Origin of the sequence: Empedobacter brevis, from assembly GCF_965118635.1 — a bacterium.
In the GTDB taxonomy this organism is placed as follows: Bacteria; Bacteroidota; Bacteroidia; order Flavobacteriales; family Weeksellaceae; genus Empedobacter; species Empedobacter brevis_A.
Window position 1 is genome coordinate 1 of sequence record NZ_CBCPHV010000005.1, and the last position, 57,671, is coordinate 57,671.

General features: G+C 30.1%; 43 protein-coding genes, 1 tRNA gene, 1 pseudogene and 1 riboswitch (1 of these 46 running past the window's edge). Of the genes and pseudogenes, 25 read left to right on the forward strand and 20 right to left on the reverse strand.

Annotation, left to right across the window (positions count from 1 at the left end):
- Nucleotides 1-548: 548 nt before the first annotated feature.
- The 6 genes and pseudogenes from ACMHJW_RS07925 to ACMHJW_RS07950 form a co-directional block, all read right to left on the reverse strand.
- On the reverse strand, nucleotides 549-854 hold the full coding sequence (locus tag ACMHJW_RS07925) for a cupin domain-containing protein (RefSeq protein ID WP_413532872.1): 306 nt from the start codon (nucleotides 852-854) through the stop codon (nucleotides 549-551).
- A gap of 214 nt (nucleotides 855-1,068) precedes the next feature.
- Nucleotides 1,069-1,890, reverse strand: coding sequence for a hypothetical protein (locus ACMHJW_RS07930; RefSeq protein WP_413532873.1), 822 nt, complete (start codon nucleotides 1,888-1,890; stop codon nucleotides 1,069-1,071).
- A gap of 320 nt (nucleotides 1,891-2,210) precedes the next feature.
- A pseudogene (locus ACMHJW_RS07935) lies at nucleotides 2,211-5,388 on the reverse strand (efflux RND transporter permease subunit).
- Nucleotides 5,389-5,400: 12 nt separating this feature from the next.
- A complete protein-coding gene (locus ACMHJW_RS07940) occupies nucleotides 5,401-6,471 on the reverse strand; it encodes an efflux RND transporter periplasmic adaptor subunit (RefSeq protein ID WP_413532874.1) in 1,071 nt (356 codons plus the stop codon).
- Nucleotides 6,472-6,484: 13 nt separating this feature from the next.
- On the reverse strand, nucleotides 6,485-7,798 hold the full coding sequence (locus tag ACMHJW_RS07945) for a TolC family protein (RefSeq protein ID WP_413532875.1): 1,314 nt from the start codon (nucleotides 7,796-7,798) through the stop codon (nucleotides 6,485-6,487).
- A complete protein-coding gene (locus tag ACMHJW_RS07950; RefSeq protein ID WP_413532876.1) occupies nucleotides 7,799-8,392 on the reverse strand; it encodes a TetR/AcrR family transcriptional regulator in 594 nt (197 codons plus the stop codon).
- 146 nt (nucleotides 8,393-8,538) lie between these two features.
- Between ACMHJW_RS07950 and ACMHJW_RS07955 the strand changes: the two genes are divergently transcribed.
- The 7 genes from ACMHJW_RS07955 to dinB all read left to right on the forward strand — a co-directional run bounded on the left by ACMHJW_RS07955 (nucleotide 8,539) and on the right by dinB (nucleotide 20,299).
- Nucleotides 8,539-9,513: a YpdA family putative bacillithiol disulfide reductase gene (locus ACMHJW_RS07955; RefSeq protein ID WP_413532877.1), complete on the forward strand. Its 975-nt coding sequence runs from the start codon at nucleotides 8,539-8,541 to the stop codon at nucleotides 9,511-9,513.
- 39 nt (nucleotides 9,514-9,552) lie between these two features.
- Nucleotides 9,553-10,260, forward strand: a complete 708-nt coding sequence (locus ACMHJW_RS07960) for a class I SAM-dependent methyltransferase (RefSeq protein WP_413532878.1) — start codon at nucleotides 9,553-9,555, stop codon at nucleotides 10,258-10,260.
- Nucleotides 10,261-10,273: 13 nt separating this feature from the next.
- Nucleotides 10,274-11,155: a tyrosine-protein phosphatase gene (locus ACMHJW_RS07965; RefSeq protein ID WP_413532879.1), complete on the forward strand. Its 882-nt coding sequence runs from the start codon at nucleotides 10,274-10,276 to the stop codon at nucleotides 11,153-11,155.
- A 151-nt stretch (nucleotides 11,156-11,306) separates the two neighbouring features.
- Nucleotides 11,307-11,744, forward strand: a complete 438-nt coding sequence (locus ACMHJW_RS07970; protein WP_413532880.1) for a hypothetical protein — start codon at nucleotides 11,307-11,309, stop codon at nucleotides 11,742-11,744.
- A gap of 22 nt (nucleotides 11,745-11,766) precedes the next feature.
- Complete coding sequence (locus ACMHJW_RS07975; protein WP_413532881.1) at nucleotides 11,767-16,800, forward strand: DUF4132 domain-containing protein; 5,034 nt, start codon at nucleotides 11,767-11,769, stop codon at nucleotides 16,798-16,800.
- Between the two features lie 133 nt (nucleotides 16,801-16,933).
- A complete protein-coding gene (locus ACMHJW_RS07980; RefSeq protein ID WP_413532882.1) occupies nucleotides 16,934-19,201 on the forward strand; it encodes a cation:proton antiporter in 2,268 nt (755 codons plus the stop codon).
- A gap of 18 nt (nucleotides 19,202-19,219) precedes the next feature.
- Nucleotides 19,220-20,299 (forward strand): DNA polymerase IV, encoded by a 1,080-nt coding sequence (dinB, locus tag ACMHJW_RS07985; protein WP_413532883.1) that lies wholly within the window; start codon nucleotides 19,220-19,222, stop codon nucleotides 20,297-20,299.
- Nucleotides 20,300-20,704: 405 nt separating this feature from the next.
- Here dinB and ACMHJW_RS07990 read toward each other — a convergent pair whose 3' ends face one another.
- Genes ACMHJW_RS07990 through ACMHJW_RS08000 form a run of 3 tightly spaced genes read right to left on the reverse strand, consistent with a single transcriptional unit; the run spans nucleotide 20,705 to nucleotide 23,350 of the window.
- On the reverse strand, nucleotides 20,705-21,766 hold the full coding sequence (locus ACMHJW_RS07990; RefSeq protein ID WP_413532884.1) for an agmatine deiminase family protein: 1,062 nt from the start codon (nucleotides 21,764-21,766) through the stop codon (nucleotides 20,705-20,707).
- Nucleotide 21,767: 1 nt separating this feature from the next.
- Nucleotides 21,768-22,475, reverse strand: a complete 708-nt coding sequence (gene blaEBR, locus ACMHJW_RS07995) for an EBR family subclass B1 metallo-beta-lactamase (protein WP_413532885.1) — start codon at nucleotides 22,473-22,475, stop codon at nucleotides 21,768-21,770.
- Complete coding sequence (locus ACMHJW_RS08000; protein ID WP_413532886.1) at nucleotides 22,475-23,350, reverse strand: carbon-nitrogen hydrolase; 876 nt, start codon at nucleotides 23,348-23,350, stop codon at nucleotides 22,475-22,477. The genes blaEBR and ACMHJW_RS08000 overlap by 1 nt, the downstream gene beginning before the upstream one ends.
- Nucleotides 23,351-23,596: 246 nt before the next feature.
- Between ACMHJW_RS08000 and ACMHJW_RS08005 the strand changes: the two genes are divergently transcribed.
- The 9 genes from ACMHJW_RS08005 to ACMHJW_RS08045 all read left to right on the forward strand — a co-directional run bounded on the left by ACMHJW_RS08005 (nucleotide 23,597) and on the right by ACMHJW_RS08045 (nucleotide 33,839).
- A complete protein-coding gene (locus ACMHJW_RS08005) occupies nucleotides 23,597-24,241 on the forward strand; it encodes a DUF5715 family protein (RefSeq protein ID WP_413532887.1) in 645 nt (214 codons plus the stop codon).
- A gap of 43 nt (nucleotides 24,242-24,284) precedes the next feature.
- Nucleotides 24,285-24,866 (forward strand): DUF5715 family protein, encoded by a 582-nt coding sequence (locus ACMHJW_RS08010; protein ID WP_413532888.1) that lies wholly within the window; start codon nucleotides 24,285-24,287, stop codon nucleotides 24,864-24,866.
- Nucleotides 24,867-25,033: 167 nt separating this feature from the next.
- A complete protein-coding gene (locus ACMHJW_RS08015) occupies nucleotides 25,034-26,587 on the forward strand; it encodes a calcineurin-like phosphoesterase C-terminal domain-containing protein (protein WP_413532889.1) in 1,554 nt (517 codons plus the stop codon).
- A 244-nt stretch (nucleotides 26,588-26,831) separates the two neighbouring features.
- Complete coding sequence (locus ACMHJW_RS08020) at nucleotides 26,832-30,035, forward strand: SusC/RagA family TonB-linked outer membrane protein (protein ID WP_413532890.1); 3,204 nt, start codon at nucleotides 26,832-26,834, stop codon at nucleotides 30,033-30,035.
- A 23-nt stretch (nucleotides 30,036-30,058) separates the two neighbouring features.
- Nucleotides 30,059-31,510 (forward strand): SusD/RagB family nutrient-binding outer membrane lipoprotein, encoded by a 1,452-nt coding sequence (locus tag ACMHJW_RS08025; protein ID WP_413532891.1) that lies wholly within the window; start codon nucleotides 30,059-30,061, stop codon nucleotides 31,508-31,510.
- 89 nt (nucleotides 31,511-31,599) lie between these two features.
- Entirely contained in the window at nucleotides 31,600-31,953 is a 354-nt protein-coding gene (locus ACMHJW_RS08030) for an MmcQ/YjbR family DNA-binding protein (protein ID WP_413532892.1), read from the forward strand.
- 53 nt (nucleotides 31,954-32,006) lie between these two features.
- A riboswitch (TPP riboswitch) is annotated at nucleotides 32,007-32,113 on the forward strand.
- Between the two features lie 29 nt (nucleotides 32,114-32,142).
- On the forward strand, nucleotides 32,143-32,730 hold the full coding sequence (pnuC, locus tag ACMHJW_RS08035) for a nicotinamide riboside transporter PnuC (protein ID WP_413532893.1): 588 nt from the start codon (nucleotides 32,143-32,145) through the stop codon (nucleotides 32,728-32,730).
- Nucleotides 32,723-33,736 carry a hypothetical protein gene (locus tag ACMHJW_RS08040; RefSeq protein ID WP_413532894.1) on the forward strand — a complete coding sequence of 338 codons (1,014 nt, stop codon included), beginning with the start codon at nucleotides 32,723-32,725 and terminating at the stop codon, nucleotides 33,734-33,736. Before pnuC ends, ACMHJW_RS08040 begins: the two co-directional genes overlap by 8 nt.
- Nucleotides 33,737-33,767: 31 nt before the next feature.
- A tRNA-Arg gene (locus ACMHJW_RS08045) sits at nucleotides 33,768-33,839 on the forward strand.
- 58 nt (nucleotides 33,840-33,897) lie between these two features.
- Here the strand turns inward: ACMHJW_RS08045 and ACMHJW_RS08050 are convergent.
- Entirely contained in the window at nucleotides 33,898-35,070 is a 1,173-nt protein-coding gene (locus tag ACMHJW_RS08050) for an MFS transporter (RefSeq protein WP_413532895.1), read from the reverse strand.
- 100 nt (nucleotides 35,071-35,170) lie between these two features.
- On the opposite strand from ACMHJW_RS08050, the gene ACMHJW_RS08055 reads away from it, so the two are divergent.
- The 5 genes from ACMHJW_RS08055 to ACMHJW_RS08075 all read left to right on the forward strand — a co-directional run bounded on the left by ACMHJW_RS08055 (nucleotide 35,171) and on the right by ACMHJW_RS08075 (nucleotide 39,051).
- Complete coding sequence (locus ACMHJW_RS08055; protein WP_413532896.1) at nucleotides 35,171-35,545, forward strand: winged helix-turn-helix transcriptional regulator; 375 nt, start codon at nucleotides 35,171-35,173, stop codon at nucleotides 35,543-35,545.
- Nucleotides 35,546-35,652: 107 nt separating this feature from the next.
- Entirely contained in the window at nucleotides 35,653-36,420 is a 768-nt protein-coding gene (locus ACMHJW_RS08060; RefSeq protein WP_413532897.1) for a sulfite exporter TauE/SafE family protein, read from the forward strand.
- Nucleotides 36,421-37,206, forward strand: coding sequence for a hypothetical protein (locus tag ACMHJW_RS08065; protein ID WP_413532898.1), 786 nt, complete (start codon nucleotides 36,421-36,423; stop codon nucleotides 37,204-37,206).
- Between the two features lie 204 nt (nucleotides 37,207-37,410).
- Nucleotides 37,411-38,025 carry a deoxynucleoside kinase gene (locus ACMHJW_RS08070; protein WP_413532899.1) on the forward strand — a complete coding sequence of 205 codons (615 nt, stop codon included), beginning with the start codon at nucleotides 37,411-37,413 and terminating at the stop codon, nucleotides 38,023-38,025.
- A 69-nt stretch (nucleotides 38,026-38,094) separates the two neighbouring features.
- Nucleotides 38,095-39,051, forward strand: a complete 957-nt coding sequence (locus tag ACMHJW_RS08075; RefSeq protein WP_413532900.1) for an EamA family transporter — start codon at nucleotides 38,095-38,097, stop codon at nucleotides 39,049-39,051.
- A 57-nt stretch (nucleotides 39,052-39,108) separates the two neighbouring features.
- Here the strand turns inward: ACMHJW_RS08075 and ACMHJW_RS08080 are convergent, their stop codons facing one another.
- The 6 genes from ACMHJW_RS08080 to ACMHJW_RS08105 all read right to left on the reverse strand — a co-directional run bounded on the left by ACMHJW_RS08080 (nucleotide 39,109) and on the right by ACMHJW_RS08105 (nucleotide 47,049).
- Nucleotides 39,109-40,377 carry an ectonucleotide pyrophosphatase/phosphodiesterase gene (locus tag ACMHJW_RS08080; RefSeq protein WP_413532901.1) on the reverse strand — a complete coding sequence of 423 codons (1,269 nt, stop codon included), beginning with the start codon at nucleotides 40,375-40,377 and terminating at the stop codon, nucleotides 39,109-39,111.
- 104 nt (nucleotides 40,378-40,481) lie between these two features.
- Nucleotides 40,482-41,036: a biliverdin-producing heme oxygenase gene (locus ACMHJW_RS08085; protein ID WP_413532902.1), complete on the reverse strand. Its 555-nt coding sequence runs from the start codon at nucleotides 41,034-41,036 to the stop codon at nucleotides 40,482-40,484.
- Nucleotides 41,026-43,218: an ATP-binding protein gene (locus tag ACMHJW_RS08090; protein ID WP_413532903.1), complete on the reverse strand. Its 2,193-nt coding sequence runs from the start codon at nucleotides 43,216-43,218 to the stop codon at nucleotides 41,026-41,028. The genes ACMHJW_RS08085 and ACMHJW_RS08090 overlap by 11 nt, the downstream gene beginning before the upstream one ends.
- 60 nt (nucleotides 43,219-43,278) lie before the next feature.
- A complete protein-coding gene (locus tag ACMHJW_RS08095) occupies nucleotides 43,279-43,980 on the reverse strand; it encodes a hypothetical protein (RefSeq protein ID WP_413532904.1) in 702 nt (233 codons plus the stop codon).
- A gap of 178 nt (nucleotides 43,981-44,158) precedes the next feature.
- Nucleotides 44,159-46,045: a S9 family peptidase gene (locus ACMHJW_RS08100; RefSeq protein ID WP_413532905.1), complete on the reverse strand. Its 1,887-nt coding sequence runs from the start codon at nucleotides 46,043-46,045 to the stop codon at nucleotides 44,159-44,161.
- 185 nt (nucleotides 46,046-46,230) lie between these two features.
- The gene (locus ACMHJW_RS08105) at nucleotides 46,231-47,049 is read right to left on the reverse strand and encodes a hypothetical protein (RefSeq protein WP_413533115.1); all 819 of its coding nucleotides are present in this window, start codon (nucleotides 47,047-47,049) and stop codon (nucleotides 46,231-46,233) included.
- Nucleotides 47,050-47,328: 279 nt separating this feature from the next.
- Here ACMHJW_RS08105 and ACMHJW_RS08110 point away from each other — a divergent pair, with 279 nt between their 5' ends.
- The 3 genes from ACMHJW_RS08110 (at nucleotide 47,329) to can (ending at nucleotide 49,957) form a co-directional block, all read left to right on the forward strand.
- Nucleotides 47,329-47,619 carry a hypothetical protein gene (locus ACMHJW_RS08110; protein ID WP_413532906.1) on the forward strand — a complete coding sequence of 97 codons (291 nt, stop codon included), beginning with the start codon at nucleotides 47,329-47,331 and terminating at the stop codon, nucleotides 47,617-47,619.
- A gap of 102 nt (nucleotides 47,620-47,721) precedes the next feature.
- Nucleotides 47,722-49,266, forward strand: coding sequence for a SulP family inorganic anion transporter (locus ACMHJW_RS08115; RefSeq protein ID WP_413532907.1), 1,545 nt, complete (start codon nucleotides 47,722-47,724; stop codon nucleotides 49,264-49,266).
- Nucleotides 49,267-49,312: 46 nt separating this feature from the next.
- Nucleotides 49,313-49,957, forward strand: a complete 645-nt coding sequence (can, locus tag ACMHJW_RS08120; RefSeq protein ID WP_413532908.1) for a carbonate dehydratase — start codon at nucleotides 49,313-49,315, stop codon at nucleotides 49,955-49,957.
- 497 nt (nucleotides 49,958-50,454) lie between these two features.
- Here can and ACMHJW_RS08125 read toward each other — a convergent pair whose 3' ends face one another.
- Together ACMHJW_RS08125 and ACMHJW_RS08130 are read right to left on the reverse strand one after the other, a co-directional pair.
- Nucleotides 50,455-51,138, reverse strand: coding sequence for a uracil-DNA glycosylase (locus tag ACMHJW_RS08125; protein WP_413532909.1), 684 nt, complete (start codon nucleotides 51,136-51,138; stop codon nucleotides 50,455-50,457).
- A 61-nt stretch (nucleotides 51,139-51,199) separates the two neighbouring features.
- Nucleotides 51,200-51,781, reverse strand: a complete 582-nt coding sequence (locus tag ACMHJW_RS08130) for a TIGR00730 family Rossman fold protein (RefSeq protein ID WP_413532910.1) — start codon at nucleotides 51,779-51,781, stop codon at nucleotides 51,200-51,202.
- A 116-nt stretch (nucleotides 51,782-51,897) separates the two neighbouring features.
- Here ACMHJW_RS08130 and ACMHJW_RS08135 point away from each other — a divergent pair, with 116 nt between their 5' ends.
- A complete protein-coding gene (locus ACMHJW_RS08135) occupies nucleotides 51,898-54,045 on the forward strand; it encodes an endonuclease MutS2 (protein ID WP_413532911.1) in 2,148 nt (715 codons plus the stop codon).
- 43 nt (nucleotides 54,046-54,088) lie between these two features.
- Here the strand turns inward: ACMHJW_RS08135 and ACMHJW_RS08140 are convergent, their stop codons facing one another.
- Together ACMHJW_RS08140 and ACMHJW_RS08145 are read right to left on the reverse strand one after the other, a co-directional pair.
- Entirely contained in the window at nucleotides 54,089-55,579 is a 1,491-nt protein-coding gene (locus ACMHJW_RS08140; protein WP_413532912.1) for a RagB/SusD family nutrient uptake outer membrane protein, read from the reverse strand.
- Nucleotides 55,580-55,585: 6 nt separating this feature from the next.
- Nucleotides 55,586-57,671, reverse strand: the 3' portion of a protein-coding gene (locus ACMHJW_RS08145) for a SusC/RagA family TonB-linked outer membrane protein (RefSeq protein ID WP_413532913.1). It continues 944 nt past the right edge of the window; 2,086 of the gene's 3,030 nt are visible here — the last part of the coding sequence; its start codon lies beyond the right edge, outside the window — the gene reads right to left on this strand; the stop codon is at nucleotides 55,586-55,588.

Here is a 57,671-nt window from a genome sequence, read left to right on the forward strand (position 1 = left end):
CTTTTTTTGTTCGAGTCCTTTTATAAGCCTTTTTAAAGCGAAAATGCTCTTCAAAGTGGGAGATGTTTTCTGAAGAAAGGATCAATTATACGTCTTTATTATCTCTTTAAATTATTTTATCAATGCTTTATTTAATTAATCAAACCTGTTTTTAGAAATATTTATACATTGTATAAAAGTATAATAAGTATGGAATTATTCCAAACACTTAACTGATCATATTCTATAAGCAATATTATGAGGGAGCATTTTTAATAATTTGTTCTCTAAAAAAAAGTCAAATTATATTGTCTCACGCAAAAAAATATAAATAACAAAAAATACTTTTTCCAATCTAGTTCTTCGACAATCCTTCGACCGTTGTTCGACTACTGTTCGACAAAACATACTTTTTCTCGAACCATTGTCGAAGGACACTCGAACAAACCCCGAAGAAATTGACTATTTTGTCTTTGGAAAAAATAGACGACAAAATAAGAAATATACCTAATTGTAAATAAAAGAAAGGATTCTATTGATTATAGAACATGATTTATAACTATATACTTTTATAAGAGTTCAAACATTATAGCACTTGCCTCCTCTTTTGTGAACGGCTTATGTTCAACTCCACTCGGAATCACTATAAATTCGCCCGTTTTTACTTCTTCGGTTCTGTCTAGAAATTCAACATACATTGTTCCATCTATGATCAACAATAATTTATCGCCATTATCATGCTTATGCATCTCTAAATCACCATTGAGCTTAAAAATTTTAACGGAATGATTATTCACTTTTGCTATTTCTTTCAAATTCCAAAAGTCTTTGATCGTATCGAGTTGAGATTGAAGGTTAACTTTATTGATTTCCATTTGTTTAGTTTTTATAAGTTATTAATTGATCATCATAGTCTTAATCTTCTTCTAAACAAATTTATAAATTATTTAGAATAAGTATAAATAATTTATACTTAATCTATTCTTCAAGCATATAACGTCATGAATAACCTCTTTAATAAGAGATTTTGAACAAATAAAAAGCTCAACAAATGTTGAGCTTTTTCTATTTAATAAATTTTAATTAGAATTAATCTTCCGATTCTTCTATTTCTGATTCTATACCTTCTCCAAATTCACTTAATGCTGAATTTAAAGAAATCTCGTTGCAATAAGCAGAACCAAGATCTAATCCTTTTTGCAAAAATTGTTCGGCTTTCTCTTTTTCTCCCGTAAAATAATAATACGTATAGAAAAGTCCATATCCGTCTGGATTACCCAAATCTATCACACGTTGTGCCAATTGTTGCAACTCTTTATTAGGTTTTAGTTTTACTTCGTCTGCTGCATTCAATGTTTCGAAAACACCGCCAGATTGTTCAGCGAATTTGTAAGCAAAAACTATTTTACAACTTTCGTCAAAACCATCTTTACAAAGCTTTGCATTGGCAGCTTCGTTTTCTTTTAATTTCTGAGCTAATGCATTTTCGTCTAATTCGAAAAGATAGGATGCGTTATTTTTAAAATTGATGTCATAATTCTGAGCCATCCAATTTGCTCGTTGAGCTAATTTAGGATCTGACTGAGGTTTATTTTCGAACGATTTCAAATTTGATTTATACACTTTTTTATCCACCCAATCTGAAATTCCTTTTAGTTGATTTTTCTCCTTTTTGAAGATAAAAACCGTTTTCTCTACAAAAATTATAACCGAATCATTGCGTTCGGTAAATTCGTATCCCACCTCATCAAAATCGCCGATGGTTACTTTTCCTTTTCCATCAAATTTTAATGGATTGTATAATTCGTCTTTTGATTTTGTCTTAAAAACCCCTTCTAACGTATTGGTTGCTTCTTGGGCAAAAAGTGCTGACATTATGAATAATGCGGGCAATAAAAATAGTTTTCTCATTTTTTAGAAAGTCTCAATTAATATTTTGAGTTCAAAAATAATGGTTTTAATCTTCCTTAAACTCACTAGAAATAGTTAAAAAATAAATTTCTTTGTAATCAACCGAGAACTCAGGTAAGGTAAAATAACCCTGTTTGTAATCAACCGAGGAATCGGGAAAAGTAAAACACACCTATTTGTAATCAACCGAGGAATCGGGTAAGGTAAAATAATCCTATTTCTAATAAAAGTAGTTATCCATAAAACAAAAAATCCTTATCTAAGTTTAGAACCTTGATAAGGATTTTTTTTATGTTTTAATTAAATATCTAAATTAAAAATTACTCTTCCCATTCTTCTTTTATTTGTCTTTCTTGATAATCTGCCACCATTTCTGCTTCGTAATCTATTTCTTCGCCTTTAGAAAAACGATGAATTGCACTATCGAATAACGAATAAACCACTGGAACAATGATTAATGTAAGGAATAATGATGAGACTAATCCTCCGATAATTACCCATGCTAAACCATTGTTCATCTCTGCTCCTGCTCCTTTTGCTAAGGCAATTGGTATCATACCAAAAACCATGGCAATTGTTGTCATTAAGATTGGACGAAGACGGGCGTGATTGGCTTGAATTAAAGCATCGTGAGTACTTTCGCCAGCTTCTTTTCGGTGGTTTGTAAAGTCGACCAATAAAATGGCATTTTTACACACCAATCCAATTAACATAATCATACCTAGAATAGTAAAAATATTCAACGAATTATTTGTTAATGCTAGCACCACGAATACCCCAATTAATGATAATGGAATAGAAAACAAGACCACAAATGGATAAACAAACGAATTGTACAAGGCAACCATTACCAAATAAACTAAGATAATTGCGGCAATTAATGCATAACCTAATGTACCAAAACCTTCGGATTGGTTTTCTTCGTCTCCACCCCAAACGTAAGAAACGCCTGTTGGTTTTTTATTGTCAATTTGTTTTAGTCTTTCTTTGAAATCTGTTACAATATCTCCTGTTGTACGACCAACCGACTGCGCCTGAACTGTTACAGATGGTGTTTTGTCTCGGCGTTCCAAGAAACTTGGTCCAGAACTTTGCATAACCGTTGCAAATTGGTCTAAACGAATTTGCTCACCTTTATCGTTCATGAAATTAAGCCCACGAACATCATCGATATTCGAACGATTAAAATCGTTGTACTGAATATTAATATCATATTCGTATTCACCCGCGCGGTATTTACCGTCTGTATTTCCAGAGAAAGCTGTTTGCATCGTTAAACCTACTGTTTGTAAGTTTAAACCTAAAGCTGCCATTTTATCGCGATCTACTTGTACATTAATTTCAGGATTACCAGCTTCTGTTGTTAGCTTAACTTCCGAAGAACCATTGATTTGTTCTAATTCATGTTTTGCTAATTCGGCAAATTTCATTGCGCTTTCTAAGTTTGATCCTGTTACCACCAATGCAATTGGAGCTTGCTCTGCACCTATTAAACCAACTGGAACAGTTTTCACTTTTACACCAACTAATTCTTTTTCTAATTCGCGTTTTACTTTTGCTGCATAAATAAAGGAATTGTCTTGACGTTTTGATTTATCGACAAGGATAACGTCTATCTCTGATTTGTATGCTGTTGCTTGTGCTGCACCAAACCCTTCGGAACTTTGACCAACAGTTGTAATCATGTCTACAACTTCTTTTTTGCCACGTAAGAAACGTTCTGCTTTTTGAGTAACGAAGTTTGATTCTTCGATTGTAGCATCTTTCGGCAATTCCATTTGAACTAAGAATTCTCCTTTATCTGTTTTTGGGAAGAACTCTCCACCAATGTATTTTCCTCCTACTAGAATTCCTATCGTTCCAAATAAAAGGACAAAAACTCCTACAAAAACTCCTATTCTTCTTCCTGTTGATTTTAAACACCACACTAACATATTTGAAATAGAGTGTGTGAATTTTGTAAGTTGTTTTTCGAACCAAAGAATGAATTTTTCGAAAGCATTTTTACCTGTTATATGCTCTAGTTTTCCGAAACGAGATGATAACCAAGGTACAATGGTAAATGATGATAACAGAGATAATAAAGTTGCGATAACCACCGTAACACAGAATTGTGCAATGATGTCTGCTACTAATCCTGTACTCATTGCAATTGGCAAGAATACAACTACGATAACTAATGTAATGGCTGTAACGGTGAATCCGATTTCTTTAGCACCATCGTAAGAGGCTCTAATTCTGGATTTTCCCATTTCCATATGGCGATAAATATTCTCTAATACAACAATCGCATCATCGACCAAAATACCAACTACAAGAGATAAACCAAGTAATGACATTAGGTTTAGCGTATAATCCATAAGGTACATCCCAATAAAAGTTGCAATTAACGATGCTGGAATAGAAACCATGACAATAAAAGCATTACGAATACTGTGTAAGAATAATAGCATAACAACTGCTACTAAAATTACAGCCAAGATTAAATCGAAAATAACATGGTCGGCAGCTGCCAAAGTAAAGTCGGACGTATCGTTTACAATTTTTATTTTAAGTCCTTCTTTTGAATAATCTGATTCTACTTTTTTGATTGTTTCTCTCATTAATTCGGAAACAGCAACGGCATTGGCATCTGATTGTTTTACAACTTGCACAATGATTGCAGAACTTTGATTAACACGTGCTATTTTTTCGACTTCTTTTTGCGAATCTTGCACATAGGCTACTTCTGACAAACGAACTTGTATTCCGTTTCTAGAAGAAATTACCAAATTGCTCAGCTCTTCGATTGATTTATATTTCCCAGAAAGACGAATAATTGTTGAATTTTCGCGCGTTTTTACACTTCCTGTAGGGAAATCTAAATTGGATGTTAGAATTTGTTGCTGAATTTGAGGCACAGATAATCCGTAACCTTTTATCTTAACAGGATCTAAACTTACTTGAATTTCACGTTCTTGTCCTCCAATCAAATTAACTTGCGCTACACCATTTACACGCGATAGAATAGGTTCTATCTTATTTATCTAACAAATCGTACAAATCTTTCTCTGTCAATTTATCAGAAGTAACACCTGCTGTGATGATAGGTAAATCGCTTAATGAGAACTTTGTTAATGAAGGCGGATCTACATCGTCTGGTAAATCTTTTTCGATGGCATTGATTTTTCGTTGCGCATCATTAAGTGCTAAATCTGCATTTGCTCCTGCATTTAGCGTTACCATTACGACAGATAAACTTTCGTATGATTTTGATTCTACTTTTTTTACATTTTCTAATGCTGCAACGGCATCTTCTATTTTCTTTGTTACAGAGTTTTCTACTTCGTTTGGCGAAGCACCTGGATAAACAGTAGAAATTGTAACAACGTTTGTTTCGAATTTTGGGATTAACTCGTATCCCATTTGTTTGTAACTAAACAGACCACCTAAAATAAGAATCGTAAATAATACGATAATTAATGACGGTCGTTTAATTGATATTTCAGCTAATTTCATAGAACATTTCTCTTATTTAACCACTTTTACTTTTGTTCCATTTTTCAGGTTAATTTGTCCGCTTGTAACAACCTCAGCTCCTTCGTTGATTCCGCTAATGATTTGAACATTTGTCCCAACCGTTTTTCCGATTACAACTTTTGTTAATTTTGCTACGCCTTTTTCTATTACGAAAACTTCTCCTGAGCTAATTCCGTTTACAAAAGCATTTGCTGGAATTACTAGCGCATTTTTGCCTGCATTCACATCATCTTTTGTTGAGAAAACAGCTGTACCGTACATACCAGCTTTTAAGCCAGAATCATTCGAAACTTGTATTTCTACAGGAAAGTTTAGCGAAGCATCTGCTTTAGGTGCGATAAAAGAAATTCTTCCTGCAAATTCTTTATCAGGAAAAACACTTGCCAAAACTTTTATTGTTTGTCCAACTTTTAGGTTGACAACTTCTTCTTCTGTTACGGTAACTTGTAGTTTTAATTTAGAAACATTTACAATATCAAACATTTGTGTTCCTGGACCAACTACAGAACCTGGCTCTATGTATCTTTTGTTGATTACACCAGAGATTGTTGCTTTTACATTGGTATCACTTACACGAATGTTTTGAGCTGAAACTGCAGCTCTAGCATTTTTTAATTGTAAGCGCGAATGATCTAATTGTTGTTTTGTAACACCGCCTGTTTTGTATGCATTTTCGTAACGTTGATTGTCTACAATAGCATTCTGAAGATTATTTTGTGCTTGTGTAACATCTACTTCGATTGCATCTTTTTTTATTGTTGCAACCGTTTGACCAACAGATACATAATCACCTTCGTCGACCAAAACACGAACTATTCGTCCAGAGATTTCTGAAGGAAAACTAATTTCTTGAAATGGCGCAAATGTTCCGTTTGATATATAATCTGTATTTAAAATTTCGAAATTGGCTTTGATTGTTTTTACCACAACCTCATTATTACTTTCATTTACAATTGTAGTCTCTTCTTCCTGTTTTGCTTTATTATTTTTAATAATATAAATTGCTCCACCAATCAAAACGGCTGCAATTAGTATATAAAGTAAAGTTTTTCCTGATTTCATAAAATCGATTCTTTTATTGAATTAATGTTTTTAAGTCTCCTTTTGCTTTGATTAATGCTATTTCTGCAATTTTGTATTCTAATAAAGCATTTGAATAATTGTTTCTTGCATCTGTTAATGCATTTTCTGCATCTAAAATTTCTGTTAAATTAGCTAAACCTTGTTGATAGTTATTTTGTGTATTTTGTAAAACTTTCTCCGCTAACTTTACGTTTTCTTCTTGAATGTCAACACTTTTTAATGTATTTTCTATTTGTGCTTTTGCATTTTGATATTCCAAGCTCAATCCAAGTTTAGTATCGTTCATTTGCTCTTCGATGTCTAACAAATCTATGTCTGCTTGATTAATTTTTGCTTTTGTAGATCCACCTGTAAAAATTGGAACTTTTACGCTTAAACCAATCGAAGCTAAATCTGACCAGAAATAATCTTTGGAAGTGATAAACTTGTCGCCCATTCCTGCATAACTATAATTGGCAGATAAACCAACCGTTGGATAAAGATTTGCTTTTTCGGCTTCTTTTGCGAAACCTAACAATTCTTTTTGCTTGTTTAGAACTTTGAATTCTGTTCTATTTTCGACATCAATATGATCTTCTAATAATGCCAATGTTGGTGTGATTGTTCCTTCTGATAAACGAATTGGTTGTTCGATTGGATAACCCATATAAAATTTCAAGGCATTTTTATTGATTTCAACTGCATTAATCAATTGTTGTTTTGTAGAAGAAATATTATTTAATTGTACAATAATTCGATCTAAATCAATTGGTTTCGCTAAGCCATTATCCACTAAACTTTTGATAACTTTCTGAACTTTATTGGTGTTCTCGTAGCTTTTTTCTATTGTTTTTAATTTCTCTTCCTGAATAAAAACTTGATAATAAGCATTTGCAACACGTTCTATAATTTGTTCGTCTGTTAAATCTGCATTTATTTGATAAAATTCGCGAGTAGATTTGGCTGCTTTCAAACCTGTGAAAACACGTTGATCGAAAATATTTTGGTAAACACTAACGCCGATATTCGAAACCCAAGGTCTACTCATTTCTCCTTTCATTTGTTGTCCAGCAAAACTTAAAACCATTTGTTGCAATATAGGACTATATTGTACTCCTGCATCTGCACTAACCTGAGGTAAAGCTCCTGCTCTTGCTTCATCAATTTTATATTCCGCTTTTTTAATTGCCAAATCTGCACGTTTTGCTTCGGCTTTGTTTTCTAACGCAAAATTCACAGCATCTTTCAATGCAACTATTTCTTGTGCATTTGCGAAGCTTACAAACCCTACAATTACTAAGGATAGTAATGATTTAAACCTTTTCATTTATTTATTTTTAAAAAGTGTATTGAGAATGATTTCCTTTCTATCTGAAAGAATTCGTTTAAAATCAGCATCATTTAATTGTAAATCTGATTGAAGAAGTGGACGAATCGCAAAAGGATAATTAATCAAGGAAAGCATATTTAATAAAAATTGGATGGGTTCCATTGTCTCAATCGTACCTTTTTTCATTTCTTCTTTTAATCGATCATAAAAAACATTTACAACTTCATCCAAATCTTCATTCAAAAATTTAGAACACATTATTTTATTTTTATTCATCTCAGTTACAATATAAGTTTCTAAATAAGGATACTGAATGGATGTAGCAATAGAATCTTCTATAAATTCTCCAATCATTTCTTTTATATCACGATTTCTATCAAGAATTGCACGCGATTTCTCATTACTTACTCGCGTTGCTTCTTCATAAATAATTCCAATTAAATTATTTCGTGATCTGAAATAATAATTAATCAATGTTCTATTTACTTTAGCTTCATCAGCGATTTCTTGTATTGTCGCATTGAATTTACCTTCAGTAAAAAACATTCTTTTCGCTGTTTCTTTAATTAATTCTTCAGTATCATCTTTCATATTTATGTGCTTTTTTTATTTTTAACAAAATTGTCAAACAAAATTATTAATATTTTTTGTTAATCCAAATAGTTAAATCTTATTTTTATAAAAAATTTAAAAAAAATCATAAAGATTACAGAACTAATTATCCTTAAATTTGCTTAATGGAAGAATATGATTTGATAATTGTAGGCGCTGGCCCAATTGGTTTGGCTTGTGCAATAGAAGCCAAAAAAAACAATCTTTCGTACATCATTTTAGAAAAAGGTGCTTTGACAAATAGTTTATACAATTATCCGTTGTATATGACATTTTTTTCGACTGCTGAACGATTAGAAATCGGAGAAATTCCTTTTAATTGTATTGCGCCAAAACCTGGTAGACAAGAAGCTTTAGAATATTACCGCAACATTCACAAATATTTTAAATTTAATCTTCATCTATATGAAGAAGTTTTAGCAATCAATAAAATTGAAACCAATCATTTTGAAGTTAAAACAAACAAGAATAATTATACATCTAAAAACGTAGTTCTTGCAACTGGTTTTTATGATATTCCGAATTTGATGAATATTAAAGGTGAAAATTTACCAAAAGTTCATCATTATTATAAGGAAGCTCATCCTTTTTCTTTTCAGAATGTCGTAGTTGTTGGTGCAAATAATTCTTCTGTTGATGCTGCTTTAGAATGTTACCGAAAAGGTGCAAATGTAACAATGGTGATTCGTGGAGATGGTTTTACACATCGACTGAAATATTGGGTTCGTCCTGATATTGAAAACCGAATTGCGGAAGGAAGCATTAAAGCATATTTCAACTCAACTATTACGTCAATTGACGAAAATGAAGTTCATATCAACACTCCAGAAGGAAATATCTCGATTGAAAATGATACTGTTTTAGCCTTAACAGGTTATCATCCAAATTTTAAATTTATTCAAGATTGTGGAATTACACTGAGCGATGATGAATTAAAAACGCCAACTTATAATCCCGAAACAATGGAAACAAATGTAGATGGTTTATATTTGGCAGGTGTTGTTTGTGGCGGAATGTTGACGAATATCTGGTTTATAGAAAATTCACGTATACATGCAAAGCAAATAGTTGACGCTATTTTAGCAAAAAATAATAAATAAAGATTCTATTTTAGTAATCAAAAAAATAATACAAATTAAATGAAAGACCTTTTCGGACAAGCAATTTTAGATTATCAAACCAATCATTCGCCAGAAGATTTGTATACAGAAACATCTATTTCTGAATTGGATGTAATGCCTATCGATTATCTTTTTCGAGATTATGATAATATGCCAAGCTTGGAAAAAAAAGCACTTGATTTGTCTAAAGGAAAAATCTTGGATGTTGGTTGCGGAGCGGGATCTCATTCTCTTTATTTACAAGAAAAAGGATTGGATGTTTTAGCAATTGACATTTCTCCAAAAGCGATCGAAACTTGTTTATTAAGAGGAATTAAGCATGCAAGAGTTCAGAATTTTCTGGAATTAAATGATGCTGAAAAATCTGATACTATTCTATTTCTAATGAACGGAACTGGAATTTTTCAGAATTTAGTTTTAATCAATGTTTTTTTAGATAAAATAAAACAACTTCTTACAGAAAATGGTCAAGTTTTGATTGATGGAACAGACATTATTTATATGTTTGACGAAGATGAAGATGGCGGAAAATGGATTCCGAGCAATGGAAATTATTATGGCGAATTAGATTTTACAGTTCATTACAAAGGAGAACAAGAAGAACCAATTCAATGGTTGTATTTGGATTTTGAAACTTTGAAAAACGCTTGCGATTATCATCAACTAAAATGTGTGAAAGTGAAAACTGAAGAAGATTCTTATCTTGCAAAAATTACTTTAACCTAAAAAATTAAAACCGATGAAAACAAAATGTATCACAGGACTTCTGATAATTTTTCTAAATAGTTTCTTATTTTCTTGTAGCAGTTATAAAATTGAAAATGTAGAATTTTCAGAATTATCTACAAAGCAAGAAATTCAGTTAAAGAAAGTAAATAACATCAGAACTTTAGGAAAATTAACAAACCGAGATGGTAGAATTCTGAAAGATAGTTTGTTTTATCGTAGTGCAAATCTTCACAAATTAAAAGATAAAAAGAAAGTAAATCATTTCAATATTCAACATATTATAGATCTTAGAACGGATGATGAAATTTCTAAAAAACCAGATATAATTCTTCCTCACATTACTTACAATCATTATCCTGCTTTTACAGATAAAGAAGATCAATTAAATCAAGCCAGAAAATTAGTGCTGAAAGGTAAAGTGAATTCAACCGATGCATACAATCGAATGATTAAGTTTTACCAAGAATATCCTATTGAAAATCCAGAAATGATAAAAACAATTATCACTGAAATTCTCGATACAGATTCTCCTATTTTATACCATTGTACAGCAGGAAAAGACAGAACAGGAATGATAAGTGCATTTATCCTAAAAATATTAAATTTTGATGATGAAACCATTTATCAAGAATATCTTTTATCCAATAATTTTAGAAAACCTATTGTGCAAAAACGTTTAAACAAAGCCAAACATTTGCATTTTTTATTTCCGAAGGCAGATATAAAAGTTTTGGAAAAATTAAGTTGGATAGAAGAAGATTATTTAAAAGCTGCTTTTAATGAAATTGATAAAAAATATGGTTCATTTGAGAATTATATGAAAATCGTTTTGGATATTTCTGATGAAAAAAGAAACGATTATATCAATAAGTATACGTACAATAAAAAGTAAATAATTACTCAAAATATTTTTTAAAAACTCATTAGTTCATCAGAATTAGTGAGTTTTTTTATTATAAAACAAGTTAACTTTAGCAAAACTTTAATCTTTACAATAAGTCATATTGATTAATTTTAAAAACAATCAACTAACACAAATAAAAATGAAAACTATTCACGTTAATGTGAAACAATTGGGTAAAAAACATCCAATTCTAGCTGAACAACCACTAAGTATTGATACAGAAAAAGATACAGTTTCTGTTCAAGAACTTCTTCATTTAATCGTCCAACAACAAGTTGAAAACTACAATCAAAAATCTGTAGAAAAAGAAGATGAAGATGTACAAAAACTTCCAAAAGAAAATTATTTACCACTTCTCATCGAATCGGGAAAAGCAAGTTTTTCTAGTATTTACAATGAAAACAAAGTTAATTTAATAAAAGCACAAGAAACAGCTTCCCAAGCTTTTGAGGATGGAATGTTTGCTCTATTTTTAGGTGATCAACAATTTGAAGATTTAGCAGAAGAAGTTTCATTAACAACTAATCAATCATTTACATTTATACGACTTACATTTCTTGTAGGAAGCTATTGGTAAAACTAAATAATCTAAAAAAAACATGTCTACAATTACTGAAATCTTATCGCCTTTTGTTACAAAAAATGAAACAAAAGAGCTTGAAAAGAAACTCAAAAAATCATTAGAACCATCTCTTTTACCAAAATCAATCAAAAAAGAAGTTGCCGAATTAGGATTACAAATTCTAAAAGGTAATACTGAATATTATAGAGAAATTAATTACGGAACCCAACAATTCTTAAAAATAAAAGAATTAATTTTTGATAATATCTGGGAAGAAAAAAAGTATTACAATTTATTAGAACTTTTCTATGGAGAAGAATTGGCTCCTTATGTAAAAAATAGTTGGAATAAAATGTCTGAACGAATTTATCAATCGGGATATTACAGACGATCTTTTCGAGCGCCACATCAAAAAGATTATATTCTTGTTAAACAAATCAATTTCTTGCGTAATTTATTAACAAAACCTTCTCAATACACTTCCGAAGGTTATAAATATTACAATTTACCTATTGTTGAGCAAATTAGATATTCTTCTGATATTGGGATTAATAATAGTTACACATTGATTTGGTCTGAAATGATTGATGAAGGAAATCAGCAAATTTATCAATTAATAGAAGATATTATTTTTGGAAAAGATCCTGTAGGAAAAGTTTCCCGAAATATTATCAAAGCTTTATTAAATACAAATAAACCTGAAGCGTGGGAATTAGTTGAGAAACTTTTACTTTCTGCACAGCGACAAGAAGGGTTGCGACAAACAATTCTCGAAACATTAGACGAAACAAGTGTTGGCGCATTACAATCTTTGATTAAAGTTATTATTAATGAAAAATTAGCACGTTTTTCTTCTGTTGTTCGAGCTGTTGACACATGGACAGGTTTGGGCTGGGAAGCAGAAAAAGAAACAACAATTCGTAATATTTTAACTTTTGCTGATCAGTTTTTGACTTATCCTGAAACTATAGAAAAAGGAATAGAAAGCAAAAATAACAACGAAGTTTATATGGCACTTTGGTCTCAAGGTGTAACAGATATTGATGTTTCATTAAATTATGTAGAAAAATTACTTGAGAAAGGAACAATTGAAAAGAAATGTTTGGCTTTAAAATTTGCTAGCGAAACTTCTATCTACGAAAAAGAAATAAGGCTTTATAATAAAGCTTTAGATGAAGTTAATTTACAAGTTTTCTCTTTCTTTTTACCACGAATGATTTCTGTAACTTCATCATTCAAATTCCCTAACGATGATACTCTAATTGGTCTTTTTGATAAAGTTTTAGATCTTACAGAAACAATTCAAGAAAAGGAAAAAACATTCGAAGGCAAAGTGTTTTCTTGGTTAACTACCAAATTCTCTAAAGATGATTTATATTCAGTTGCGATTAATTTAATTGGAGAAGATCAAACAAAACTTGAACGAATTTTAGCTAAATTTGATCAACTAAGTCTTTCATTGCGAGAATCTTTAACGCGATTAGTTTTAAAAGATTTTTATTGTTACTCTTATTATTACATGGATCAGAAAGAATCAACAAAAAAGGTTTCTGATTTTCAACGAGAATTCGCTTTAAAAGTAATAAAAGATCGAGGCGAAAGTATTATTGCTTCTGCTTTAAATACATTAAAACATTCAGAATTAAATCAAACAGAAATTGATTCGATTCAAGATTTATTCAAACGAAAAAGTGCCAATCTGCGTAAAAACTTAATTCAATTAATTCTTAATCAAAAAGATGAAATTATATTTTCCTTTACTAAAAATTTAATTGAAATTGGAGATACAGAGCAACGTTTAGCTGGATTGGATATTTTATTGCAATTAACAAAACAAAAACGTTCTGCTGATTTTGTCAATAATTCCGTAAAATATTTTAATACACGTAAAAAGATTACTGAAAAAGAAAAAAATCTTTTATTACAATTAGATCCAAAAAATTCTGATGAAATATTATCAATAGAAAATGGTTTTGGTATTTACGATCCAACCAACATTACTCCTTTTGAATTACCTAAAATAGAAAAGAAATCTGTTTATCTAAAACATACAAAAAAGAATATTTTTGGCTTTTCGAAATCTATTGAAGAAATTTTGAACGATTTAGAAACGTTAAAACAAATATACCTTCAAAATAAAGATTACGAATATGAATATGAAGATTGGAACAATAGTATAGTTACTGATTTATTAGGAAATAGTTTTAATTCTTTGAAACAAAACACCCAAAACTTCACTGTTGATGAAAAATTTGCCAATTATCCTTTACACGAAATTTGGGTAAAATGGTATACCGATAGTAAATTAACTCCGATCGATCTTTATTTATTGACTTTAGAAGAAGAATGTGATCGAAAAGTTTGGCGAACTATTTTAGAAAAATATGTTTTTTATAACAAAGGTAAAATTCCTAATCCTATAAAAACAGACTATTATTGGAAGAATCCTATAAAAACAATTTTATATGCTTTGCACGAAAAATTCCCTTTTGAAGAAGCAAATGATTTTTTAATCGACGGAACTATTCAGATTTTTTCTAATCTTCCAAAAGATGTTATCCACTATCAAAGTAAACGTAATGAAAATAATTACTATTACAATGAAGAATACGGGAATGGTTGGCAAAACGAACGTTTTTTTGATGTTTTCATTAATAGAGTTAATCTTTTTAATCTTAAAAATGAAGATATTCAAAAACTATGGAATATTTACAGATGGCGTCAATACAATGGTTTAAAAGAAAATATAAAGTTAAATAAACCACCACTTTATATTTATTGTTTAGCTTATCAAAATAACTTGATTACAAAAGATGAAATGTACGAAGGTATTCTAGAACCTGATCGCATTAACATTATTACAAGTGAGCGAAAACATTATCACTATCACGGAAGTGAAACATTTCAAAAAGATTTTCCTTTCTTAACTGAAATGATTGAAAATATTCGAGAAAAATTTTTGGATGTTGAATTAAAACGAGGAGATTCTAGTACAACTGTCACACAATTTGTTCAAAGTTTTGAACATATTTATGGAATAAATCGTTTTGTAGAAATCTTAGACAAACTTGGAAAAGCAAAGCTTTTCAAAGGTTATATTTATTCTTGGCGTTATACAGATGTTACAAAACAGAAGCTATTTAGTTTCTTAATCAAGCGATGTTTACCACTAGAAACTGATACACAAGAAGAATTTAATCAGTTAGTTAAAAAAGCTAAAATTTCAGAAAGTCGTTTAATAGAAGCTTCTGTTTATGCTCCTCAATGGCAAAAATTAGTCAGTAATTATTTAGATTGGAAAGGTTTAGATGCTGCAATTTGGTGGATGCATGCTCATACAAAAACGTCTGGTTATCAAGCTGAAAATGCTGAATTAGAAAGTGAAGTTGCAAAATACTCTTCAATTGACATTCAAGATTTCAAAGACGGTGCAGTAGATAAAGATTGGTTTACTAAAGCTTATAAAGAACTTGGAAAATCGCGTTGGGAGATTTTGTACGAAGCTGCGAAATATATTTCTGATGGAAATGGTCATCGAAGAGCAAGATTATACGCAGATACTTTAACTGGTAATTTAAAAATTAGAGAAGTTACAGCCAAAGTAAAAGATAAACGAGATCAAGATTATTTACGTGTTTACGGCTTGGTTCCCTTAAGCAAAACAAATGCTCAAAAAGATGTTTTATCTCGCTATGAATATTTACAACAATTCAAAAAAGAAAGTAAAGAATTTGGTTCGATGAAACAAACAAGTGAAGCTTTAGCTTTACGAGTTGCAATGGAGAATTTAGCTCGAAACGCAGCTTATCCAGATCCTATTCGTTTAACTTGGGCAATGGAATCTCAACAAGTTCAGCAAATTTTATCCAAAGATACACAAGTCGAAATTGATGGTATAACAATAGGATTAATTATTGATCAAGACGGAAAAGCAGATTTGGTAACTTTTAGAGGAGATAAGCAATTAAAATCTATTCCACCAAAACTAAAAAAAGACAAAGCAGTTGTTGAACTTACCAATTATCGTAAAACATTACGTGAACAATTTAATAGATCTAGAAAAGGTTTAGAAGAAGCCATGATTCGTGGAGATGAATTTTTATTTTCTGAAATTGAAAATTTATTTTCTCATCCAATTATTTCGAAACATTTAGAAAAGTTAGTTCTTATTTCGAGCAAAAACACAATTGGATTTTACGTAAATGGACAACTAAAAGATTCAAAAGGAAATTTACAATCCATTAATTCTACCGAAACTTTCAGAATTGCTCATTGTTATGATTTACACCAAAATTCTGTTTGGGTCGATTTTCAACATTATTGTTTTGATCAAAAACTAAAACAACCTTTTAAACAAATTTTTAGAGAATTATATATTCCTACGGCTGATGAATTAAAAGAAAAATCAATTTCTCGTCGTTATGCAGGACATCAAGTACAACCAAAACAAACATTAGCTTTATTAAAAACACGTGGATGGAAAGTTGATTACGAAGAAGGCTTACAAAAAGTTTTTCACAAAGAAGGTTACCAAGTTAAACTATATGCAATGGCAGATTGGTTCTCACCAGCAGATGTTGAAAGTCCAACCTTAGAAACTGTCGAATTTCATTCATTAAAAACATATAAGAATATTCCTTTCGAAGAAATAAATCCTCGTATTTTCTCGGAAGTTATGCGTGACATTGATTTGGTTGTTAGCATAGCTCATGTTGGTGGTGTCGACCCTGAAGCAAGCCATTCTACAATTGAAATGCGAAGTGTTTTATTAAATGAAACCGCTCGATTATTCAAACTGAAAAATGTAGAAACAAAAGGAAGCCATGCATTCATAAAAGGAGAAATGGCAGAATATAGCGTACATTTAGGAAGTGCTGTTGTACATCAAGTTCCTGGCTTGTATCTATCTATTCTACCTGTACAATCACAGCATAGAGGTAGAATATTCTTACCTTTTGCTGATGATGATCCTAAATCGGCAGAGGTTATTTCGAAAGTTTTATTATTAGCAAAAGATAATGAAATAAAAGATCCGACTATTTTAAGTCAAATAAAAAGAGAAATCAACTAAATAGAAAAAGCGAAGAGTTCCTCTCTTCGCTTTTCTTTTTTACTAAAATCAATCATGATATAAAGTTAATCAATAGTTGAACAAGTAATTATACATGAAAATTCTTTAAATTAGTGCTGATTAAACGCAATTTATGGAAGAACACTTGCCAAAACTCATTATCGATTTAGGATTAATTCTTTGTGTAGGCGCAGTAACAACGCTTATTTTTAAACGTATCAACCAACCTCTTGTTTTAGGTTATATCATTGCCGGTTTTTTAGTTGGACCTCATTTTAGTTATGTTCCATCTGTTGCAGAAGAACATAATGTTGAGATTTGGGCAAAAATTGGTGTAATATTTTTACTTTTTAGTCTTGGTCTTGAATTTAGTTTCAAAAAGCTTCTCAATGTCGGTGGCTCCGCTTCTATTACAGCAATTGTAGAAATTATATGCATCGTAACAGTTGGTTATTTTGTTGGTCGATTTATGAATTGGTCCACAATGGATAGCATTTTCCTCGGTGGATTATTAGCCAGTTCTTCTACAACTATTATCATTAGAGCGTTTGATGAATTAGGACTAAAACGGAAAAAATTTGCAAATGTCGTTTTTGGAATTCTAATTGTTGAAGATATCGTTGTCATTTTATTAATGGTAATGCTTTCTACAATGGCTGTTAGTCAACATTTTGACGGAGCCGAAATGATTAATTCCTTTATAAAATTAGGCTTCTTTTTAGCTGTCTGGTTTATTGGAGGTATTTTTATTATTCCAACTTTTTTGCGCTCAATAAAAAAATATTTAGACGACGAAACATTGCTAATTATTTCCATAGGACTTTGTCTTGGAATGGTATACATTGCAGATAGCGCAGGTTTCTCTATCGAATTAGGAGCTTTTGTTATGGGATCTATTCTTGCAGAAACTGTTTATGCAGAAAAAATTGAACACAACTTTCAATCAGTAAAAAACTTATTTGCAACTATATTTTTCATCTCAATTGGGATGATGATTGATCCGATCTCAATGTATGAACACAAATGGGCAATTCTAATTGTTACATTGTTAACTATTATTGGAAAATTAATTTTTACAACTCTAGGAGCTATTATCTCAGGACAACCTTTAAAACAATCTGTGCAAGTTGGTATGAGCATGGCACAAATAGGTGAATTTGCATTTATTGTTGCTGGTCTGGGACTTTCTCTTGGTGTTACCAGCGATTTTCTCTTCCCTGTTGCTGTCGGAGTTTCTGCTATTACAACTTTTACAACTCCATATTTGATTAAATCATCTGATAAAGTATATAAAATTTTAGAAAAAATTCTTCCTCAGAAATTTATTCAAGGAATTGAAAAATATTCAGCTGATACGCAACATATTCAAAATGAAAACAAATGGAAAGCTATTATAAAACAAACCATTACAACTATTTTCACGAATGGAATAATTATTATTGCGATTACTTTAATTGTGAAAAGTTATGTATTGATTTTACTTACCGACTGGTTTACATTTTTTGGTGCGAGCTTAGTTAGTCTTATCCTAACGTTTATCTTATGTATTCCTTTCATTTGGGCAATAATTGGTAATCGCCCTAAAAGAGAAATTATAAAAGAATTTTGGGATGAATCTAATTACAATCGTGCTCCTATTATTGCGATTATTTTCATTCGTCTTTCATTAGTAATTGTTGCTGTTATTTTCATTTATAATCAATTTTTCTCGAGTACAATTGCGTCAATTATTCTAACAATTGGACTTCTTATTATGATGTATTTTCTCTCAAAATCATTCAATAAAGTTTACGATTATATTCAGAAAAAATTTATTTATAATCTGAATGAACGCGAAATTTTGAGCAAAAGAAAAGAAGAGCGTATAAAAAAGGAAAAGTTCCAATATACTTGGGATAACACCCATATTTCTGATATGATTGTTCCTCAAAATGCAAACTTTATAGGTGTTCCTTTGGGAGAATTAGATTGGAGAACAAAATTTAAAATCAATATTGCTTATATCAAACGAGGAGAACGAATAATCCAAACGCCAAATTCTGAATCTGTTTTATATCCTTTTGATAAGATCGGAATTATCGGAACCGATGAAAATATTCAACGTTTCGAAAAATATTTACAAATCATTGGTGAAACTCCTCCAGAAAATAATGATTTGAAAAACACCGATAATTTCACTTTAGATAAAGTTGTAATTCCAGAAGATTTTTGTGAATTGGAACATAAATCAATTGGTTGGGTAAAAGATACCGCAAAAGGAATTATAGTTTCTATCGAACGTGATGGAGAAATGATTCACAATCCAGATAGAAATGTTGAAATAAAATTGGGCGATTATCTCACAATTGTTGCCGATAAGAAAAATTTAAAAAGATTTATACAAGATTATAATTTAAAATAAAGGAAGTAATTTTACAACATGCAACGTAAAATTATTCACATCGATATGGATGCTTTTTATGCTTCTGTAGAACAACGTGATTTCCCAGAATTAAGAGGAAAATGTGTTGCTGTAGGTGGAAATGAAGAACGCGGTGTAATTGCAACTGCTAGCTACGAGGCAAGAAAATATGGTGTTGGTTCTGCAATGTCTTCTGTTGTGGCTAAACGAAAATGTCCACAATTGATATTTGTAAAACCTCGATTTCAAGTTTATAAAGAAGTTTCAAATCAAATTAGAGAAATATTCCTTGAATATACTGATTTAGTTGAACCTTTATCTTTGGACGAAGCTTTTTTGGACGTCACAATTAATCATAAAAACATTGAAATTGCAACAGATATTGCAAACGAAATAAAACAAAAAATAAAGGAACGAACAAACTTAACAGCTTCTGCTGGTGTTTCTTTTAATAAATTTTTAGCCAAAATTGCTTCTGATTATAATAAGCCAGATGGACTTTATGTCATAACGCCAAAAATAGCTGATGATTTTATTGATAAACTTCCCATAAAAAAATTCCACGGAATTGGAAAAGTAACAGCCGAACGCATGCAAATGATGGGAATTTATACTGGTTCAGATTTAAAGAAACTAGAATTAGAAAAACTTTTACGAGAATTCGGTAAATCTGGTCAATATTATTACAATATTGTTCGCGGTTTAGATTTTAGGGAAGTTAATCCTTCTAGAATTCGAAAATCATCTGGTTCAGAAACCACATTTAATAAAGATTTAGAAACGCTAGAAGAAATGCAAATCGCTTTATTTCCTCTTATGGAAGATGTTTGGAATTGGTCACAAAAAACTTCGATTTATGGTAGAACAATTACTGTAAAAATAAAATTCAATGATTTTTCGGTTTCTACAAAAAGTAAATCAGCTTCATTTCCGATTAAAAATAGAGAACTTTTTGATCAAATTTGTTATGATTTATTATCCGAAGGTTACTCCTTAGAAAAGCCAGTTCGACTGTTAGGTGTTTCAATTTCTAATCTTTCAGATAACCAAAAAAAAATAGGGACTCAACTCGAAATTCCTTTTAAAGATATTTTCTAAAAATTTGAACATTATTTTATTTTTCCGAAATAATAAAAGATTAATTATTTAAAATCAATATTTTAAATCAAAAACAATTAACTTAATACAAGAACACTTTGTAGACACTTTATTTCATTTTTTAAAAAAACTGTAGACACTTTGAAGATAGCATATATTTTTTATTGTAGTTTTTATTGAAGACATTTGTACCAACAAATAAAAACGTTTGTTATCGCTTTCTAAGATTACTAACCAACAACCGAACTAAAAAGCTATTTGATGAATCTAACCAGTTTATCAGAAAAACCTAAACCAAAAAAATTTATTTGATAAATCTAACCAATTTATCAAAACTACCTAAACCAAATTAAAAAAGCTGAGTTAACCAAACTCAGCTTTTTTGTTTATTAAAATATCTAAAAATTAAATTTTAGGTTCTTGTTGACTTAAACAATGAAAAGATCCTAACCCCCAAATAATATCTGTAGAATCTATTCCTACAACTTTACGATCTGGGAAACACTTTTGAATTATATCCAAAGCTATCGCATCTTTTGCACAACGATAAGTTGGCACAATGACTGATTTATTAGCAATATAAAAATTTGCATAAGAAGCTGGTAAACGTTCACCTTCACAATAAACAGCATCTGGCATTGGTAATTGAATGATATTTAAAGAACGGCCGTCTTCTAATTTCATTTCTTGTAATTGACGAAGATTTACTTGCAACAATTCGTAATTATCGTCTGTTTCATCTGTTTCAACAACTGTTAAAACTGTATCTTCATTTACAAAACGAATTGTATCATCAATATGTCCATCTGTATCATCACCAACAATTCCGTCTTCTACCCACAGAATTTGAGAAACTCCGTAATAATTTCTTAAAAACTCTTCAATTTGATCTTGAGAATATTCTGGATTACGATTTTCGTTCAACAAACAAGATTTTGATGTCATTAACGTATTTTTTCCATTAAATTCTACAGAACCTCCTTCCATAATAATTCCTGGATAAAAAACAGGTAGATTAAACTCTGCTCCTATTTTTGTTGGTACAATATCGTCATTCTCGAAAGGTGGATATTTTCCTCCCCAAGCATTAAATCCCCAATCCACAATAACTTTTGGATTATCAGGATTATTTTTATTTAACAAAAATGCAGGACCATGATCACGGCACCATGCATCGTTTGTTTCATTGAAATAAAATTCTACTTGTGACAAATCTGCATCCGTTTTCTCAATAAAAGACAAAGCAAAAGCTTTCATTTCTTCGTCTTTGACATTAATACGAACTTTTTCTCCTTTCGATAATTCAGCAATAAATTCAGCATAAGCTGGATAAATGAACTGAATACGATCTGGCCAAGATTCTTCTTTGTGTGGCCAAGAAAGCCAAGTTGCTTCGTGCACTTCCCATTCGGCAGGAAATCTATATCCTAAATCTTTTGGGAATTTTGATGTATCTATTGTGTTCAATTTATTTTTTTTCTAAAAGTTTAAACGTATTTTCGATATGTCCACTCGCTTTCCAATTATCATGTCCTGGAATAACTTGTTTAATAACTGGATGTTTCAAAATTAATTTCTGTACCGTTTTTGGCCATTCAGCAATATTAGCTTCGCCAGTATAACCTAGATTTACAGCATTAGCTCCTTTTATTAAACAACCTCCATCCAAAACTTTATATTTCGGAAACCAAACCACAACATTATCAGTTGTATGTCCTTCTCCAAAGTACTCAACAACAAATTTTTCTTTTCCAAACTTGTATGTTTTTCCTAATTCAATCTCAAATTTTGAAGTTGCTTTTCGTTCTTTTCTTAATTTCTCATTTGTGAAAGAAGTTGCATAAGTAGGAATCTTCAACTCATTATAAAAACTCAAATCTCCAGCTCTATCTTCATGCGAATGTGTTACAAAAACAGCAATAATTGGCAAATGATACTTCTTTTGTAAAATATCATTTAATTCTTGATACTGAGATTTTTGCCAAGGAACATCAAATAAAACAATTCCTTTATTTGTTACCAAATACATTCCATTTGCGTTGTATTCTACAGCGTTAAAAGCATTAAATGTTTGATATACAAATAGATTATTATTAATTGAATCAATTTGAATTGGTTTTATTTGACCAAATGCAAAACTTCCTATTAATAGAATGAGTGAAAATAATTTTTTCATTAATCTTCGTCCAAAAAGCGTTTTGTAATTGGCTGATAAGAATCTATACGGCGATCTCTTAAGAAAGGCCAATGTTTACGGAAGAAATCAGATTCATTCAAATCGATTTCAACCACTTCTGTTTCTTCTTTATCATGAGTTGCTAAATACAATAATTTCCCTTGAGCATTTGTTGCAAAAGAACCTCCCCAGAATTTCATCGCTCCATCTTGTTCAAAACCAACTCGATTTACAGAAATAACAGGAACACCATTTGCTACTGCATGCGAACGTTGTATTGTTTGCCAAGCATTGTATTGATCTTGATTTGTTTCTTCGTCTTGTGTTGTATCCCAACCAATCGCAGTTGGATAGAATAAAATTTCTGCTCCCATTAAAGCTGTTATACGAGAAGCTTCTGGATACCATTGATCCCAACAAATTAGTACACCAATTTTACCAAATTTAGTATTAAAAACTTTGTAACCTAAATCACCTGGAGTAAAATAAAACTTCTCATAAAATGCAGGATCATCTGGAATATGCATTTTTCGGTATTTGCCTAAATACTCTCCATCTGCATCTAAAATAGCAGTTGTATTATGGTATAAACCTTGAGCACGTTTTTCGAATAACGAAGCAATAATCACCACTCCCAATTCTTTTGCTACTGCTGATAACGCATCTGTCGATGGACCAGGAATTGCTTCTGCTAAATCGAAATTATCATAATCTTCGACATCACAAAAATATAATGAAGTAAACAATTCTTGCAAACAAACTATTTGTGCTCCTTTTGCAGCAGCCACTTTTATTTGTTCAATTGCTTTGTTTAAATTTTCTTGTTTGTTATTAGTACAAGTCATTTGTACCATTCCAACTTTAACTTTTGCCATTTTAAAACAGGTCTAAAAAAAATGAATAATAATTGACAAAAATAAAGAAATTAGTAGGATTTAATGTATTAGAATACATATTTAAGAATATTTTATGCAAAAAATAAATTCTCTCAAACTTATCTAAAAATGCTATTTTGAATGAATTTTTAAGAAAATTTTAAAAAAGTTTACATTAATATTATAATTTTTAACAACTCTTTATTAAATTGTAACTTATAATTTTGTCACGTAATAATTTAGAACATGAAAAAATTAATTGCTCTTTCCTGCCTTTTTAGCGGAATTTTTATTTCAGCTCAAAGTCAAGAAAGTTACATTTTAGCAGAAAATTCAGCCTCTTCATCAACTTCTATCGTTACAAAGAAAGTAACTTATCTCGACCATTTAATGGCTGCAGAATCTTTCAATATCCCTATGGTTAAGAGTTTTGATGATATTGAAGGGTTAGTTATAATGAAAAAATTGGTTGCAATTCCAGAAGAAGGAAATGGCTATACAATTGAAAAGTTAACACATAGTAAAGCTTTTTTAAATAATAGAGCAAAAACTATTTTAGAAAAAATTGCTTCTAAGTTTTTAGAAGAAAATAACGCAACAATTACGGTTACTTCACTAACACGATCAGAAGAAAGTCAGGCAAGTTTAAGGCGAGTAAATAGCAACGCCGCAAAAGGCGATAGTTCTCATAACTATGGTGCTTCCTTTGATTTGTCTTATACAAAATTCAATAATAAATATACCTATAACAAAACACATCGTGCTAATTTAGAAGCTATTCTAAAACAACTACAAGATGATGGTAAAATATATTATATTAAAGAATATAGACAACACTGTTTTCATGTAACAGTTAGAAATCCAGATCAATTTAAATCAACAACTATGTAATTTATAAAAGTTCTTTTCTATTTTTGCAGAAGAGAATTGAATCATGAAACAATTTTTAACAACGTTTTTTATTTACTTTTCTTTATTTGGTTATGCACAATCACGAGTTGTTATTGAACCTTCTAAAGAATATGTTCAGCATTTAAATGCCGCAAAATCTCATAAAATTGAGTTGATTGATGGTGATAAAAAACTGAACAAATACATTAACCAAGGAAAATTGGTTAAAATAAAACAACGTGGTTATGGTTGGCGAGTTGGAGATTTAACACATAGTCATTCCTATCTTGTACCAAAAGGACGAGATATTTTGACAAGTATTGCAAGTGATTTTGTCAAATCAACTGGTCAAAATTTTTTCGTTGTTACTTCGATGACGCGAACGCTTCATGATCAAAATCGTTTGAGAGGAATTAATAGAAATGCATCTTCCAACGATAGTTCTCATAATTTTGGTGCTGCTTTTGATATTTCTTATGTAAGATTTAATCATAAGATAAGACCTGATTCTAAGCTTGAGAAAGCTTTAGAAGATGTTCTTAAAAATTATGTCAGAGCAGGAAAAATCTATTATGTAAAAGAATCTAAAATAAAATGTTTTCATATTATCGTTCGGAATTATTAATTCTGAACGATTTTTTTTATCCAAAATATTCTAAAAAACATCCAATAAAAATTATTTCGAAACAAATTTCAAATTTACCATTATTTAATCTTTACTTATTGTTGAATTAATCTTAAAGCTGTTTAAAATGTAGAATTTTAACATCTACAAAACAAGAGATTCACACAATGAAAAAAATCGTATTATCACTGGTAATATTTGGAAGTTTTTACACTTCTCTAAACGCTCAACAAACTGTAAAAGGAATCGTTTTTGAAGATAAAAATCAGAATAACAAATTTGATAAATCGGAAAAACGATTGGCTAATGTACAAGTCAGTAATGGAAAAGAAGTTGTTTCGACAAATGAAAAGGGAGAATATCAAATTGATATTGATAATGAAACAATTTTGTTTGTTGTAAAACCTACAAATTATAAAGTTCCGACGAATGAATTTAATCAGCCACAATTCTTTTATATCAACAAACCTAATGGTTCTCCAAAATTAGAATATGCAGGTTCTGCTCCAACAGGAAATACTCCCAAAAGTGTTGATTTTGCTTTAATTCCAGCAAAAGAAAATGAAAAATTTTCTGCTTTAATTTTTGGTGATCCACAAGCTTATACAGAAGAAGAAATTGAGTATTTTTCGAAAGGTATTGTTGATGATGTAAAAGGAATTAAAGGAATGGAATTCGGGCTTTCTTTAGGAGATTTGGTTGGAGATGACTTAAATCTTCATCCTTCTTACATAAAAACTGTTGGGAAAGTTAGTTTACCTTGGTACAATGTTATGGGAAACCATGATATGAATTATGATGCTAAAGAAGATAAATATTCTGATGAAACGTTCGAAAAAAACTTTGGTCCAAATAATTATTCATATAATGTAGGAAAAGCACACTTTATTGTATTAGATGATATTTTGTATCCTGATCCTCGTGATGGAAAAGGATATTGGGGAGGTTTTCGTGCAGATCAATTAGAATTCATTAAAAACGATTTAAAATATGTTCCGAAAAATAATTTAATTGTTTTAGCATTTCATATTCCACTTCGCGATATACGTCCAGAAGACCGAAACAAATTATTTGAATTATTAAAAGATTATCCAAATACAGTTTCAATGTCAGCTCATACACATTTCCAAGAGCAAATTTTTTATGCAAATCAAGATGGTTGGCAACAACAAAAACCTCATCATGAATATAATGTAGGAACAACTTCTGGTGATTGGTATTCTGGTCCAAAAGATGCAAAAGGTGTTCCGGCTTCTACGATGCGAGATGGTACACCAAAAGGTTATGCATTTTTACATGTAGATGGGAATCAATACAAATTTGATTATAAAGTTGCTAATTCACCAAAAGAAAAACAAATTGATTTGTACCATACAAAAAAAGTGAAAGAAGGTAAACGAAATAAAGCTTTCCTTTATGCTAATTTCTATATGGGACATGAATCGAACAAAGTAGAATATCGCATAAATAATGGTGAATGGAAGAAGATGAATTGGGATCCAACAATTGATTATAATTATATGGAAACAATGATTAAGATTGATAATGCAGAAATTGTAAATATCGGAAACAGACCTTCTGCTCCTGAAATTTCTAAACATATTTGGTCTGTTCGATTACCTAATAAATTAAATGCAGGAACATATGAAATAGAAGTAAGAGCAACAGATTTATATGGAAATACATTTACTGAAAAATCTTCTTTTGAAGTTATTAAATAAACGCATTTTATATAAGTAAAAAGGCCACTTCGAAAGAAGTGGCCTTTTTTAATAAAACTCAATAAACTTTATTCATGTTAAATAAAAATAAATAAACCTTTAATTCAATGTAAAAACAATTTCAAGTCTTCAATTTTAGTAACGTTTACTTAAATATATCTTAATCCCTACTTAAACAACATACGGAATGGAACACATAGTTTTGTTAAAATTTTTAACACATAAACTATTCACATTTACAGCTATGAAACAATTAAAATTACCACTGCTTCTACTTAGTGGATTTTTAAGTTTACATGCCAATGCTAAAACTTATAATCATACAAATTATCATCAAATTGTCTCTCAAGACCAAAATCCAATTAAAGGTCAAATTGTTGATCAAAATGGATTAGGAATTCCTGATGTAGAAATAATCATTAAAGGAACATCTTTTAAAACATTTACAGATGGAGATGGTTTTTTCGAATTTGTTTCAATAAATGTGGCTCATCCTACATTATTAATTAATTCTTCGTTTCATAAATTTATTGAATATTCTCCGAAAGATATTTCCAATATAAAAGTTACACTACAAGAAGATACAAATCAGTTAAATGAAGTTGTTGTTACAGCGTTAGGAATAAAACGTGAACAAAAAAAATTAGGATTTGCGCAACAAAATATAAATTCAGAAGAATTGGCTACAGCAGAAGCAAACAATTGGTCTTCAGGATTGAAAGGAAAAGTAGCTGGTCTTAATATTATTTCTGGAGGAAATGGACCTATCAATTCACAACAGATTATTTTACGAGGAGCGAATTCAATCGATCAATCGAAAAATTATGCTTTAATCGTTATCGATGGTGTTCCTATGAGCACAGAAATGACATCATCTGGGAATGATACTGCTTATATGGGCGACGATTCTCCTATTGACTTTGGGAATGGAATTTCTGATATTAATCAGGCAGATATAGAAAGTGTAACAGTTTTGAAAGGTCCTGCTGCAGCTGCATTATATGGTAACAAAGCTGCTAATGGAGCATTAATTATTACAACAAAATCTGGAAAAAAAGGAAAAAGATTAGGATTGGAATATAAATCTACGGTTGCAATTGATGTTGTAAACAATTGGCCTGATTTCCAGTACGAATACGGACAAGGATCTGGAAAAAGTTTTGATAAAAATGGTAATCCATATTATTCTTATCAAGCTTCTGCAGATGGACCAAACACAGGAAGTACATCCTCTGCTTTCGGACCTAAATTTAGTAATCAACAATTTTTTCAATACGATCCAGATTTAGAAAAACAAGGAACTGAAAGAACTTTGTGGCGCCCTTATAAAGACAATAGAAAAGGATTTTGGCAAACTGGATTTACTTTCAGTAATTCTATTACACTTTCTGGTGGGAATGATAAAGGAAGTATGCGAGCTTCTATTGGACATCAGAAAAATAGTTGGATTATGCCAAATACAGGCTACGAAAATTATACTGCTGCAATAAATGGTAATTATCAAGTAAGTGATCGCATCAAAGTTTCTACAGCATTAAACTTTACACGAAAAACAAGTGATAATTTACCTGGAACTGGTTACAATAATGGTTCGATTGCTTATTTCATGATTTTCCAAAATCCAAATGTTGATTTAGCATGGTACAAACCAATATGGCAAAAAAACTACGATGGTGTAAAAATGATTCGCCCTTACAGTTCATATATGGACAATCCTTACGCAATTGCATATGAAGCGGTAAATCCTATGAATAGTAATCAAATTGTTGGGAATATTCGAGCTGATTTTAAAATAAGCAATAAATTAAGTTTAATGTTACGTCCTGCAATTAATACATACACACAATTGCGCGAACAAAAACGCCCGTTTGATATGAACCGAACACCAAAAGGTTATTATAAAAGACAAGATGTTTCTAAAACCGAAACTAATATTGACTTCTTAATGACTTATACAGATAAATGGGGAGATTTCGGATTTACAGCAAATGTTGGAGGAAACAGAAAAAATTATGAATACAAAAATTTAACTGCTTGGGTTGATGGACTAGCTTCTCCAGGAGTTTATAAACTTGCAAACGGATTAACTTCTCCTTTCGCTAGAACTTATGATTCTAATTTAAAAGAAAACTCTTTATATGGAATGGCTTCTTTTGGTTGGAAAGATATGATTTTTGTTGATATAACAGGTCGAAATGACTGGAATTCATCTGTTGCACTTAAATATAGCTCTTTCTTTTATCCTTCAGTTTCCTCAAGTTTTATCTTATCTGATTTATTTAAACTAAAAGGTCCTATCAATTACTTAAAATACCGTGCATCATTTGCTAAAGTAGGAAATGGAGGAACGCCAGGTTGGACAAATAGATATTATGATCAAAGTGATTTTTCTGGATCAGCGGTTGTACAAAATAAACTTTATAACCCAGATATAAAACCTGAATCTACAACATCTTGGGAAACTGGTTTCGAAGCATTATTATTCAAAAAAAGATTGAGCTTAGACTTTACTGTTTATCAACAAAGTACTAAAAATCAAATTTTCGAATTACCTAATGATATCACAACTGGTTATTCAAAAAGAGTTGTAAATGGAGGTGAAATTGAAAATAGAGGAATCGAATTAGCAGTTTCTTATACACCTATAAAAAATAAAAACTTTAGCTGGAAAGTTTCTGGAAATTGGACTAAAAATGAAAACAAAGTAAAATCTTTAGTAGAAGGAATTGAAGGTAACGAAATGATTCTTGGTCAATCTGGAACGGTTTATCAAATTGCAAAAGTTGGCGGATCTTCTACTGCTTTATATGGAGAAAAATTCGTACGAAATAATGCAGGACAAATTATTTACGATGCTAAAACTGGAGTTCCTATCAAAAACGGATTATTAGAATATGTAGGAGATGCAACACCAAAGTGGCGAGCAGGATTTACCAATGAAATCAAATACAAAACACTTCGATTCAGTTTTACTTTAGATGGACAATATGGCGGAATCGTTTATTCTCAAACTTATCATAAAATGATGGAACAAGGAAAATTAGCCGATTCATTGCCAGGTCGTGAAGATGGTTACATCATAGGAAATGGTGTTGTTCTAAATCCAGATGGAACATATTCGCCAAACACAACAAAAACAGACGTAGCAACTTATTATGGTGAATATAATCGTCGTGCAAATGTAGAAGCAAACTCGTTCAAAGCTTCATATATAAAGTTAAGAGATGTCAGTTTAACTTTTGACTTTTCTAAAAAATTATTATCAAAAACAGGATTGGAAGCATTATCATTAACTTTTTATGGACGCGATTTATTTACAATCAGCGATTTCCCATTATACGATCCAGAAACCGCTTCTTTGAATGGAAACAAATATGTTCCTGGAGTTGAAATGGGACAAATGCCATCCACAGCTACCTATGGTATCACGTTAAAAGCTTCATTATAATTCTCAATATTCAATTTATTAAAATGAAAAATATTTCAATTAAAATAGCATTCGCTTTAGCAATTATTACAACTGTTTTCTCTTGTACAAACGATTTTGAAGAAGCAAATGAAGATCCTAATCTAATCACAAAAATAAATTCGGGTTCTGTTTTAAATCCTGTTCTTTATAATTTAGCTGAAAATAATGTACTAAAAAACTACGACATTACAGCTCAATTAATGCAAGTTCACATTCCTTTTCCAAGTAATGCAATGGGACTTCATCGCTACGATGTAACAACAGGAACTGGAAATTCGACATGGAATAGCGCATATAAAAATCTTGTAAATTTAGAAGAAATGCTAAAAGTTTCTGAAAAAGCAGGAGATGTCAATTATCAAGCAATTGCATTAACGCTTCGTTCATTAGTTATTTCTAATTTAACAGATATGTTTGGTGATGTACCTTTTACTGAAGCTGCAAAACTAGAAGAAGGAATTACAAAACCGAAATTTGATAAACAAGAAGATATTTATAAGCAATTAATAACTGATTTAGATAATGCAAATCAATTATATGTTACTAATTTAGGATTAAAATATGGATCTGATATTCTCTTTCCAAACAGCGATAAAAACATCAATATTACACGCTGGAAAAAGTTTACAAATTCATTAAAAATGAGATTATTATTAAGAATTTCGAATCGTGATGCCACAGCATTGACTGAAATTAAAAAAATAATTGATGATCCTAAAACATATCCAGTTTTTGACAATGAGACTGAATCAGCAATTTTACAACTTACTGGTTTAGCTCCAAGTTTATCTCCTTGGCCAAGAGCGCAAGATTATAGAGATAATCGTTCTTTTACAACTTTTTTTATTGATAAAATGGATGAAACAAAAGATCCTCGCTTAGCTATTTTTGTTAATAAAGCATCTGACTTGAAAGGAAATTCGTTAGGTTACAAAGGTATTCCTGCTGCCTACGAAGGAAATAGTTCCGATTATAATTATAATCCATCTTCTCCGAATAATATAATTGTTGTGGCTCCGATGAAAATTCCATTAATGACTTATGCCGAAGTTGAATTTATAAAAGCCGAAATTGCTCAGAAAGGATTAGCTGCCGATGCAAAAAGTCATTATGATAAAGCAGTAAAAGCAGCCGTTCAATTATGGACAAATATGGAACCTAGTTCTGAATTTATGGAACACGAAAATATTAAATACAACAATACATTAGAACGTATTATCGATCAAAAATATTTTGCTCTATTCTTTACAGATTATCAACAATGGTTTGAATATAAAAGAACTGGTTTTCCAAAATTACCAACAACTTCTACAATGCTAAACGATAAAAAAATGCCTCGTCGCTTACTTTATCCAACAAGCATAAGAAACTACAATCCAGAAGGCTATCAACAAGCCCTTCAACAAATGGGACCAGATGATATAAATACGCGTGTTTGGTGGGATGTGAAATAAGTGCTTTCACACCCATATTTTATAGAAAACGGCTTTTTTCAAAGGCCGTTTTCGTTTTATTTGTATCTTCACTAAAATAATAGAAACCGATGCATATCGAAGAATTAAGAGATTATTGCTTAGCACTTCCACAAGTAGAAGAAAAATTTCCTTTTGATCAATCTACATTAGTTTTCTACATTGCTGGAAAAATGTTTTGTTTATGTAATATAGATAAATTCGATTCTATAAATATCAAATGTGATCCTGATAAAGCAATCGAAATTCGAGCAATCTACGAAGCTGTAACTCCTGGTTATCATATGAATAAAAAACATTGGAATACAGTAAAAATTAACATGGATGTTAAAGATTCACAGATTAAAGAATGGATAAAAGATTCCTATAATTTAGTTATCCTAACTTTACCAAAATCTAAAAGACCTGAATTACTTAAAGAATGATTAAACTTAATTTATAAAATTTTCTAGGAAATTTCTAAAGATATTATCATCTTTGCCACACAATGGGGTGCTAATTATTGGCTGAGAATATACCCAAGAACAGTTTTGTTCTGTACCTGATCCAGATAATGCTGGCGGAGGGATTGATGTTATTCATAACTTCTATCTCCTCATCAACAAACAAATTTAATGATGAAGGAAATTATTTCACAAACAACTTGGCAAGAATGGCTAGGTGTACTTTTTTCAATTTTTCAAGTTGTATTAGCGCGATACAATAATCCAAAAAATTATTTATTCGGAATTGCAGGTATTTCACTATCTCTTTTCGTTATGTTCAATTCTAAACTTTATGCGGAATTTACCCTTAATATTTATTATTTAGTAATGAGTATTTATGGTTGGTTATATTGGAGATTTGGGAAACAAAAAAATGAAATTAAAGTATCAAAAACCAATAAACAAGAATGGAGATTTGTTGTAGGAATTGTCTTGGTTAGTTTTACCATTTTCTACTTTGCTTTAACTCATTTCACAGATTCTGATGTCCCGATTTGGGATTCGCTTGTTAGTGCATTTGCTTGGGCTGGAATGTGGCTTATGGCAAAACGTAAACTTGAAAATTGGATTTTACTAAATATTAGTAATATCATTTCTATTCCATTAATGATTCATAAAAACTTGTATTTATATGCAATTCTTTCAGCTTTATTATTCACAGTTGCTATATCGGGATATCTTAATTGGAGAAAAATTATAAATCAAAAAAATGCTTAATATCAATCTTATTCGGGAACAATTATTAAATGTAGAAAACTTTAATCCTGAAATTCTAGAGTTAATAGAAAATAATAATTGGTTAAACATTTGGGTTCCGAAACAATACAACGGATTGGGATTACGATTTTCTGAAGGCTTAAAAACTTTACAATCTATTGCTAAAATTGATGGAAGTTTAGGCTGGTTTGTAACACTTTGCAGTGGTGCAAATTATTTTTCACGAAACTTAAAACCCGAAATAGCTCACAAACTATTCTCTTCTCAAAAAACTTGTTTTGGAGGAAGTGGAATGTTAGGCGGAACAGCAGAAAAAATTGGTGAAAATTATATCATAAATGGCTTATGGGATTATGCTACAGGAGCTCCTTATCTTACTCATTTTACACTAAATGCAAAAATAATTGAAGATGGAAATGAAGTTTTAGATCATAACCACGAACCGCAATTTCTTTCATTTATCCTCGATAAATCGCAAGTTAATCTTATTTCAACTTGGAAATCTATGGGAATGATTGCAACTTCATCGCATAGTTTCGAAGTGAAGAATCAAAAAGTTCATAAAGATCATAGTTTTATTTACAATGAATTTTATTCGGATGATTTAGTTGAAAAAATTCCTTTTCGAGTTTTTGCAGATTTAACATTATTGGTAAATTATCTAGGAATGGCTGAACATTTTCTTGAAAAAAGTCTCGAATCCTTTACTTCTACTCTACAAGATGATTTCCAAAATTATTTGAATAAATGTTCTGATAAAACACTTATATATTCAGCAGAAATAGAAAGTTTACTTCAGAAGAATCAATCAATATCAGAAGAATTGACAGAAGAAATACATGCTTTTGGAACAAAAGTAGTGGAACAAATTACTCACTATATTATTCAAATTTATCCACAATTAGGAATAAAAGCTTCTAAATTAAATGATGAAATTAATCAAGTTTTTAGAGATTATTTTACCGCAACACAGCATCGTAATTTCAGGATAAATATTCTCCCATAAAAGTCTATTTATATATATTTGCAATCTATTCGGCTGCGTAATTTAATGGATAGAATATCAGATTCCGGTTCTGACAGTAAGGGTTCGAATCCCTTCGTGGTCACTCAAATAGACAAATCCTAAATATAATTATTTAGGATTTGTCTATTTTTAGTTAAAAATTATCTTTTACATCTTTTTTGAAGTTGTACTGAGTTTTTTCTTTCTAAATAATTTCTCACAAGTATCATCATAAAAGCTAAGAAACCGAATATAAAGGTTAACCACGGTGTATATTGAACTCCTTTTGTCGCAATAATCCAACCACCAACTGTTGTTCCTAATGTAATTCCCAAATTTCCAAAAGAAGTCGCAAGTCTATTTGCAAATTCTAGTGATTTAGGTGCAGAAGAAATCATATAAGTAGAAGCATTCAAAAAACTTGGTGAATATAAAAATCCCCACAAGCCAATTGTTATAATTACAGCTATAGTATTTGTCCCTGAAAAATACAACAGTACTGGAATGAGAATCGTTCCAGATAAAAATAATGCAGTAGTATTCGTTACATTTTTATTTAGCATTTTCCCCGAAACACGATTCGCAGCAACACCTATAACACCAAATAGAAATAACATATAACTCACCATAGTTCCATCCATTCCTTTCGCTTTGTTCAGGTATTCAGCAAAATAACTATAAGTAGAAAACCATCCAGCTATCATAAAAAAATTCATTGCAGAACTTGCTATAAATGTAGGTTGAGTTAAAATTTTCAATTGACTTCCATAAGATTTTTTTTCTGTAATCGGCATCTTTGGAAGACCAAAGTATATTACAAACAAAGCAACTATACTTACAACTGTTTGGGTAACGAATGAATATTCCCAAGAAAATTTGCTTGCTAACCAAGTAGCAAACGGTACAGTAGAAACCATTGCTATTGCAATACCACTAAAAACGATACTCATTAATTCATTTTCATTTTTCTTATCTCCTTTTGAAACAGCAACCGATAAAGCTGTTGCAATATAAACAGGTTGCAAAAATGCAGGAAGAATTCTAACAAGCATCAATAACCAAAAAGGAGGAGAAAATGACGATATAATTCCTGTAAGAAGAAAAATAGAAATAGCAGTAACCATTACTTTCTTACGATCAAATCCTGATGTAAATAAAGTCATAAAAGGTCCTGTCAATGCAATTACTAATGCAAAAACACTTAGCAGTATTCCTGCTTTATCTATTGTGATATTATAATGTTCTGCGATTTGAGGTAAAATACCAATAACGCCAAATTCGGTAGTTATGACAGCTATAAACCCTAAGCATCCGATGTATGCATATTTTTTCATTTGATAAATTGTTTTGTATTACAGCAGCCAAAATTATCGGGTAATAACTAAATTTGTACTGTACACATCTAATTGTAGGGTACTAACAAATTTGTAAGTAATGGGAAAAAGAAAAGAAAATTCAACCAATATGTTGAACGAGAATTATATAATGGAAAGCTGTAATCTAACATATGCTGTATGCAAAATTGGAGGTCGATGGAAATTACTAATTCTATGCAAATTAGAAAACGGAAAATTACGTTTCAGTGAATTACGTAAAGAAATTAATTGTATAACAGAACGTATGCTTACTCTACAACTTCGTGAATTAGAAAAAGAAGGATTAGTAAAAAGAACTGTCTATGCAGAAGTTCCTCCGAGAGTTGATTATGAACTAACAGACATTGCGAAAGAATTAGTTCCTATATGGAATCAATTAAGTCAATGGGGAGCAAAACACAAAGAATTAATTCTTAAATCAACAAAAGAATAATCTCTGAATTATTTTAGAAAAAAGTTTCCAATCTTTTGGTAACAAAAAATAAATAATTGCTTTATTATTAATTATTTCTCTTCTACATTTGACAAAATTTTTAAGTTTTGGAAATCGAGATCCTATTCTATTTATGTTTAACAGCTTTTTGCGCTGGTTTCATCGACTCTATTGTAGGAGGCGGCGGATTAATACAAACACCTTTATCTCTTGCTTTTTTACCAAGTTTGCCTGTTTCTGTGGTAATTGGAACATTAAAAATTCCTGCATTCAGCGGGACAGCAATTGCAACTTCTCAGTATTTGAAAAAAGTAAAAATAGACTGGAAACTCTTTGCCATTATGGCTTTATGCGCTTTTGTTTCTGCATTTTTAGGATCACAATTACTAACGGTTATCAACAACGATTTTATGAAACCCGTTTTGTTAATCATCTTGATTATTTTGGCAATTTACACGATTTTCAAAAAAGATTTTGGACAAGCAACCGAACGAAAAATACCTTATCACATTGCAATTATCAATGGTTGCATTGTTAGTATAATAGTTGGTTTTTACGATGGTTTTATTGGCCCAGCAACAGGAACTTTCTTTATTTTAGGATTTGTAACGCTTCTTGGAATGGATTTTTTAAAAGCTAATACAAATGCAAAACTTATTAATCTAGCAACTAATTTCGGTTCTATTTGTTTGTTTTTGATAAAAGGACAAATCATCTGGAAAATAGCTTTACCAATGGCTTTATTCAATGCTTTAGGAGGTTTTGTTGGAGCGAAATTGGCCATTAACAAAGGAAATAAATTTATTCGTTACTTATTTATTTTGGTAATCCTACTCTCAATTTGTAGATTTGGTTACGAAGTAATTTTCAAGTAAATGAAACCCATTTTTTCAATTATTCTCTTTTCAGTTTTCACCAATTTATTCGCTCAAAAATTTGAGTTAAAAGATTCGATTTTGCTCGAAAATAAAACAATCAAATGGATTGATACTGATATTAATAATTCAATTTATTTGATTTCTGATACAAAAATTGAAAAAAGATTTCAATCAAAAAGAAGTAAAAAAGTTGATCTAAAAAATATAATTACTTCTGTTGATGCAAATAATCCACTTCGTTTTTATATTTATTCAAATTTTAATCAACTCGCTATTTTAGACGAAGATCTGAATCCTATACAAGATATGATTCAACTAAAATCAACCGATTTTATGCCAGTTGCTCTAAAAGTTGTTGACAATCAATTTTGTTGGTTTTATGATATCATCGGAAATAAACTGATGTATTTTAATTATCAATTGCAAAAACCAATTTTAAGTTCGAAGCAAATCTATCTAAAAAATAAGGATCAATCCATCGATAAAATTCATATTTACAAAAATTTTGTCTATTTAAAAGGAAAGAAAACGATTTACATTTACGATGATTTTGGGAACTTTAAATCCAATTTTGAATTAGATACAGAAAATCAGCCTTTCTATTTTTATAAAGATGTTATTTTTTATATAAAAAACAATACATTAATATCGATAAATATAAATTCTAGAGTTTCTACAAACTTTATTGAATTAAGCAACATAAAAAGTTTAGCTTTTAACGAAACAAATTTTTATACACTTGACAATAACAATAAAGTAAACATTTATGAAATCATAAACTAAAAGTCATTAATCCGAAATTTAAACCATTATTAATACAATGAGCTTTTTTTATTCTTTAAAAATTAGTCCAGCAAATAGAATAAGACATATAAATCAATCAGAATAATTTTTTTCTAAAAAAAGTTTTTTCTATGGGTTGCACACTCAGATTTTGTTTTGAAAATTAAGCTTTAGTATATTTGCAAACGTTAAAATAATTGGAAAATGCATATCGCCATCGCCGGAAATATTGGAGCAGGTAAAACTACTCTAACAAAACTTTTAGCAAAACAATACAACTGGACAGCTCAGTTTGAAGATGTAGAAATGAATCCTTATTTGGATGATTTTTACAATGATATGGAAAAATGGGCTTTCAATCTTCAGATTTACTTTTTAGGAAGTCGTTTTAATCAAGTAAAAGAGATTAGAGAAAGTGGTAAAGACATTATCCAAGATCGTACGATCTACGAAGATGCTCACATTTTTGCGAGTAACTTAAATGATATGGGGCTTTTATCTACACGAGATTACAATAATTATTTGCGTGTATTTAACTTGATGACAAGTTTCGTAGAAGCACCAGATTTACTGATTTATCTAAAAGCTTCTATTCCTACATTGGTCGCACAAATCCAAAAACGTGGTCGCGATTATGAGAATTCTATTAGTATTGATTATTTAAGTCGATTAAATGAGAAATATGACAAATGGATTTCTAATTACAAAGAAGGAAATGTCTTGGTAATTGATGTTGATAATTTGGATTTTGTTGAAAATAAAGAAGATTTAGGTCTTATCTTCGACAAAATAGAAGGAGAAATTAATGGACTTTTTTAGTTCATCAAAATATAGTAACTTGCATGGCTTGATTAATAAAATATCAAGCCTTTTTTGTGAAAAATAATTATGGAAAATAAAAATTTACTGAAGGGCGTTTTGTTTGTCGCAATGGGCTCTAGTTTTTATGGAATGTTAGCAACTTTTGTGAAAGTTGCCTATGATCAGGGCTATACGACAGCAGAAGTTACCGCTTCTCAATTCGTTTTAGGAATTATCATTTTAGGAATTATTAATTTTGTTATGTCTAAAATAAACAAAAATATTCCTGCAATAAAACCAGAAGATAAAAAAAGACTTATGCTAGCTGGAACTTCGCTAGGATTTACAAGTTTGTTTTATTATTTATCTGTACAATATATCAATGTTTCGATTGCAATTGTATTATTAATGCAAACAGTATGGTTAAGTATTTTGGTAGAAAGTGTGATGAATAAAAAATTCCCTTCTGCCAAAAAATTAGTTGCTATGCTACTTGTATTAGCTGGAACTGTTTTAGCTACGAATTTAATCAATCAAGAAATAGAACTTAATCCAAAAGGTTTATTCTGGGGATTCTTAGCAGCTTGTTCTTTTACAACAACAATGTTTACTTCCAATCGTATTGCAACTTATTTACCACCATATAAAAAGAGTTTATATATGCTTTTTGGAGGAGGAACAATTGTCGCTTTATTTGTATTCTTTAGCCAATTAGGTCCTTATTATTTTAGTGGTTTAATGGATTTATACAGAAATTTTTCTGATGATGTAACAAGTATTCATCCTTTGAATTTTAATATATTCCTAACATGGGGATTGTTCTTATCTCTATTCGGAACAGTGTTGCCTCCTATCTTATTAAACAAAGGTTTTCCAAATACAGGATTAGGATTAGGAAGTATTGTGTCTTCGATAGAATTACCTGTTTCAGTTACAATGGCTTTTATTGTTTTACATGAACAAGTTCTAGCTATACAATGGACAGGAATCTCGATTATAATTTTTGCTATTATAATTTCTAATTTAAATTTCAAGAAAAAATAATCTAAAAAAAAGACCAACAGTTTGTTGGTCTTTTTATTTTCAAATCAAATTACTTAATTACTTCACTAAAATTTTAGTCGCCAATTGATTTGATCCATCAATCTTGTCTTGAATTGGTAAGTCTAATAATTCAGCTAACATTGGATAAATTTGCGTGTTTGGAAATACTTTAATTTCTTTTGCTTTTTTTATATTTGGTCCCCAAGCGATAAAAGTAGCTTTCATTTCTGGTGTTTCTTTAACAAGAAATCCATGTGAGCCTTTAGGTGCATTTTTATTTGAAAAATAATTTGGTGCATGCGCTATCAAAATAATATCTCCAATACGATTATAGCGATCATTTTTTGCATTAAAATGATATTTAGACGGAACATTTGTTGTTTTATACACTTCAAATGTATTGTTTTTAGCCGCTTTTATTTCTTTGTAAATTGACTCGATATCATTTTTATCATTCACATATAAGCTTACATAAGAACCATTTGAAGCAACCTTTACTTTCTCATCATCTATTTTTATTGGTAGCTTTAATGGATTTTCGTCATCGATTTTTGTCATTCCATGATCGGAAACAAAAACAAAATTCACTTTCAAACCTGTTTTCTCAACAGCATCATTCAATTTTTTGACAGATTCATCTACAAAATGTACTGCTTCTCTTGTTTCTTTTGCATCTGGCCCAAAAGAATGTCCAGCATGATCTACTTCTGGTAAATAAAATGTGATTAAATGTGGACGTTTTTCCGCTGGTAATTCTAACCAATTTACAACTTGTTGTATACGATAATCAATCGGTGATTTTTCAGAATATTTATATGAATAAGTTGGATACATTCCATTAATTGGCGCTTCAGAACCTGGCCAATAATAACATGCAGCTAACATTTTGTTTTGTTCTGCAAGATTCCAAATCGGAGTTCCACCATACCATTTTGGGTTAATTATAGCATTTCTATTTCCCAAAGAATAACGTTCTCCTGTCATTCTATCATACATATTATTCCCTACTAAACCATGATGAATTGGTGTTAAACCTGTAACAATTGTATAATGGTTAGGAAAAGTAACAGATGGAAAAGATGGATACATTGCATCAGCTTTAACTCCATTTTTAGCAAATTCCATTAAGTTTTTTGCTTCATGCTTTTCTGCATAATCATAACGAAAACCATCTGCTGAGATTAAGATAACATAAGGTTTATCTTGTTGTTTGATATCATTTATGCGATTTTCAATTACAATTTGTTCTTCGATTTCTTGTGCATTTGTTGAAACAGAAACAGTTAAAACAATTGCAGAAAATAGACTAAGTATTGTTTTTTTCATGTTTCAAATTTAGAAAGTTTTAGTCTTTGAACGAATTAAAAAAATATCAAATATTTATGTAAAATAAAAAAACTGATTTATTTATAAATCAGTTTTTATATGTTTTATGCAAAACTTATCAAATCTTCATAAGCTTTTTTAGCTCCTTTAAAAACTTGTTGATGTTCTTCTTCTGTTGTGAATTCTTGATTGATGTATGCGATGAATGTTTTCCAAATTTTACCTAGATTTTCACCATAATGCCCAAAATAATTGAAACTTTTATTTTCTAGAAAAGGATATTTTTTCAATGTTTTAGCTATAACATTTCCTCCAAGCATAGATCCTTCTATAACGTATAAAGCACCAATAGCTTCGGCTCTACTTTGAAGTTCATATTGTTTTAGTTCATCTAACTTTTCTAAACCTAATTCTTCGATGTCTTTTTCGATTAAAGACAGTTTATTTAATTTTGTTAAAGCAAGGTTTTCAAAATCTTTATCATTCAAAAATTGTTTGATTGAATCTTCATATGATTTTAAAAATAAATGATTAACCTGCAACATTTTATAATAATTTTTATCTGTAAAAGTGCTGTTAAATAATTTATTTGACTCTAACTTATCTTCAATTTCTTTATGATAAATCGCTGTTTTTTCTTTTAAATAATCAGATAGCATTTATTCGATTTTTTTTAAATGTCAATACAAAAACCGTTCCTTCATTAATTTTACTTTCGAAAGAAATATCACCATTCATTCTTTCCATCATTCTATGTGCAATAGAAAGTCCTACTCCATTTCCAGAAATATTCCCAGTATTAGACATTCTACTAAATAACTTAAACATTTTGTTATAATCCTCTTTTTTTATTCCAATTCCGTTATCTTTTACTTTAAAAATAACATCATCATCATTCACTTCAGACCAAATTTTTATTTTAGGTTGAGAAACTTGTGAAGAATATTTTATAGCATTTCCAATTATATTTAGAAAAACTTCATAAAACATTGTTCTGTCGCCCATAACATTGTGTATTTCTTCTATCACAACTTCTGTATCACTTGTTTTGTAATACAACAAAACATCGTGTACAATTTTTTCTATAATTGGTTTCGCTTCTACTTTTGAGAATATTATTTCCGATTTTTTTGCTTTGCTCAATGCTAAAAGATACTGCATCATCTGTGTCATTTGATCTATTTCATCAATAACATTTTTTAGTTGATCGTTTTTTATTTTATCTTCTGTTAAGCTTCTTTGCAGCATCTGACAATTCAGTTTCATCACCGTTAAAGGTGTTCGTAAATCGTGAGAAACTGTATAGGTGAAAGAATCTAATTCGTCATTAATTTCTTTTAGTTGTTCATATAAACTATGAATTTTGAAAGATTGTAAATGAAGTGTTTCTATAATTAATTTTATAACTTCTTTCGCAACATATTTTTCTTTATCTAACCAAATAAATGATTTATCCTTAATATTTTCTTGCCAAATATTAAAAGAAGTTCGAGGAGAAAAACTATGTATTTCGTTTCCATTTACAACTTCTATCTTTTCTATTTTATTTGGTTCTCCAGCCCAATTAAGAGTTTGAATTTGTTCTTTTTTGAACCAAATAATAAAATGCTCATAAGTTTGATTCAAGAAACAAAACATTACTCCAGCCGAATTTGAACTAAGATTGAGTTCATCACCATAATCTAAATAAAAAGTATTCGAGGTAAATAAATGTGCAGAATTTCTTTTGAACGCCCATTCTTTTATTCTCAAAATTTCTTCTTTATCTGGCGTTTCTCCTTCCACATAAACGTCATCAAAATTTACTAATGCAATACCATTTGCTTTTGTAAGATTAAGAACTTCTTTTAGATTATTGTTCATCGATTGCTGAAGATTTTCTTCTGTTAAAAGATTCTCTTTCAACTTAATCGCTGTTTCATTGAAATAATTCTGAAATTTTAATCGTTCTGTTGATTTAAAATTTACATAAGTTAATCTTGCTTGGCGCGTTAGTAATTCGGTTTGTAAACGAACTTGATTTGGAATATATTTTGGCTCAGAATTTTGACATGCAACAATTCCCCATAGTTTTTCATTAATCACTACAGAAATCGAAAAACTTGCTTTACAATTTGCATTTCGCAAATATTGAAGGTGAATTGGAGAAAGTGCTCTAACAGAAGAATAGCTTAAATTTATTTCTTCTTTTTTAGCTTTTATTAAAGGAATTCTTTCGCTATCAACATCTGCAACTAAACGACTTTTTTTCTTTAAATATAATTCACGAGCTTGTTTAGGAATATCAAATTCAGGAAAATGCAATCCTATATAAGGCTCCAGTCCTTCATCTATTTTTTCTGCTATTACAACGCCGCTTCCATCTTCTAAAAATTTATACAACATCACTCTGTCGTAATTAATTAATTTTTTTACAGATGAAATTAACGTATCCCAAGCTGCGTCTATAGACTTAGAATAAAGTATTTTTTCGGAAAAATTGTAGTAATCTAGCCTATTTTCAAAGATGATTAATTCTTCCAATTCTATATAAATCAATTCGTTGAAATAAAAAGATGTTATATGATATGTTTTAGAATTAATTTCTATGCTATTTCTATAATATTCTCCTTTTTCTAGGCTTAAAACTTCATCAAAATCAATTTCAAAATTATATAATTGATTGATGTTTTGATTCAATATATTGTCAAAAGAAGTATCAAATAATTCTTCAATATTTTGAGAATAAAATTCTATATTATGTGATGTTTTATCAATTCCTATCAAATAACCAAAAGGTTGAATTTCGTTTAGAAATTGAATTTCTTCATCCTCACAATTTTTGATGATTTGGTTGATCATATAATGGGTACTTAGAGAGTGATAAAATTAATATAAAATTGATGAAGGTTAAAATTATTTTTAATCCTCTTGCTTTTTTATTTTTAAAATATAATTTTCTAACTCTAATTCCTCTGTATCAATCAATTCAAAGTCTTTAAAATTATTAAAACGCTCTGCAAAAAAAGCTAAAACTTTTTCTTTTTCCAGAGAAGGATGAACTTTTATTCCATTAAATTTTATATTTTTCATGTAAACATAAAAATCATAATCAAAGTCAGTTTCTCCTAAATAAGTATTGGCTATTTTACCTTTCCATTTGATATCAAACACACCAAATTCTTCTGAATCTAAAAATGTAATTTCGTGCTGCGCAACTGTATCATTTCCTAACATTGAAATCCCAAAAGCTAGATTTTCAGGTTCATCAAGGTTTACTGGAAGCGGATCTAATTCGAATGTTTTGTTGTTTAGTTGATTAAAATCTAACTGTGTATCATTCTCTACTTTAATTCCTTTATTATTCCAATATGTGCTAGAAATTATGGCATGTCCATAATTAATCCAAAGTTGTTTTTCGGCATTCTCTTCTGAAATATCATCTATCTCATCTAAATCATCTTTATATTCTTCTTCTTGGTCGTAATTATCTGATTCTAAATGAAGATCCATCCATAGATCAAAATTTTCATCAAGGCGAGCACTCCAAACAAAATCTATTACTTTATGACCGTTATTGAATGGGCTATTTGAAAAGTATATTTTGTTATTTTCTTTACTCATAAATTGGTTTTTGACTAATGTTTTTGAATTTACAACGATTATTCTATTCTACAAAATTTTAAAAAATAATTGAATCGTTTATTATATATTGTCATTGATTTTCAAAGAAATAAAAAAAGTGTAATTTCTGTAGAAATTACACTTTTAAATTATAGTTATGATTTATGAACTAATTGAATTATAATGTTTCTTTCAACCATTTGAAAAATTCTGTATGCCAAATGACAGAATTCTGAGGTTTTAAAACCCAGTGATTTTCTTCTGGAAAATAAATGAAACGAGATTTGATTCCTTTCAATTGTAAGATTTGATAAGCTTCTTGTCCTTGTCCCATTGGAACACGATAATCGCGACCGCCAACATAAATTAACATTGGAGTATTCCATTTATTGACCAATTCTGTACTACTTGGATCAAATTTAGAATATGTTTTTTGCGCAGCTTTGTTATTTGTTTCCCACCAAGCTCCACCAGCATCCCAATTTGTAAAGAAGATTTCTTCTGTCGTTCCGTACATCGATTTCAAATCGAATACACCGTTATGTGCAATAAAAGATTTGAAACGACCTTCGTGAATTCCTGCTAAATAATAAACAGAATATCCACCGTAAGAAGCTCCAACAGCACCACGGCGATCTTTATCTACATAAGATTCTTTTGAAATATCATCAATAGCAGCCAAATAATCTTGCATTACTTGTCCTCCCCAATCTTTCGAAATTTGCTCATTCCACTCTACTCCATGACCTGGCATTCCACGACGGTTTGGTGCAATTACGATATATCCTTGCGCTGCCATTAATTGAAAATTCCAACGAGGTGAATAAAATTGTGTTAAGGCAGATTGTGGTCCTCCTTGACAATATAATAAAGTTGGATATTTTTTATTTGGATCGAAATTTGGCGGATAAATAACCCACGCATGCATTTCTTTTCCATCAGTTGTTTTGATTTTACGTGCTTTTACATCACTTAATGCAATTTTATCGAAAATATCTTTGTTCTCGTTTGTTAATTGAGTTAAAGATCCTGATTTCAAATCAACTACATAAATTTCTGCAGCGTGATTGATATCTGTTTTTGTAACAATTGCTTTATTTCCGACAATTTCTTTTATATCTGCAATATCAAAATCACCTTTTGTAATTTGTTTTATCATTGGCGTTTTTTTCGTTTTAAAGTTTACGTCAACTTCAAACAATTGAATAGTCCCTCCAATTGGTGCATTGAAATAAATTTTGTTTCCATCATTGCTCCATTTGTAGCCTTGTACGGTGCCATCCCAATGTTTTGTAATATTTATTTCGACATTACCACGACGAACAATCAAGTCATTTTTATCAGCTTCGTAACCATCATGTTCCATGCTTAAAAAAGCGAAATCGCCTTGTGAAGAAAAACTTGGTGTATTATCATAACCCATTTTTCCTTCGGTAATATTTTTTGTTGTTTTAGATGTTAAATCATATTCATAAATATCTGTATTTGTGCTTAACGCATAATCTGTACCGAATTTCTTTTTAGAAACATACAAAACTTTTGTTCCATCTGGTGACCAAACAAATTCTGAAACTGAATATGGTTCATCTTTTAAAACATCTATCTTTGAGGCATTTTCTTTATTTTCTGATATAAATAAATGATCGAAATTTCCATCATTCCAAGTATCCCAATGTCTGTAATTTAATTCGTTATAAATCTGTACATTCGATTTATCCATTTCTGGATAATAATCTGAGCCAAAAACTTTTTGTAATTTAACTTTCTCTGTTTCTGCTTTATATTGTTGCGATTTATTCAACGATTCATCAGCCAAAAGATTCTTGTACTCTTCAATTTCTGAAGCTTTTCCTCCTGCTAAAGAAATCATATAAGTTTTAGAAGTATCTTCCTGAGTTTTAACATTTGTAGAAGTTACTTTATAAATCAGATTTTTTTGATCTTTTGTTACTCCAACTGGAGCTACTTTTTTTACTTGCCAAAGAAGTTCTGGCGTCATTACTTTTTGTCCCATTGCAGTTGTTGATATCAAAATACTTGCTACCAATACAGAAAATCTATTCATGTTAATTTTATTCAATTCCTCGTAAAAATAGCAATTCTTTATTGATTTGAATAAATATTAATCATAAAAAAAAGACATCATTCGATACAAATTGTAATCAAATGATGTCTCCGCTAATAATTTTTTTTCAAATCGTCTAATCGATTCTTAAAATTAGGCTATATATTTTATATTTAGACTGTTAATTAAAAGTTTAACTTATTTTTATGAGTAAATACTGGAATAATTGCTCCAAAAACTAAGTTTTGTTGAGAGAATACAATATCTTGTTTCGCTTTGTCTGCCTTGTTAGCTGTTGTACGAATGTCACTTAAATTAGCATATCCTCCTTTTAATTCGGCCTGTACAAAGAAATAATCCCAAAAAGTAAAGTTGATCCCGACCATTGCTGCTGTTGCAAAACCTGCTAAGTGAAACTCATCATAACGTTCATTACCCATTAATTTTACATTAGAACGTGGATATAAAATCCCTGCTCCCAAACCTGCTGTAACATTTACATCGATTCCTTTTCCGTTTTTTGTAATTGGAAAATGTTGAATATTATCAAAACGACGAACTTCTAAATTAGCATAGTTTAAACCATCTGTATGTTCAAAAGTTAAGAAATCTTCTGTTAATTTTTGATCAACATTATTATAATTCCCATCAAATTCTGAACCTGTATTGATATGTCCATTCATTTTTACCACTTGATCTTGATCCATTACATATTTCATGTGATCAATTCCAAAAGAAATATTCCAATTATCCGAAACAAAGTATCCTAAACGGAAGTTGTATTGCGGAATTGTCATAGAACTTGGATTAAAATATTTTATTCCAAAAGATGTTTGTCTGTCATGTGCGGCAACATTATCTAGCGTAAAATCGTATCCATCTCCTTTGAATTGAATATCTGATTTTGTATACTGCGCGTGATTCCAACCCCAATAAACATAAAATTTACCTTTATTATTTTTTCCTTGCCCGAAAGTAGTTGCAACTAGAGCAACTAAAAACATTACACTTATATACTTTCTCAAAATTTAAATTTTTGCAAATTTATTCTTAAAAAAATTGAGTAAAAATGATTTATGATATCAATTTCATATATAGACGATATTTAAAATCAATAAATATTGTTAAGCCCCATAAAATAAAATGATAAATTTTTATTAAAAAAAACAATCACTGTTTTGTATTTAAAAATTAAAATATATTTTTGTGACATAATGAAAGCCTACCTGATAAAACATAGCATTGGAATTTTTTTCACGCTTCTTTTGGTGTTCAGTACGAACATGCAAGGATTAGCGGGTTATGTAGATTATCATATGAAAATGGAGCAGAAAGATAAAAATGATTCTTCTAATAAGGATAAAAAAGCTTTGTTTTCTCAGACTTCAACTGAAGAGGAAAATAATCAAAAAAACTCTTCGAATGAAATCGTAAAAAAGATTCATTATTTCCACGAAATAAAATTGTTTACATTTTTCAATGTTAAACAAACTACACATTCGGACTATCACCAATTTAAAAGATATTCATCTTTTGATAATGGTGTTACGACTCCCCCTCCTGAAATAATTTAATTTTTTTATTGTTTTTTGCGTCATTCTATTCAAGCATTTGAATCAGACAGCAAAATTACTTTTATCATTTTAAATTATTAAATAATTCATTTTAAAAACATTATGAATCTTTTTCAAAATTGGAAAAAGGACATACCTGCGAGTATTGTTGTCTTTTTCGTTGCATTACCTTTATGTTTAGGTGTTGCGTTGGCCAGTGGAGCACCTTTATTTGCCGGAATTATCGCCGGAATTGTAGGAGGAATTGTAGTTGGTCTTATTTCTAAATCTCAAATTGGTGTTTCTGGACCAGCAGCTGGTTTGGTTGTTATTGTTTTAACTGCCATTACAGATTTGGGTAGTTACGAAGTATTTTTAGTTGCAGTAGTTATTGCTGGAATTTTTCAAATACTATTAGGTATTCTAAAAGCCGGAGTCATAGGTTATTACTTCCCATCCTCTGTAATTAAAGGAATGCTATGTGCAATCGGTATATCAATTTTCTTAAAGCAAATTCCTTTAGCACTTGGTTATCAAGAAACATTTGATTTTGGTAGTTTCAGTTTAGATTTCATCACGCCAGGAGCAATAGTTATTACAGCAATCTCTTTATTTATTTTGATTGTTTGGGATAATGTTTTAGCAAAAAAATCTAACTTTTTCAAATTATTACCAGGATCATTGGTTGCGGTATTAATTGGTATTTTGTACCAAGTTACAATCGGTGATACAAACCACGAGGTTTTCTCGATCGATCATAATTTATTGGTAAAAGTTCCTGTTCCTGAAAACATTTCAGATTTCTTAGGACAATTTACAATGCCAGATTTTGCTTCTGGATTAACAAATCCTATGGTTTGGCAAGTTGCATTTACAATTGCAATTGTGGCATCTTTAGAAACTTTACTTTCTGTAGAAGCGAGTGATAAGTTAGATCCTTTAAAGCGTCAAACACCTACAAACCGAGAATTAATTGCACAAGGTGTTGGTAATTCTTTAGCAGGTTTTATTGGTGGTTTACCTGTTACACAGGTTATCGTTCGTTCGTCTGCTAATGCTATGAGTGGAGGACTTACAAAACTATCAACTATCACACACGGATTCTTATTATTAGTAAGTGTTATTTCAATTCCAATGTTTTTAAATCTAATTCCGAATGCTGTTTTAGCATCAATCTTATTAGTAATTGGATACAAATTAGGTAATCCTAAACAATTTTTGGATATGAAACGATTAGGAAAAGATCAGTTAATCCCATTCGCTGTAACGGTAATTGGAATCTTAGCAACAGACTTATTAAAAGGTATTATTATTGGTCTTATTGTTGGTGTTGTTGTTTCATTAATCAAATCTTACAACAACTCTCACGTAATGTTAGTAAAAGATGGAAATGTTTTCCATATGAATTTAGCGGAAGAAGTAACTTTTGTTAACCGCGGTGCTATTGTAAAAGAATTAGATGGATTAAAGCCTGGTTCTAACTTAGAATTAGATGTTAGAAAAACTCGTATTCTAGATTATGATATTGTCGAATATTTAGATGAATTTAAAGTAAAAGCAAAAAATAATAACATTAACATTCGATTAATCTCTGAACGTGGAACAGTAGATAATCCAGAATCGTTTAGAGAGTTCTTTGGTTACGTTTTAGTAGCTAGCGGACATTAATCATAACCTTCTCACACTTTTAAAACAAATAAAAAAAACAAACAAAATGATAAACGAATATTATAAAAGTATATTAGATAAAAACAAAGCTTGGGTTGAATCAAAATTAGATTTAGATCCAGATTTTTTCAGCAAATTAGCTCATGGTCAACAACCTCATCTTTTATGGATTGGTTGTGCAGATAGTCGAGTTCCAGCCAATGAAATTATTGGAGCTTTACCAGGAGAAGTTTTTGTACATCGTAATATAGCGAATATGGTTGTTCATACAGATATGAATATGTTATCTGTACTAGATTATGCAGTAAATGTCTTAAAAATAAAAGATGTTGTTGTATGTGGGCATTATGGTTGTGGTGGAGTAAAAACCGCAATGGGAAATGCTTCTGTTGGAGTAATTGACAATTGGTTACGACACATTAAAGATGTTTACAGATTCAATAAAGATGAATTAAATAATATTGAAGACGAAAATGAAAAATTCAATCGTTTTGTCGAAATAAACGTTAAAGAACAAGTTTTTAATTTAGCAAAAACATCTATTGTTCAAAATGCTTGGGCAAATGGTCAAGAATTACATATTCATGGTTGGGTTTATGGAATTGGAACTGGAGTAGTAAATGATTTAGATGTTTCGTTAAACTCAAATGAAGAACTAGATCAAGTTTTCCAATTAGATATTACACAATAATTGGTTTAGATAGTTTTTTAGTAATGTAAAAGCCACTCAAAATTGAGTGGCTTTTTTGGTTTAATTAAATATTTTCAATTTCTAAATCTACTTTGTAGTAAGCAAATATTTTTTTCTAGATCTTAAACATTATAAACAGATTTTTAATCAATTATCTTCCTGAATATAAATAATTAACCTTCTAAATACGATCCGTTTTTTTTTGAAAAAACAATATCATTTTAGTAATAATAATTTACAATTTTTAATAAACTCTGCCCTGTAAATGTATTACTTACTGAATCAATTCCTGTTTGTAAATTGCTTTCAATTCAGAAGAAATTAAAAATCATTGTTTACACTCCACTTCATATAAATTCCAATATGAGTCGAAGCATTTTCTAGAGCTAAATCTTTTGGAAAATCATTTCTGTAATGGAACATCATAAAATTTATAAACAAAATTGGTTATTGATTTAATAGATAAAAATATATTTAAGATTATTAGTTATTAAAAATCAATCTGATTTAGCTTGTACTTTCCAATCTATTTCTTTTATGTTTTTGCTTTTTAGGAATGAATTCGTTTTCGAGAAAGGTTTACTCCCAAAGAAACCACGATGTGCTGCAAATGGCGATGGATGAGCAGACTCAATCACAAAATGTTTTTCACGATCTATCTTTGCTCCTTTTTTATGTGCATAAGCTCCCCATAAAATAAAAACAAGGTTTTCTTTCTGACTAGAAAGTGCCTCTATTGCAGCATCTGTAAATTCTTCCCAACCTTTATTTTGATGTGATCCTGGAGTTGAAGCCTCAACTGTTAAAGTCGCATTTAGCATCAAAACACCTTGGTTTGCCCAAGATTCGAGATTACCTGAAGTGGAAATTTCTATTCCTAAATCCTCATTTAGTTCTTTGTAAATATTGCGTAAGCTTGGTGGTAATTTAATTCCATCGGCAACCGAAAATGACAATCCATTGGCTTGTCCAGCTCCATGATATGGATCTTGACCTATCAAAACAACTTTTACATCATTAAAAGAGGTGTGATCAAATGCAGAAAATATTTTGGATGCAGACGGATAAATCGTCTTTGTATTGTATTCATTTCGTACAAAATCTGTCAACGTTTTAAAATAATCTTTCTCAAATTCATTTTTTAAAACTTCTTTCCAAGAAGCATCCAATTTCACATTCATATCATTCTATTTATGAAAACAAAATTATTCTTTTTTATATACATCAAAGTAATTTTTCGAACTAAATCTGAGATTCATTTATCCATTTGCCAACCGTAGGTGCTTTATAATTTTTTATTTTATCAAATAAAATATCTAAATCATTACTAACAATTAGCATATCATAGTTTTCTTGTTTCAGAAAGCCTTTAATTACCATACTTTTAATAAAAAGTAAAAGTTCGTCGAAAAAACCATCAATATTATAAATTGCTATTGGTTTTTTATGTAATCCTAATTGCGCCCAAGTCAACATTTCGAAAAATTCTTCAAGTGTTCCAAATCCACCAGGTAAAGTTATAACTCCATCAGAAAGTTCGTTCATTTTTGCCTTTCGTTCGTGCATAGAATCAACTAAAATAAGCTCACTTAATTCATTATGTTCTACTTCAACTTTCTTCAAAAAATTTGGTAAAACTCCAATTGCAACACCTTTGTTTTCTAAAACGGAATCAGCAATAACGCCCATTAGTCCAACATTTGCTCCTCCATAAACAAGTTCTATCTTATTATCTGCAAGTTTTTTACCTAATTTATATGCCTCTTCAGTAAAAATCTTATTTGAGCCATTACTTGAGCCACAAAACACTGTTAATCTTTTCATTCTATAAATATATAAATCAAAAAATGAATTAAGATTTAATAAATTATTAAATCTATTTGTAAATAGTATTATCTGTCTTTTATTAAGCTAAAGAATTTATCCGTAATTTTGCATTAATGCAAATATCAGAACAAACTTTAAAAGATTTAGAATTTAATGCGGTTCAGAAAGAAATCGCAGAATTTGCTTATACAGAAAAAGTTGAAGCGTTTATTTTCAACTTAAAACCTTATCAAGATCACCAACTTTTGGTACAAGATCTACAAACGACAAACGAATATTTAACAAGTTTTGAAACAGGAAATCATTTCCCTTTTTCAGAATATTATATTTTAGATGAGAATCTAAGCCGATTAGAAATCGAAAATTATTATTTGCCTGCTGAAGAATTTTTCAAAATAAAGGCAAATACACTTCAAGTGAAAGAAATCTTGAAATATTTGACAACTTTCAACGAATATGCGCCCGTTTTATTCGAGAAAGCTTCAACGATTACTTATGAGAAAAATATTGTAAAAGTAATCGATCAAGTCTTCAATAAATTTGGAGAAATAAAAGATGATGCAAGCCCAGAATTAAAAATTGTTCGCGAACGTTTACGTCATTTGAATGGACGAATTACCGAATTATTCAACAAATCAATGGCTTATCATTCTGATTATTTAGATGATATTCGTGAATCTGTTGTTGGAAATCGTCGTGTTTTAGCAGTTAAATCGGCTTTGAGAAAGCGTGTAAAAGGACAGTTTTTAGGAACTTCTAAAACAGGTTCTATTACATTTATAGAGCCAGAAAGTGTTCTAAATCCTCGTCGTGAATGGGAGGAATTAAAGGAAGAAGAAAAGCATTTGATTATTCAGATTTTGTTAGATTTAACAGCACAAATTGCTGCTTATAAACCAAATCTAGAAGAATATCAGACCTTTTTGGAATACATCGATTTTACACAAGCAAAAGCTAATTATGCTTTTTTGATTAATGGGATTTTACCTCAACTTTCTGAGAAAAGAATTATCAAATTGGTTGATGCTTATCATCCTGTTTTATTTTTAAATAATAAGAGAAAAGCAGAAAAAACAATTCCACAAAGCTTAGAAATTAATGAAGAATGTCGCATTATCATTATTTCTGGACCAAATGCTGGAGGAAAATCAATTACATTGAAAACAATTGGTTTACTTCAAATCATGATTCAAAGTGGAATTTTAGTTCCTGTAAAAGACGAAAGTCAATTCGGTTTCTTTAATCAAATCTTTACAGATATTGGTGATAATCAATCTATCGAAAACCATTTATCAACCTATAGTTATCGTCTAAAACAAATGTCGTATTTTTTGAAAAACGCAGATGATAAAACGTTATTATTAGTTGATGAATTTGGTACTGGATCTGATCCGGAATTAGGTGGAGCTTTGGCAGAAGTTTTCTTTGAAGAATTTTACGAACGTAATTCTTTTGGTGTTTTTACAACGCATTACACAAACATAAAATTAAGTGCAGAAAGTTTGCCAGAAGCGATAAATGCTTGTATGTTGTTTGACAAAAAAACTTTGGAGCCGCTTTATCGTTTGGAAATTGGACAAGCAGGAAGTTCGTTTACTTTTGAAGTTGCGGAAAAGAATAAAATTCCGTTTCGCTTGATTAATCGTGCAAAGAAAAAAGTTGAAAGTGAAAAAGTAAGTTTGGATAAAACAATTTTAAAACTTCAACAAGAGAAATTTGAAATTCAGAAAACAAAAGATCATGTTGAAGAATTGCGCGAAACTAATATTGAACACAACGAAAAATTAGAACAAACGAACGAAAAAATTCAACAAAAATTATATGATTTTCAACAATTATATGATCGAGAACAGAAACGTTTGAAACTTGGTGAACGTATTTCGGATATGGCTGATTCTTATTTGAAAACGAAAAACAAAAAGCAAATGATTTCGAATTTCTTGAAGTTAATTGAAATGGAAAATTCGAAAAAAACAAAAGAAGTTCAGCAATTAAAGAAAATTGAAAAGATTGTAGAGAAAGAAGTAAAACGTGAATTAAAAGAAAATTCTGAAACTATTTCTCAACAAAAAGAAGTTATCGAAAAGAAAGAAAAAGCTGCTACTCAGAAAAAAATTGATGCGCTGAAAGTTGGTGATCGTGTAAAAATTCATGGTTCGTCGAGTGTTGGAACAATTGATAAGATAAAAAAAGATACGGTTTTTGTAAACTATGGTTTATTTACAACACAAATAAATGTAAATGAAGTTTATAAAATCTAAAAAGAATAAAAAAAGGAGCTTTAAGTAAGCTCCTTTTTTATTATTAATATCCTTTATTTTGATCTAGATTTTCGTTTCTGTTTATTGCTTCTTTCGGAATTGGTAATTGCCATCTGTAATCAGATTCTTTTAATTCTAATTGAACAGGCGCAGTTCCGCTTCCATCCGCTCTATATCCATTTCCAGATCGTTTAATTCCTTGATTATATTTTGATGGAATATTTTTCACACCTAAAAGTCTTTTCAGAGTAAACCATCGATCTCCATTTTCAAAAGCTAATTCTTTTCTTCTTTCTGTGATAATTGCTTCAAATAATTCTTCTCCTTTTTCTTCTCCTTTAAAAGTTGAATATCGCTGTGCTCTTTCAATGTTTAATGTTTGAAGCGCTTGATCAAAATTACCTTTCAAATAATAAGCTTCCGCCAAATTGAAAATAACTTCTTCTACTCTCAAATATCTTGCATTATTGATATAATTTTTAATATTGCTTGGATAATATTTATTGACAATAATATTTGCATTGTTTGCATCTCCAGCTAAATTATAAATCTTGAAATATGATTTTTTTCGTTCTGGTTCAGTCGATTCGTCATACAAATCATACAAAGCTTTGTCTACAGAGAATTCCATTACCATATTGTTTGCGTTGGTTCCATATCCAAAATTAGAACCGATTGATGGATCATTGGCTTGTAAATAAGGAATTTCAAATAAACTTCCTTTACTTGTTTTTGATGACCAAAAATTTTCAATATCATTTTTCGATGTTGGTTGAACAGCTTTCACTACTTTTTCTGCATGTTCAATAACTTTGTCATAATTGCCATTATATAAATATACACGGCTCAAAAATCCACTTGCTGAATATTGATTAAGACGATTGATATCTTGATAATTATTTGGCAAATTATTGATAACACTTTCTACATCTTGAATAATATCATCGTAAACTTCTTTTATTGTTTTTGTTCGACTTGGTTTAAACTCCGAATTATAAGTTGTTAAATAAGGAATTCCGATTGTAGAAGCCGAATTTGCACTTTGAGTTGGAATCTGAGCATAATGTCTGGCAATTTCAAAATGTGCAATTGCACGAATCAATATTGCTTCTGCTTTTATTCTATTTTTAAATTCTCCATCTTTTAGATTATCGATTTTAGAAAGAATGAAATTAGCATCTGAAACCATTCTATATCCAGCTTCATAAATATCTGTTGGCGTTTGGCTAGAATCATATGTCCAGTTATTTGCAGGACGATTAGATCCTCTTCCTCCGTAATTTGATAATAAATTATCTGAAAGAATATCTCCTACAACAACTAAATCTCGGGAATAACCACTTCCTCCATAAAAGCCGATTTGTTTAAAATCTTGGTACAATCCATAAATTGCTTTTGTAAAATCTCCTTCTGTCTTGTAAAAACCATCAACCAATACATCATTTGGAGATTCTTTTATGATGTCATCATCTGAACAAGAATTAAATATTGATAACAGTCCAAAAACTGTAAGTAGAATTATATTTTTTTTCATGATTTCTTAAAATGTAATGTTAAAACCTAATGAATAAGTGCGAACTTGAGGATATGTAAATAATGAATATGAACCTGAAACATATCCTGAATCAGTAACACTCATCATACTTTGAGAACCTGTTGCAGAAACTGGATCTCCATGATATTTTGTCCACAAAGCTAAGTTCTGAACTTGAGCATAAAGCCTCAAGTTTTTGATAAATGTATTTTTCACTAAATCTGTAAATGTGTAACCAATAGAAAGATTTCTGAACATTACATAATTCGATTTCTCTAAATATTTTGTAGATTCTTGTTCTCCTAAAGTTGTTGGTCGACCAAACTTAGCATGATCTCCAGGATTTCTCCAATAATCGTTTGCTTCTACAACTTGATTAAAATTCATTGGAGCATTTGTTAAATCTCTATACGTATAATTGTACATGTAAGCTCCTAAAGAATAAGTGAAATCAGCACTAATATCAAAACCATAAATGCTCGTATTTAGTCCAAATCCTCCATATAATTTTGGAAGAGGAGTTTTCCCAGTTGCTACAGCATCTTCAGCTTTATAATCTTCTGTAATATTGCCTGCTTTATCTAAATACAAGTTTTTTCCATTTTCTGGATTAACACCTACATAACGCACCAAACGAAATTGATAAGGAGATTGCCCTTTTACATGAACCATACTTGGTGAAATCTCATCTCCTGTTCCAATTAATAATTGATTATTACCATTCAAATCATTAATTTTATAACTTATTGATGTCAAGTTTCCATAGAATGATAATTTGAAATTCTTCTGAGAAACTGCTGCAATATTCAAATCAAGTTCTATTCCTTTGGATGTTATTTCTCCTGCATTGACAGTTTTACTTAGATTTCCTGATTCTATTGGCAATAATGTTCTGAAAATAAAATTCTTTCTATTATCATTAAAATATGCAAAAGATCCTGTTATAAAATGTCTGAAAAAATCAAATTCAGTTCCTATATTTAATTTTCTATTAGTTTCCCATGTCATTTTAGGATCAATCTCGTATCTAGGAGGAGTTGCAACAGTATTTCCGCCATAATTTCCTGTCAAATTCACATATGCTTGATTGATGTATCGTTGGATAGATGAATCGTCTCCTACTTCTCCATAAGAAGCTTTTAACTTAAGTCCTGTTAAATATTGGTTTCCTTTCAGAAAGTCTTCTCTTGTAACATCCCAAGTTACCGAAGCTCCCCAAAAATTTCCATATTGCTTATCTAATCCTGCTAATGAAGATCCATCTCTTCTGAAATAAACATCTAAAAAATACTTTCTATTGTAATCATAAGAAACAGCTCCTAAATAACCAAATCGTGCTTCTTCCCATCGATTAGTCAAAGAAGAATTCAGAATTCTATTTGCTAAAGCTTGTACACTTTTATCTCCAGTTGGATAACCTTCGCTGCGTAACGTAATATTATAATTTCTTTCGTTCGAATATTCTGAAGCTAAAGTAAAACGTAATGTATGTAAATCAAATTTGTTTATATAATTCAATTCATTTCTCCAATTGTAAGCAAAACGATCATCTCCTATATCTGCTTTGCTTCCTCCTGTACCACGGTTTTTTGAAACAAAAGCCAAAGGCGAAACGAAACTTTCAAATTGATTTCGATTATATTTTGCTCCGAAAGTTGTTCTAAAAGTTAACTTCTCCGTTAAATCTGCTTCTAAAAATCCTGAACCAAAAAGTCTAAAATTTCTATATTGATTATTCGTATATTTCATTTGATCCAAAACAGGATTTTGTAAAATATTGACATTCGAATTGTATATAGGAGATCCGGTTTCATCTAATTTCACATTTCCTGCATCATCTAATTCATAAACAGAGGCGTATGGATAATTTAGATAAATATTGGTGAAAGGACTAGAAAAGTTATAAATATCCGATGGTAAATCTCTTTTCATATAAGCACCATTTGCATCTATCCCATATCGTAACCAATCTTTCATTTTTGATGAAAGATTTATGGAAGAAGTAATTCGCTCAAAACCTTTATAAAACTCTACCGTTCCATTATCTTTATCATAACCCAATGAAAAAGATTGCGCTGTTTCGCCATCATTT

Excerpts from the sequence above, each read along its gene's own strand:
- ACMHJW_RS07950 (WP_413532876.1), bottom strand. The coding sequence starts at position 8,392 with ATGAAAGATGATACTGAAGAATTAATTAAAGAAACAGCGAAAAGAATG.
- ACMHJW_RS08030 (WP_413532892.1), top strand. The coding sequence starts at position 31,600 with ATGCATATCGAAGAATTAAGAGATTATTGCTTAGCACTTCCACAAGTA.
- dinB (WP_413532883.1), top strand. The coding sequence starts at position 19,220 with ATGCAACGTAAAATTATTCACATCGATATGGATGCTTTTTATGCTTCT.
- ACMHJW_RS08080 (WP_413532901.1), bottom strand. The coding sequence starts at position 40,377 with ATGAAAAAAACAATACTTAGTCTATTTTCTGCAATTGTTTTAACTGTT.
- ACMHJW_RS08065 (WP_413532898.1), top strand. The coding sequence starts at position 36,421 with ATGAAACCCATTTTTTCAATTATTCTCTTTTCAGTTTTCACCAATTTA.
- ACMHJW_RS07970 (WP_413532880.1), top strand. The coding sequence starts at position 11,307 with ATGAAAACTATTCACGTTAATGTGAAACAATTGGGTAAAAAACATCCA.
- ACMHJW_RS07965 (WP_413532879.1), top strand. The coding sequence starts at position 10,274 with ATGAAAACAAAATGTATCACAGGACTTCTGATAATTTTTCTAAATAGT.
- ACMHJW_RS08125 (WP_413532909.1), bottom strand. The coding sequence starts at position 51,138 with ATGAATGTGAAATTGGATGCTTCTTGGAAAGAAGTTTTAAAAAATGAA.
- ACMHJW_RS07980 (WP_413532882.1), top strand. The coding sequence starts at position 16,934 with ATGGAAGAACACTTGCCAAAACTCATTATCGATTTAGGATTAATTCTT.
- ACMHJW_RS08055 (WP_413532896.1), top strand. The coding sequence starts at position 35,171 with ATGGGAAAAAGAAAAGAAAATTCAACCAATATGTTGAACGAGAATTAT.
- ACMHJW_RS07960 (WP_413532878.1), top strand. The coding sequence starts at position 9,553 with ATGAAAGACCTTTTCGGACAAGCAATTTTAGATTATCAAACCAATCAT.
- ACMHJW_RS08140 (WP_413532912.1), bottom strand. The coding sequence starts at position 55,579 with ATGAAAAAAAATATAATTCTACTTACAGTTTTTGGACTGTTATCAATA.
- ACMHJW_RS08100 (WP_413532905.1), bottom strand. The coding sequence starts at position 46,045 with ATGAATAGATTTTCTGTATTGGTAGCAAGTATTTTGATATCAACAACT.
- can (WP_413532908.1), top strand. The coding sequence starts at position 49,313 with ATGATAAACGAATATTATAAAAGTATATTAGATAAAAACAAAGCTTGG.
- ACMHJW_RS08115 (WP_413532907.1), top strand. The coding sequence starts at position 47,722 with ATGAATCTTTTTCAAAATTGGAAAAAGGACATACCTGCGAGTATTGTT.
- ACMHJW_RS08040 (WP_413532894.1), top strand. The coding sequence starts at position 32,723 with ATGCTTAATATCAATCTTATTCGGGAACAATTATTAAATGTAGAAAAC.
- ACMHJW_RS08110 (WP_413532906.1), top strand. The coding sequence starts at position 47,329 with ATGCAAGGATTAGCGGGTTATGTAGATTATCATATGAAAATGGAGCAG.
- ACMHJW_RS07930 (WP_413532873.1), bottom strand. The coding sequence starts at position 1,890 with ATGAGAAAACTATTTTTATTGCCCGCATTATTCATAATGTCAGCACTT.
- ACMHJW_RS08130 (WP_413532910.1), bottom strand. The coding sequence starts at position 51,781 with ATGAAAAGATTAACAGTGTTTTGTGGCTCAAGTAATGGCTCAAATAAG.
- ACMHJW_RS07975 (WP_413532881.1), top strand. The coding sequence starts at position 11,767 with ATGTCTACAATTACTGAAATCTTATCGCCTTTTGTTACAAAAAATGAA.
- ACMHJW_RS08085 (WP_413532902.1), bottom strand. The coding sequence starts at position 41,036 with ATGCTATCTGATTATTTAAAAGAAAAAACAGCGATTTATCATAAAGAA.
- ACMHJW_RS08135 (WP_413532911.1), top strand. The coding sequence starts at position 51,898 with ATGCAAATATCAGAACAAACTTTAAAAGATTTAGAATTTAATGCGGTT.
- ACMHJW_RS07955 (WP_413532877.1), top strand. The coding sequence starts at position 8,539 with ATGGAAGAATATGATTTGATAATTGTAGGCGCTGGCCCAATTGGTTTG.
- ACMHJW_RS08000 (WP_413532886.1), bottom strand. The coding sequence starts at position 23,350 with ATGGCAAAAGTTAAAGTTGGAATGGTACAAATGACTTGTACTAATAAC.
- ACMHJW_RS08020 (WP_413532890.1), top strand. The coding sequence starts at position 26,832 with ATGAAACAATTAAAATTACCACTGCTTCTACTTAGTGGATTTTTAAGT.
- ACMHJW_RS07945 (WP_413532875.1), bottom strand. The coding sequence starts at position 7,798 with ATGAAAAGGTTTAAATCATTACTATCCTTAGTAATTGTAGGGTTTGTA.
- ACMHJW_RS07925 (WP_413532872.1), bottom strand. The coding sequence starts at position 854 with ATGGAAATCAATAAAGTTAACCTTCAATCTCAACTCGATACGATCAAA.
- blaEBR (WP_413532885.1), bottom strand. The coding sequence starts at position 22,475 with ATGAAAAAATTATTTTCACTCATTCTATTAATAGGAAGTTTTGCATTT.
- ACMHJW_RS08105 (WP_413533115.1), bottom strand. The coding sequence starts at position 47,049 with ATGTTTTTAGTTGCTCTAGTTGCAACTACTTTCGGGCAAGGAAAAAAT.
- ACMHJW_RS07940 (WP_413532874.1), bottom strand. The coding sequence starts at position 6,471 with ATGAAATCAGGAAAAACTTTACTTTATATACTAATTGCAGCCGTTTTG.
- ACMHJW_RS08075 (WP_413532900.1), top strand. The coding sequence starts at position 38,095 with ATGGAAAATAAAAATTTACTGAAGGGCGTTTTGTTTGTCGCAATGGGC.
- ACMHJW_RS08005 (WP_413532887.1), top strand. The coding sequence starts at position 23,597 with ATGAAAAAATTAATTGCTCTTTCCTGCCTTTTTAGCGGAATTTTTATT.
- pnuC (WP_413532893.1), top strand. The coding sequence starts at position 32,143 with ATGATGAAGGAAATTATTTCACAAACAACTTGGCAAGAATGGCTAGGT.
- ACMHJW_RS08090 (WP_413532903.1), bottom strand. The coding sequence starts at position 43,218 with ATGATCAACCAAATCATCAAAAATTGTGAGGATGAAGAAATTCAATTT.
- ACMHJW_RS08025 (WP_413532891.1), top strand. The coding sequence starts at position 30,059 with ATGAAAAATATTTCAATTAAAATAGCATTCGCTTTAGCAATTATTACA.
- ACMHJW_RS08015 (WP_413532889.1), top strand. The coding sequence starts at position 25,034 with ATGAAAAAAATCGTATTATCACTGGTAATATTTGGAAGTTTTTACACT.
- ACMHJW_RS08095 (WP_413532904.1), bottom strand. The coding sequence starts at position 43,980 with ATGAGTAAAGAAAATAACAAAATATACTTTTCAAATAGCCCATTCAAT.
- ACMHJW_RS08010 (WP_413532888.1), top strand. The coding sequence starts at position 24,285 with ATGAAACAATTTTTAACAACGTTTTTTATTTACTTTTCTTTATTTGGT.
- ACMHJW_RS08050 (WP_413532895.1), bottom strand. The coding sequence starts at position 35,070 with ATGAAAAAATATGCATACATCGGATGCTTAGGGTTTATAGCTGTCATA.
- ACMHJW_RS08070 (WP_413532899.1), top strand. The coding sequence starts at position 37,411 with ATGCATATCGCCATCGCCGGAAATATTGGAGCAGGTAAAACTACTCTA.